We start from the raw sequence: 47,176 nt of genomic DNA on the forward strand, positions 1-47,176 counted from the left end.
GCCTCAAACGCCCGGCAGGACAAAAGTTTTATTGGCGCCAGTCACCGTGCCCGCCTGACGCGGATGGACACCAGTTGTGCGATCAAGGCGACGGCTCATCAACTGGCGCGATTGATTTACGCCATGCTCACCAAAGGCCAGCCCTACGTTGAGAAAGGGATAGAAGAGTTTGAGGAGAAAAGCCGGGGACGCCAATTGCGGGCTCTGGAGCGCAAGGCCCGCAAGTTGGGCATGCAATTAGTCAAAGCAGCATGATTTTTAGAAGCAAAAACAATGGGTTATTTTTTGTTTGATAAGAGCTTGCTCCCGCTGGGCTCTGTAGGAGCTGGCGAAGCCTGCGATCTTTTGATCTTTCGCTTGGGATTCAAATGTCTGGGGAAAGATCGCAGCCTCGTTGCACTCGACAGCTCCTACAGGGCGCACCCAGCGGGAGCAAGCTTTTATAGAACAAAATTTATCTCATTGATTTTAAAGATAAATTATTTGCCGATTTATCGGCATGTTCTCTGCGCGACAGCGCAGCCTCATCGCAGGCTGCGGGATCTCCCTCGCCACGGGATATATTCAAAATTCAATGTTGCTTGCGATACCCCTTCAACCAATCCGCAAACGCTTTGTCCTCCAAGGCGTAACCACCGCGATTGGACTTCCACACCAACTCCTTGTCACGCAGCGCGTCGATGCAGGATTGGATGGTCTGGGTGCCCGGCACGACTTCGCTCCCCATGCTCCTGAGCACCTTGCCCACAGCGTCCAGCGTTGAATCGGTGAAGGGCGCAAAGGGTTCGTTGTTTTGCGAGCGCTCGGCCATGACCTGCAGCACTGCCCGTTGCGGCACCGTCAAGGCGTTCCAGGCGCTTTCAAACTCGGTCCAGACGCCAGCACGGAGCATTTGCGCACTGTTGCGCAGCAATTCGCCCAAGTGGCTCGCCTCGCCCAGCTCCAAGGCAATTTCGCCAATGATGCTGCGCAGCATTTCAGGGCGGCGCCCTACCAACTCGAAGGCCTGATCCAGATCATCGGCATTGAACTGATTGGTTTGGGCCAGATGCGCGTTCAAATGGGCAGCGTAGGCTTTGGTGAACTCTTTACCCAGCAATGGGAACGGGGTGATGCTGGATCCGTAGAACGGTTGGTTACGACTGAGTACCAAGTGCGCGAGTTTGTCGCGATTGGAGCCGGTGAACACCAGGCGCAGGCCGCTGGTATCTCCCTCACGCCCTTGGTTGAGTTGGTCGCGGGCGGCCTTGAGGGCGAACATCGCGTTGACCCCGGCCTCGGTGGTCAACGCATGCTGGGCTTCGTCGATCACCAGCACCACGGTTTTACCGGCCGCACTGTGCAACAAATCCAGCGCCTGGGTCAGCGTCGCCCCCTCGGGCAGTTGCGGCAGGCTGAAATCCCAGGACAACGTGCGCAAGAAGCTGAGTTTGTCGATGCCCATGGATTTGGCCAGCTTGCGGATCCCCTTTTCATAAGGCACCAGGGCCCCGGCGATTGCCGAAGCGATCAGGTCGGCAGGGTCTTTCTCCTTATTGGTCCACAGGTCGACGTAGACCGCGAGCCAGCCGCTGGTTTCGCACTCGGGAATCAAGTCTTCACGCAGGAACGTACTTTTGCCGGTACGTCTCGGCGCGGCCAGGAACAGGCCTGAGGTGTAATCCTGAATCCCGGCGCCGACCAGCCCATCGACAATATTGCGGGCCAGATCAGGGCGCCGGAATACAAAACCGGAGTGCTTGGACATGGTTTTATACTCAATTATGGCGACAGGTATAATTTATAGTCGCGAGTATAATTGAGTATAAAAGCCTGTCAAACCACCTCCCGCCCATCCCCCTGCCTCCGCCGATCTTCCCGTGGACAGCGCGCGAACCGTGCCCGGTAACTGCGGGTGAAGTACGACGGTGATTCGAAACCGCAGGCAATACTGACCTCCAGCACGCTCATATCGGTCTGGCGCAGCAGTTGCCGGGCCTTTTCCAGGCGCAAGCGCAGGTAGAAGTTGCTCGGGGTGTCGTTCAGGTGCAGGCGGAACAGGCGTTCGAGCTGGCGGCGGGTGACGTTGATCGACTCGGCCAGGGCCAAGGTGCTCAGGGGCGGTTCGCTGTGGGTTTCCATCTCGCCGATGACGTGCACCAGCTTCTTGTTGCGAATGCCATAGCGGTTGGAGATTTCCATGCGCTGGTGGTCTTTGCGCGGGCGGATGCGGCCGAGCACGAACTGTTCGCTGACCTGGATCGCCAGCTCCGAACCATGGGCCTGGCCGATCAGGTCGAGCATCAGGTCGATGGACGCGGTGCCACCGGCGCAAGTGATGCGGCGACGGTCGATTTCAAACAGTTCCTGAGTCACGCCAAGCTGCGGATAAGACTCCTTGAATGCCTCGATCGCTTCCCAGTGCAAGGTCACGCGGTGTCCGTCCAGCAGCCCCGCCTCGGCCAGGACCACACTGCCGGTGTCGATGCCGCCCAGGATCACGCCTTCGTTATCCAACCGATGCAACCAGCGCTCCAGGGCCGGGGTGGCGAACTTCAGTGGTTCGAACCCTGCCACCACCCAAAGGGTCGCGCCCTTCTTCAATGGCTCCAGCGCGGCATCGGCGTTGACCGACATGCCATTGCTCGCCAGCACCGCCCCGCCATCGACGCTCAACACATGCCAGCGATACAGCTCGCCACGAAAACGATTGGCGACCCGCAACGGCTCGATGGCCGAAATGAAACCGATGGCTGAAAAGCCCGGCATCAACAAGAAGTAGAAATCCTGGGACATGAAGCGCACTCGGTCGACGGGTAGCGTGCGGACCTTGATACGCCAGTTGCAAGCGTCGTTCAAGAGCGCAGGTCGCTGCAGTGCAAGAGCACGTCGCCGCTGTGCGTTTTGCCATGCTTCGGGCTGCGTAACTTGGCATCACCGGCGCACAGACACCGGAGCCCCATAACAATAAGCTGCCGAGGAACCCGACATGAAACGACTGATCAGCTCCTGCGTTCTTGCACTCAGCGCTACCACCTTGATGAACGGCGCCGTCATGGCAGCTGAACCCGCCGCGTGCCAGAACGTGCGCCTGGGCGTGGTCAACTGGACCGACGTCATCGCCACCAGCGCCCTGACCCAAGTGATGCTCGACGGCCTCGGCTACAAGACCAAGCAGACCAGCGCCTCCCAGCAAATCATCTTCGCCGGCATTCGTGACCAACGCCTGGACCTGTTCCTGGGCTACTGGAACCCGCTAATGACCCAGACCATCACCCCATTCCTCGAAGCCAAGCAGGTCAAGGTCCTGGAACAACCCAGCCTCAAGGACGCCCGCGCCACCCTGGCCGTGCCGACCTACCTGGCCGACAAGGGCTTGAAGAGCTTCGCCGACATCGCCAAATTCGAAAAAGAGTTGGGTGGCAAGATCTACGGCATCGAACCCGGCTCCGGCGCCAACACCCAGATCAAGGCGATGATCGCCAAGAACCAGTTCGGTCTGGGCAAATTCCAACTGGTGGAATCCAGCGAAGCCGGCATGCTCGCCGCCGTGGACCGCGCCGTACGGCGCAAGGAAGCCGTGGTGTTCTTTGGCTGGGCACCGCATCCGATGAACGTCAACGTGCAAATGACCTACCTCACCGGCAGCGAAGACGCCCTCGGCCCGAACGAAGGCATGGCCACCGTCTGGACCGTCACCGCGCCGAACTACGCCGAGCAATGCCCGAACGTCGGTCGTTTGTTGAGCAACCTGACCTTCACCGCCGAAGACGAGAGCCGGATGATGCAGCCGCTGCTCGATCACAAGGATCCGCTCGAATCGGCCCGGCAATGGCTCAAGGATCATCCGCAAGACAAGCAGCGCTGGCTCGAAGGCGTGACCACCTTCGACGGCAAGCCGGCCGCCGACAACCTGAAACTCACCAGTAACTGACCAAACGTTCTCCCTCTGCGCAGCACCCAACGGCTGCGCGGTGACTCACTACGCCTGAAGGAATCCGCACCATGAACCACGACGTCATCATCACCTGCGCACTCACCGGTGCTGGCGACACGACCGCCAAGAGCCCCCACGTGCCGGTCACCCCGAAACAGATCGCCGCCGCTGCCGTCGAAGCCGCCAAGGCCGGTGCCACCGTGGTCCACTGCCACGTCCGCGACCCGCAAACCGGCAAGTTCAGCCGCGACGTGGCGCTGTACCGCGAAGTGATGGAGCGCATCCGTGAGGCGGACGTGGACATCATCGTCAACCTCACCGCCGGCATGGGCGGTGACCTGGAAATCGGTGCGGGCGAACGGCCGATGGAGTTCGGTCCCAACACCGACCTGGTGGGTCCGCTGACCCGCCTGGCCCACGTCGAAGAGCTGTTGCCGGAAATCTGCACGCTGGATTGCGGCACCCTGAACTTCGGCGACGGCGACACCATTTACGTCTCCACCCCGGCGCAACTGCGCGCCGGCGCCAAGCGCATCACCGAGCTGGGGGTCAAGGCCGAGCTGGAAATCTTCGACACCGGGCACCTGTGGTTCGCCAAGCAACTGATCAAGGAAGGCCTGCTGGACAACCCGCTGTTCCAGCTCTGCCTGGGCATCCCATGGGGCGCGCCGGCCGACACCACCACCATGAAGGCCATGGTCGACAACCTGCCGGCCGACGCGGTATGGGCCGGCTTCGGCATCGGCCGCATGCAAATGCCGATGGCTGCCCAGGCGGTGCTGCTGGGGGGCAACGTGCGGGTCGGGCTGGAAGACAACCTCTGGCTGGATAAAGGCGTGCTCGCCACCAACGGCCAACTGGTGGAGCGCGCAAGCGAAATCCTCAGCCGCCTCGGGGCCCGGGTACTTACGCCGGCCGAGGGCCGCAAGAAAATGGGCCTGACCCCACGGGGCTGAGCCGAACCTGCACATAACCCTGTGGGAGCGAGCTCGCTCGCGATAGCGATATTCCTGCCTTCGAAGAGGCGTTGGATGTACCGACGCCATCGCGAGCAAGCTCGCTCCCACAGGTGATCTTCACTCTTTTCAGGAAATCACCATGAGCTTTATCACCGACATCAAGACCTTCGCCGCCCTGGGCAGTGGTGTAATTGGCAGCGGCTGGGTCAGCCGGGCCTTGGCCCATGGCCTCGACGTTGTCGCCTGGGACCCGGCGCCGGGTGCCGAGGCGGCATTGCGCAAACGCGTCGCCAACGCTTGGGGCGCGCTGGAGAAACAGGGCCTGGCCCCTGGTGCCTCGCAGGATCGGCTGCGCTTTGTCGCGACCATCGAAGAATGCGTGCGCGACGCCGACTTCATCCAGGAAAGCGCCCCCGAGCGCCTGGAACTGAAGCTCGAACTGCACGGCCAGATCAGCGCAGCCGCCAAGCCGAATGCATTGATCGGCTCCAGCACTTCGGGGCTGTTGCCCAGCGAATTCTACGAAGGTGCGACCCACCCGGAACGCTGCGTGGTCGGACACCCGTTCAACCCGGTTTACCTGTTGCCGCTGGTGGAAGTGGTCGGTGGCAAGCACACCGCCCCCGAAGCGGTGCAGGCGGCCATGCAGGTGTATGAATCCCTCGGCATGCGGCCGCTGCACGTACGCAAGGAAGTGCCCGGCTTCATCGCCGACCGCCTGCTCGAAGCGCTGTGGCGCGAAGCCCTGCACCTGGTCAACGACGGCGTCGCCACCACGGGGGAAATCGACGATGCCATTCGTTTTGGCGCCGGCCTGCGCTGGTCATTCATGGGCACGTTCCTGACCTACACCCTGGCCGGTGGCGATGCCGGCATGCGGCACTTCATGGCCCAGTTCGGCCCGGCACTGCAACTGCCCTGGACCTACCTGCCAGCGCCGGAGCTGACCGAAAAGCTGATCGACGATGTGGTGGACGGCACGAGCGAGCAATTGGGCAGCCACAGCATCTCGGCCCTGGAGCGCTATCGTGATGATTGTTTGCTGGCGGTGCTGGAGGCGGTGAAGACCACCAAGGCCAAGCATGGCATGGCTTTCGAAGAGTAAACCCTGGTTTGAGGGCCAGCAGGTCTGGCCCCATCGCGAGCAAGCTCGCTCCCACAAGGATTTCGCGGTGTGAACGCTCTTTATCTCCCCCCGGAGATCCCTGTGGGAGCGAGCTTGCTCGCGACAGCGCCAGCCCAGTCACCCCAATTGTCGGACCTGAATCATGCCCACCCTCACCACCTACCAGACCCGCATCCTCCCCGAATGGGTCGATTACAACGGCCATCTGCGCGATGCCTTCTACTTGCTGATCTTCAGCTACGCCACCGACGCGCTGATGGACCGGCTCGGCCTGGACAGCCAGAACCGCGAAGCCAGCGGGCACTCGCTGTTCACCCTTGAGCTACACCTCAACTACCTGCACGAAGTGAAGCTCGGGGCCGAGGTGCAAGTGCACACGCAGATCATCGGCCACGACGCCAAACGCCTGCACCTCTACCACAGCCTGCACCTGGTGGGGGGTGACAAAGAACTGGCCGGTAATGAGCAGATGCTGCTGCACGTCGATCTGGCGGGCCCGCGCTCGGCGCCCTTCACGGAGCCGACCCTGGCCCGGCTCGAGGCCCTGCTTGAGGAGCAATCCGACCTGCCGCCCCCGACCTACATCGGCCGGGTCATCGCCCTGCCCCCCGCCCGGTAAGCTTCGCACAGGAGATCGCATGAACACCGCCGCCGCTTTTGCCGACTTCCGCCGTTATCCCCTGATCTTCGCGTTGACCGCCGCAACCCCCTTGGCCGACCGGGTCCAAGTGACATGGGCCGATGGCCGGACCAGCCCCTTTCATCACCCCTGGTTACGGGACAACTGCCCTTGCCCCCAATGCGTCTACAGCGTCACCCGCGAGCAGGTGCTGGAAATCGTCGATGTCGCTGAGGACATGGCCCCCGGCGCGATTCGCCTCGACGAAGGCTGCCTATGCGTGGACTGGCAGGACGGCCACCAGAGCCGTTTTGACCCGGGCTGGTTGCGCGCCCATGCCTACGATGATCAATCCCGGGCCGAGCGCCTGGCGAACAGGCCCCGGCGCCAACTGTGGCGGCACGACCTGCCACTGCCGGTGTTCGATTACCCGGCGCTGATGGACGATACCGACGCGTTGCTGCAATGGTTGCTGGCGCTACGCGACATCGGCCTGACCCAAGTGCGCGGCGTGCCCACCGAACCCGGTTCGTTGAAACAGATTGCCCAGCGCATTTCCTTCATCCGCGAGAGCAACTTCGGCGTGCTGTTCAACGTGCAGTCCAAGGCCGATGCCGACAGCAACGCCTACACCGCTTTCAACCTGCCGCTGCACACCGACCTGCCGACCCGGGAGCTGCAGCCGGGGCTGCAGTTCTTGCACTGCCTGGTGAATGACGCCGACGGTGGCGAGAGCATTTTTGTCGACGGTTTCGCCATTGCCGAAACCCTGCGCCAGGAAGACCCCGAGGCCTTCGACGCCCTGTGCCGGATTCCGGTGGAATTTCGCAACAAGGACCGCCGCAGCGACTACCGCTGCCTGGCGCCGATCATCGCCCTGGACGCCCTTGGAGAAGTCTCGGAAATCCGCATGGCGAACTTCCTGCGTGGACCGTTCGACACCTCGGTCGAGCAGATGCCCAAACTCTACCGTGCCTACCGCCGCTTCATCGCCCTGACCCGCGAGCCACGCTTTCGCGTGGTGCAGCGTCTCGAACCGGGCCAGCTCTGGTGCTTCGACAACCGCCGCACCCTCCATGCCCGCCATGCCTTCGACCCGGCCTCCGGGGCACGGCATTTCCAGGGGTGCTATGTGGATCGGGATGAGTTGTTGTCGCGGATTCTGGTGCTGCAGAGGTAGACCGCGTCATCGTTCATCGCGAGCAAGCTCGCTCCCACAGGGGGGCTGTGTCGTTCACAAAACCTACTGTGGGAGCGAGCTTGCTCGCGATAGCGTCCTGACGAACAACCCATCACTCCCTGATTGTCACAGACAAAAAAATCCCCGATCAAGCCGTGACAGGATCGGGGCAGGTTGCGTTACTGGAGGAGCTGTCGCGCGAGGGTGACCAAACCATCGTGATTCAGCTTGGGGCCAGTGTGCCCAGTCCAGGCCTGGGCAAGTTAACCGAAAACGACGCCTCCATAGTCATTCATGACATTGCGACCATTTGCCCTTGCCGCCGCTTCGGGTGGCTACCAGAATCGAGACACGACCCCAATCCCTGAACAAGGAAAAGCGTCATGATGCACGCCGATTTGATCGACCAGGAAGACCTGCTGGGCCATCTCAAGGCCCTGGGACTGCAAATACCCAGCGGCTCCACCGCCGAGCAGGCATGCGAGTGCGCCGTGCGGGGTTTGGACCAGGCCCGTGCCAATGAACTGCGCCTGATGGTCAAGAGGATGTACACCAGCAGTGCGACCATCCTGCCGGCCGTGCGCCAGGCGATCGATAAGCAATTGTTGCCGGCGCTGATGGATTACCAGCAAAACCACAACACCTGATAAACCAATCGCGAGCAAGCTCGCTCCCACAGTGATCCCTGGTGTGCACACGCTCTATTGCACCCAGGCGATCTCCCTGTGGGAGCGAGCTTGCTCGCGATGAAGGCGCTAGAAGTCCTAGAGCCTCACACTGGCAAACGTCGATTCATTACGCGCCTGGCTCAGCGCCGACAGCGGCCCGGACAATGGCGACAGCACCAACGCCTGCGGCAGCGGCATCATCGCCACCTGTTGCGTGGTGTTGGAACCGACGCGCTCGTCCCGCGGCGGAATGCCGAAGTATTCGCGGTAGCACTTGGAGAAGTGCGGGGTGGAAACGAAGCCGCACACCGAGGCCACCTCGATGATCGACATCGGCGTCTGCTTGAGCAACTGCCGTGCACGAATGAGCCGCAGCTTGAGGTAGTAGCGCGACGGTGAGCAGTGCAGGTATTTCTGGAACAACCGCTCCAGCTGACGCCGGGACACGGCGACGTACACCGCCAGCTCGTCCAGGTCGATCGGCTCTTCGAGGTTGGCTTCCATCAACGCCACGATTTCCTGCAACTTCGGCTGGTTGGTGCCAAGCATGTGCTTGAGCGGTACACGCTGGTGATCCTGCTCGTTGCGGATACGCTCGTAGACAAACATTTCAGAGATCGCCGCCGACAACTCGCGACCGTGATCGCGACTGATCAGGTGCAACATCATGTCCAGCGGCGCGGTGCCACCGGAGCTGGTGAAGCGGTTGCGGTCGAGGGTGAACAGGCGGGTGCTCATCGATACCCGCGGGAACGCTTCCTGCATCGCCGCCAGGCATTCCCAGTGCACGCTGCAATCGAAACCGTCCAACAGGCCGGCGCAGGCCAGGGCCCAACTGCCGGTGCAGACCGCGCCGAGGCGACGGGACTGGCGAGCCTGGCTCTGCAACCACGACACGTGTTCACGGGTCACGGTGCGCTGGATGCCAATGCCACCACAGACGATGACGGTGTCCAGGGGCGGCGCCTTGTGCATGGAGGCGTCGGGGGTGATCTGCAAACCGTCGCTGGCCCAGACCTGGCCGCCATCGACCGTGAGGGTGGTCCAGCGATACAGCTCGCGACCGGATAGCTGGTTGGCCATGCGTAGCGGTTCCACCGCGGACGCCAGGGAAATCAGCGTGAAATTGTCCAGCAGCAAAAAGCCGATGGATTGAGGCGCACGGTTCTGGGGTTGGGCCCCGGAGTTGGACGTCGTCATCGCGGTATCTCCTCACACAAAGCGGGTGATGGCCTCAGGCGGAGGCTCTTGTTATTGCCACGTTCTCTTGCGCGAGACAGGGCTTTATCGGGATAGAGCAATTGCCATGCCTAAAATTGAATGTGTGTTCAATAAATCCTGAAAACGACATCGCGGCCTGTCTATATAAGGCGTGCATCAAGTCCAGGTTTTAGGTGCCGTCAATGGCTGCAGGTACCGATCACAGAAGGCTGTGAGCAGTTCGGTAGCACTTGTGGGAACGGGGCTGCGCGGCTTGCGCAAGGAGTAGCACCACGGTGCGGGTGACGGACGGTCGAGCGCGATTCAGCGGTTGGCTCGACAATGGGTGTCTTGTCTGTTTGCGACGCGCTAAAAGGTGGCGTGTTTCAGGGTGGGTGTGCATTTTGTGAGCGATTCTAAGAACAACCCGTGGCGAGGGAGCTTGCTCCCGCTCGACCGCGTAGCGGTCGCAAATCCTATTTACGCGATAACGGTGAAACACCACGATCAGGCCTTGGGGTTGCTTCGCAACCCAGCGGGAGCAAGCTCCCTCGCCACAGAGAGCCCCGGCAATGCGTGCTTCAGCACTCCACCGCACTGACCGCCAAGCCGCCGCGCGAGGTCTCTTTATATTTGTCATGCATGTCGGCACCGGTATCACGCATGGTGCGGATCACCCGGTCCAGGGAGATGAAATGCTGGCCATCCCCGCGCAGGGCCATTTGTGCGGCGTTGATGGCCTTGACCGCGGCGATCGCGTTGCGCTCGATGCACGGCACCTGCACCAGACCGCCCACCGGGTCGCAGGTCAGGCCGAGGTTGTGCTCCAGGCCGATTTCCGCCGCGTTGCACAGTTGCTCCGGCGTGGCCCCGAGGATTTCCGCCAGGCCCGCCGCCGCCATGGCGCAAGCCGATCCCACCTCGCCTTGGCAACCGACCTCGGCGCCGGAGATCGATGCGTTCTTTTTGCAGAGGATCCCGACGGCCGCCGCAGCGAGGAAATAATCCACGACGTTGGCGTCGGTGACCGCTTCGCTGAATTTCATGAAATAGTGCAGCACCGCCGGAATGATCCCCGCCGCACCGTTGGTCGGCGCCGTGACCATGCGTCCGCCAGCCGCGTTCTCCTCGTTGACCGCCAGGGCGAACAGGTTGACCCACTCCATGGCGCTGAGGGTCGAGCCGATGACATTGGGCTTGTTCAGCTCTTGCAGGCTGCGGTGCAACTTGGCTGCCCGCCGGCGCACATTCAAACCGCCCGGCAGGATGCCTTCGTGCTTGAGGCCCTGCTCGACGCAATCCTGCATGGCCCGCCACAGTTTCATCAGGCCACTGCGGATCTCTTCTTCGGACCGCCAGACCTTTTCGTTGGCCAGCATCAACTCGGCTACCCGCAAGTTGTGGGTACGGCACAGCTCAAGCAATTCTTCGGCACTGGAGAAATCGTAAGGCAGCTCAGTGCTGTCCAGATCCACCACGCCGCTGGAGGCCTGGGCCTGATCGACGACAAAGCCACCGCCCACCGAGTAATAAGTGTCACGGTGCAGCTCGCCGCCGGCGCCCTCGGCCACCAGCGTCATCGCATTGGGATGGAACGGCAGGTTTTCATCGATCAGGCGCATGTCCCGGGACCATACGAACGGCACCGGCAGGCGACCGTCGAGCAGCAGGGTCTGGGTTTCACGCAGCAGCTCGATGCGCGGGCCGATCCGCGACGGGTCGATTGCGTCCGGCCACTCCCCCATCAGGCCCATGATCACGGCGTTGTCGCTGCCGTGGCCGATGCCGGTGGCCGACAGCGAACCGAACAATTGCACCTCGACCCGACGCACATCATTGAGCAGGGCCTTTGCCTTCAGCGCTTCAACGAACAGCGCCGCGGCACGCATGGGGCCCACGGTGTGGGAACTGGACGGGCCGATACCGATTTTGAACAAGTCGAAAACGCTGATTGCCATTGCCGATAACCTCCAGAACAGGCACATCCGGGCGCAGGAGCGTCCGGTGACGGAGCTGCTACGCTCAACGCCGGGATGGCCGCATCATCCGGTTTTTGCCTTGGCGCCCGACGTCTGACACCGACGCAATCATGCCCACCAGCGCCGCCCGTCCCTGACCCCGGTTCTGCGGCGTTTTTCTGCGTGTCAGAGGCCCATCAGGGGCGGAAAAAATCTGTAAACGACGTCACCGACACTGGATGCGACCATCCCTGTACTGGATACGACCCACCCTGTAGGCGTCAGATTTGCACTGGTACATGATCGGTTACGGCTCGTTTGCAAGGCCGCGTGTCAGAGAGTGCCCACGCGCCACCAACCGCAACATCCAATTAAGCGTGGTTGTCCTGACCGGACACCGCCGATAAAACACCAGGAGTCCACCCATGAAAGGTTCCAAGCCGTTGTTGTTGGCCGCCATGCTGAGTCTTCCGATGCTGGCCAACGCTGCAGAACCCGAAAAGTGCAGCACCGTCAATTTCTCCGATGTCGGCTGGACCGACATTACCGTGACCACGGCGACCACCAGCGTGGTGCTGGACGCGCTGGGCTACAAGACCAAGACCACCATGATTTCCGTGCCGGTGACCTACAAGTCCCTGGCCGATGGCAAGAACATGGATGTATTCCTCGGCAACTGGATGCCGACCATGGAAAACGACATCAAGGCCTACCGCGAAGCCGGCACCGTGGAAACCGTGCGCACCAACCTCAAGGGCGCCAAGTACACTCTCGCCGTGCCCCAGGCCCTGTATGACAAAGGTCTGCATGACTTCGCCGACATCCCCAAATTCAAGAAAGAGCTGGACGGCAAGATCTACGGCATCGAGCCGGGCAACGACGGCAACCGCCTGATCCAGAGCATGATCGAAAAGAACGCCTTCGGCCTGAAGGACGCCGGCTTCAAAGTCGTCGAGTCGAGTGAAGCGGGCATGCTCTCGCAGGTCGACCGCGCCTCCAAGCGTGGCACCGACGTGGTGTTCCTCGGCTGGGCGCCGCACCCGATGAACACGCGTTTCAAGATCCAGTACCTGACCGGCGGCGACGACTTCTTCGGCCCCGATTTCGGTGCCGCTACCGTGGCGACCAACACCCGCAAGGGCTACAGCCAGGAATGCAGCAACGTTGGCCAACTGTTGAAAAACCTGGAGTTCACCGTCGACATGGAAAGCACGCTGATGGGCAACGTGCTCGACGACAAGATGAAACCCGAGGCCGCCGCCAAGGCCTGGCTGAAGAAAAATCCACAGGTACTCGATACCTGGCTCGCTGGCGTGACCACCATTGACGGTAAACCTGGCCTGGAAGCCGTGAAAGCCAAACTTGCGCAATAACTGCTGATGTTATGCCGGGCGAGTTCGCTCGCCCGGGCTGTTTATTCCCTTGCATGCGGACGTTCACTACCATGCTTATTGATCAGAAAATACCTTTGGGCCAGTACATCGCGGGCTTTGTCGAATGGTTGACGCAACACGGCGCCAACACATTCGACGCAATCGCGCTGTTTCTGGAAACGATGATTCACGGCGTGACGTTTGCGCTGACCTGGTTCAACCCCCTGGCCCTGATCGGCCTCATTGCGCTATTGGCGCACTTCATCCAGCGCAAATGGGGCCTGACCGTATTCGTCATCGCGTCCTTCCTGCTGATCCTCAACCTGGGGTACTGGCAAGAAACCATGGAAACCCTCGCCCAGGTGCTGTTCGCGACCCTGGTCTGTGTGCTGATCGGCGTACCGCTGGGCATTGTCGCCGCGCACAAGCCGATGTTCTATACCCTGATGCGTCCGGTGCTCGATCTGATGCAGACCGTACCGACCTTCGTCTACCTCATTCCTACCCTGACCCTTTTCGGTCTGGGTGTGGTCCCGGGCCTGATCTCCACGGTGGTGTTCGCGATTGCCGCGCCTATCCGCCTGACCTACCTGGGCATCCGCGACGTTCCGGGCGAACTGATGGACGCCGGCAAAGCCTTCGGCTGCTCCCGCCGCCAACTCCTGTCGCGTATCGAACTGCCCCATGCGATGCCAAGCATCGCGGCCGGTATCACCCAGTGCATCATGCTGTCGTTGTCGATGGTGGTGATCGCCGCGCTGGTGGGTGCCGATGGCCTGGGCAAACCCGTGGTCAACGCACTGAACACCGCCGATATCGCCCTGGGCTTCGAAGCCGGCCTGGCGATCGTATTGCTGGCGATCATGCTCGACCGCATCTGCAAACAACCCGACGCTAAAGTAGGGGGTGACGCATGAGCATCATTCGTTTCGAAGACGTCGATGTTATTTTCTCCAACCGCCCCAAGGCCGCGCTGGACCTGCTGGACAAGGGTTTTTCGCGCCCCGAGATCCTGCAGCAGACCGGCCTGATCGTCGGTGTGGAAAAAGCCAGCCTGTCTATCGAGAAGGGCGAAATCTGCGTCCTGATGGGCCTTTCCGGCTCAGGCAAATCCAGCCTGCTGCGCTGCATCAACGGCTTGAACACGGTCAGTCGTGGCAAGTTGTTCGTCGAGCATGAAGGGCGGCAGATCGACATCGCGTCCTGCTCCCCCGCCGAACTGAAGATGATGCGCACCAAGCGCATCGCCATGGTGTTCCAGAAGTTCGCCCTGATGCCCTGGCTGACCGTGCGCGAGAACATCAGCTTCGGCCTGGAAATGCAGGGCCGTCCCGAGAAGGAACGGCGCAAGCTGGTGGATGAGAAGCTTGAGCTGGTGGGCCTGACCCAGTGGCGCAACAAGAAACCCGACGAGCTGTCCGGCGGTATGCAGCAACGGGTCGGCCTGGCCCGCGCCCTGGCGATGGACGCCGACATCCTGCTGATGGACGAACCGTTTTCGGCACTCGACCCGCTGATCCGCCAAGGCCTGCAGGACGAACTGCTGGAACTGCAGCGCAAACTGCAAAAGACCATCGTGTTCGTCAGCCATGACCTGGACGAAGCCCTGAAGCTGGGCACGCGGATCGCGATCATGAAGGACGGCAAGATCATCCAGTACAGCAAGCCGGAAGAAATCGTGCTGAACCCGGCGGACGACTATGTGCGCACCTTCGTCGCCCACACCAACCCACTCAACGTCCTGTGCGGTCGCAGCCTGATGCGCACCCTGGACAACTGCAAGCGCATCAACGGTTCGGTTTGCCTGGATCCGGGCGGCGACTCCTGGCTCGACCTGGCCGAAGGCAACACCATCAAAGGCGCCCGGCAGAACGGCGCGGTCCTGGACCTGCAAAACTGGGCACCGGGCCAGTCGGTGGAAGAGCTGGGCCGGCGTCCGACCCTGGTGGATTCCAACATCGGCATGCGCGACGCGTTGCAGATCCGCTACCAGACCGGCAACAAACTGGTGCTCCACGATAACCAGAAAGTCGTCGGGATCCTGGGCGACAGCGAGCTGTACCACGCACTGCTCGGCAAGAACCTGGGCTGAGCCCACGCACACAAACGCCGCGAGATGATCGCGGCGTTTTTGTTTGTGCAGTGCTGACTGCTGGCAAGCTTGACCTGGAATGCAAACAACTGTGGCGAGGGGATTTATCCCCTCGCCACAACAGTATTCCAACTATCAATCGGCGTCAGGCCTTCACACCAACCGACGAGTGTTATAAAGACATCCCGAAAAAGACCTCGCCCCTGCGCGGCGGTGTTCCCAAGTGCCTTCAAGCGCCCTTTACACGTGGAAATCCGACAAGCAGCGACGACGTGTCATAGAACTTTGTTTTTGTTGATTGAACGTTCAATCAAAACAAAATAGACTGGCCCTCGCCATGACGGACTGCACTTGTCCGCCTGCAGGCCTAAGGAGATGTGCTAGATGCCCAAGGTCGGTATGCAACCCATCCGCCGCCAACAATTGATCGAAGCCACGTTGCAAGCGGTCGATCAGGTCGGCATGGGGGACGCCAGCATTGCGCTGATCGCTCGTTTGGCTGGTGTCTCCAACGGCATCATCAGTCACTACTTTCAGGACAAGAACGGCCTGATCGCGGCCACGGCCCAGTACCTGATGACTGTCCTGAGCGAAAACGTCACCGCACGCCGCCAGGCACTGGAGGACACCAGCCCGCGGGCTCACCTCAAGGTGATCATCGAAGGCAACTTCGACGCCAGCCAGGTCAATGGCCCGGCAATGAAAACCTGGCTGGCCTTCTGGGCCACCAGCATGCACCACCCGTCTTTGCACAGGTTGCAGCGGATCAACGATCACCGTCTGTATTCCAACCTGTGCTGTCAGTTCCGCCGCCTGTTGCCCGTCGATCAGGCACGCAGCGCGGCACGGGGCCTGGCCGCGTTGATTGACGGTTTGTGGCTGCGCGGAGCGCTGTCGGGAGACGCGTTCGACACCGCCCAGGCGCACCAGATCGCTTACGAATACATGGATTTCCAACTGGCCAAGGCAGGGGTGCCAGAGCACACAGAACCGCTCGACTCCTGAACCGCCACCGCAGCGCGTAGTCAGCTATGAACGACACGCTCGGTGGCCAGCCAACCACTCATGCACTTGCGAGGACTTTATGGCCCGTTTCGAACTGCAAAAACTCTACATCGATGGCGCGTACAGCGATGCCAGCGGCGACGCCACTTTCGAAGCCATCAACCCGGCCAACGGTGAAGTACTCGCCCTGGTGCAGCGCGCAACGTTCGAGGACGTGGAGCGCGCCGTGGTCAGCGCCGAAAAGGGCCAGAAAGTCTGGGCCGCCATGACCGCCATGCAGCGCTCGCGCATCCTGCGCCGCGCCGTGGACATCCTGCGCGAGCGCAACGATGAGCTGGCCGCCCTGGAAACCCTGGACACCGGCAAGGCCTACTCCGAAACCCGCTACGTCGACATCGTCACCGGTGCTGATGTGCTGGAATACTACGCCGGCCTGGTGCCCGCCATCGAAGGCGAGCAGATCCCGTTGCGCGACACGTCTTTCGTCTACACCCGTCGCGAGCCCCTGGGCGTAGTGGCCGGTATCGGCGCGTGGAACTACCCGATCCAGATCGCCCTGTGGAAATCCGCACCGGCCCTGGCAGCCGGTAACGCGATGATCTTCAAACCGAGCGAAGTTACCTCGCTGACCACCTTGAAACTGGCCGAGATCTACACCGAAGCCGGCGTTCCAGCGGGTGTGTTCAACGTATTGACCGGCAGCGGCCGTGAAGTCGGCACCTGGCTGACCGAGCACCCGCGCATCGAGAAAATCTCCTTCACCGGCGGCACCGACACCGGCAAGAAAGTCATGGCCAGCGCCTCGAGTTCTTCACTCAAGGACGTGACCATGGAGCTGGGCGGCAAGTCGCCGTTGATCATCTGCGACGATGCCGACCTGGACCGCGCCGCCGACACTGCGATGATGGCCAACTTCTACAGCTCCGGCCAGGTCTGCACCAACGGCACCCGCGTGTTCGTGCCGAGCCACCTCAAGGCGGCCTTCGAAGCCAAGATCGCCGAGCGCGTGGCGCGCATCCGCATCGGTAATCCAGAAGACGAAAACACCAATTTCGGCCCGCTGGTGAGCTTCGCCCACATGGAAAGCGTGTTGGGCTACATCGAGAAAGGCAAGGCCGAAGGCGCGCGCCTGCTGTGCGGCGGCGGTCGCCTGACTGAAGGCGAATTCGCCAAGGGCGCGTTCGTCGCCCCGACCGTGTTCACCGACTGCACCGATGAAATGACCATCGTGCGCGAGGAAATATTCGGCCCAGTGATGAGCATCCTCACCTATGACACCGAAGAAGAAGTGATCCGCCGCGCCAACAACACCGATTTCGGCTTGGCCGCCGGCGTCGTGACCCGCGACCTTAACCGCGCCCACCGTGTGATCCACCAGCTTGAAGCCGGTATCTGCTGGATCAACGCCTGGGGCGAGTCCGACGCCAAGATGCCGGTGGGCGGCTACAAGCAATCGGGCGTGGGCCGTGAGAACGGCATCAGTTCGCTGAACAACTTCACCCGCATCAAGTCGGTGCAGGTCGAACTGGGCGATTACGCGTCGGTGTTCTAAGCCGGCGTTGCCTCTGCGGCCGCCATCGCGAGCAAGCTCGCTCCCACAAGAGCTCCCATTCCAATGTGGGAGCGAGCTTGCTCGCGATATCGAGTGCGAAGCACTCGCCAGGCCTGACCTGAACCCAATTCAAAAAGAGGGTGCATTTCATGTCCCAAGAATTCGATTACATCATCATCGGTGCCGGCTCGGCCGGTAACACCCTGGCCACCCGCCTGACCGAAGACGAGGGCGTCACCGTCCTGCTGCTCGAAGCCGGCGGCCCGGACTATCGCCTCGACTTCCGCACGCAAATGCCTGCCGCCCTGGCATTCCCGCTGCAAGGCCGGCGCTATAACTGGGCCTACGAGACCGACCCTGAGCCGCACATGAACGGCCGCCGCATGGAGTGCGGTCGCGGCAAGGGCCTGGGCGGTTCTTCGCTGATCAACGGCATGTGCTACATCCGCGGCAACGCCCTGGACTATGACAACTGGGCAAAACTGCCTGGCCTCGAGGACTGGACGTACCTGGACTGCCTGCCCTACTTCAGAAAAGCGGAGACCCGGGACATCGGCCCGAACGACTACCACGGCGGCGACGGCCCGGTCAGCGTGACCACGCCCAAGGCCGGCAACAACCCGTTGTTCCACGCCATGGTCGAAGCCGGCGTGCAGGCCGGTTACCCGCGTACCGAAGACCTCAACGGCTACCAGCAGGAAGGTTTCGGCCCGATGGACCGTACCGTCACGCCCAACGGCCGTCGGGCCAGCACCGCACGCGGTTACCTGGACATCGCCAAGAAGCGCTCGACCCTGACCATCGTCACCCACGCCCTGACCGACAAGATCCTGTTCGAAGGCAAGCGTGCGGTCGGCGTGCGTTACCTGGTGGGCGCCGCTGAAGAGCGTGTCGAAGCCCGGGCACGCAAGGAAGTGCTGCTGTGCTCCGGCGCCATCGCCTCGCCACAGATCCTGCAACGCTCCGGCGTCGGCCCGGCGCGATTGCTGGAAAGCCTCGACATTCCGGTGGTCCATGACCTGCCAGGGGTCGGTGAGAATCTGCAGGATCACTTGGAGCTGTACCTGCAATACGCCTGCACCCAACCGGTTTCGCTGTACCCGTCGCTGCTCTGGTACAACCAGCCGGCCATCGGTGCCGAATGGCTGTTCAACGGCACCGGTATCGGCGCCAGCAACCAGTTCGAGGCCGGCGGCTTCATCCGCACCCGCCCGGAATTCGATTGGCCGAACATCCAATACCACTTCCTGCCGGTGGCGATTAACTACAACGGCAGCAACGGCGTGAAGGAACACGGTTTCCAGGCGCACATGGGCTCCATGCGCTCGCCGAGCCGCGGCCGGATCCAGGCCAAGTCCAAGGACCCGCGCCAACACCCGAGCATCCTGTTCAACTACATGGCGACCGAGCAGGACTGGCAGGAGTTTCGCGACGGCATCCGCCTGACCCGCGAGATCATGCAACAACCGGCCCTCGACCCGTTCCGCGGGCGCGAGATCAGCCCGGGCATCGAGGTGCAGACGGACGCGCAACTGGACCAGTTCATCCGCGAACACGCCGAAACCGCGTTCCACCCGTCCTGCTCGTGCAAGATGGGCACCGACGACATGGCCGTGGTGGACGGCGAAGGCCGCGTGCATGGCATGCAAGGCCTGCGCGTGGTGGATGCCTCGATCATGCCGATCATCACCACCGGCAACCTGAACGCGCCGACGATCATGATCGCCGAGAAAATCGCCGACAAGATCCGCGGTCGCAAGCCCCTGCCACGCAGCACCGCCCCGTACTACGTGGCCGGCGACGCGCCGGTGCGCGGCAAGCCACTGCGGGAAGTGGGGCCAATGGCTCAGTAAGACTCAGGAGCGCCATCGCGAGCAAGCTCGCTCCCACAAAGGGCACGGTGGCTGGCACAGATCTTGTGCTCGCCGAAAGGCCCATGTGGGAGCGAGCTTGCTCGCGATGGCGGTGGATCGGCTTGCATCAATGTCGGATGTACCGCCGTCTTCGCGGGCAAGCCCGCTCCCACAAAGGCACGACGGCCGGCCACGGATTCCGTGGTCGCCGAAGATCCAGTGTGGGAGCGGGCTTGCTCGCGAAAGCGTCCGCCCTGACAACCTCAGTATTCCTTCTACCTTGATCCCACCCCCACCCCAGGCCTAATCTAGAGCCGCCGCGTCAAATCACCGCAATGCGCCGCCCCCTCGCTCCAGACAAGGAGGTTCCATGTTCGACTTCCACCCCCAGCTCAAGCAGCGTTTTGCTGCCTTGCGCACGGGCGCTGAATTCTTTTCCCTGCGTTACGTGCGCGAATCCGGCCAGCATTTGTCGGTGCGCAAGAATGTCGCCGAACCGCCCAGCCTGAACCGTGATGAAGGTGCGATGCTCACCGCGCGGGTCAACGGTGTCGAGGCGTATGCCGCCACCAACGACCTGTCCCAGGCCGGTCTGCAAGCGGCACTGGAACGCGCCGAACAGCATGCTCGCCAGCTCAAGCCCCATGCCTTGCTCGACCTGCGCGAGCAAGCCGTGTCCAGTGACCGCGCCGATTACTTCTCGCCGCATTTCGACCAGGCTTTCCCCTCCCTGAGCGATTGCTACCAGTTGCTCGGCGACGAATCGGCTGCGGTGCCCCAGGACGAGCGCCTGGTGAACTGGCAGGCCAGCATCGGCCTGACCCAGGTCGAGCAGATCTACCTCAACAGTGCCGGCGCTGAACTGCGCCAGGCCCAACGCTTCATCTATCCGGCCCTGGATGTCACCGCCTTCGACGGCCACGACAGCCAGACCCGCACCCTGGGCCGGGAAAATTTCGGCCAGCAGGGCGGCTTCGATGTGATCAGCCGCTGCGGCCTGATCGGTGCCGGGCCGAAAATCGCCGACCAGGCCCTGCAGTTGCTGATGGCGCCGAACACGCCGCAAGGCCCCCGCGACCTGCTGCTGATGCCCGACCAGATGATGCTGCAGATCCACGAGTCCATCGGCCATCCGCTGGAACTGGACCGCATCCTGGGGGACGAGCGCAACTACGCCGGCACCAGCTTCGTCAAAGCCAGCGATTTCGGCCACCTGCAATACGGCTCCCGCCTGTTGAACGTGACCTTCGACCCGAACATTCCCGAAGAACTGGCCAGCTACAGCCACGACGATGACGGCAGCGCCGCCAGCAAACAGTTCCTGATTCGCGAAGGCCTGTTGCTGCGTCCTCTGGGCGGCGCGCTGTCGCAGTTCCGCGCCGGCCTCGACGGTGTCGCCAACAGCCGCGCCTGCGGCTGGAATCGGCCACCCATCGACCGCATGGCGAACCTGAACATCGAACCCGGCGACCAGTCCCTGGCGCAACTGATCCAGGGCATCGAACGGGGCGTGCTAATGCGCACCAACCGCTCCTGGTCCATCGACGACGCCCGCAACAAATTCCAGTTCGGCTGCGAGTGGGGCCAGTTGATCGAAAACGGCGAGCTCAAGGGCGTGGTGAAGAACCCCAACTACCGGGGCATTTCCGCGCAATTCTGGAAGAGCCTGCGCGCGGTGGGCGATGCCAGCACCTTCCAGGTCCTGGGCACGCCGAACTGTGGCAAGGGCGAACCGAACCAGGTCATCCGCGTCGGCCATGCGTCGCCAGCCTGCGTGTTCAGTAACGTCGATGTGTTTGGGGGAGATGCCTGATGAGCACTTTCAACAATCAGGCCGGGGCATTCAAGGCCTTGGTCGACTGGCTGCGCGATGCGTTGCATGAATCCGAACAGTTCACCCTCGGCTACGCCGCCGAGTCTTCGGCCTTCGTCCGTTTCAACCATGGCAAGGTCCGCCAGGCCGGGCAGGTGCAGCAAGCCAATGTCAGTTTCAAACTGATCGACGACGGGCGCCACGCCGACCTGCAGATCACCTTGTCCGGCGACCCCGAGACGGACTTGCAACGTCTGGCCGAAGGCCTGCAACAACTGCGCGAAACCTTGCCATTGCTGCCCCGCGATCCCTACCTGCTGCTCAACCCCGACCACTGGCAGAGCAACAATGTGCAGGCCCATCCATTGCCCGAGACGGAACAGGCCGTTAGCGAAATCACCCGGGCCGCCGAAGGCCTGGACCTGGTGGGGTTCTACGCCGCCGGGCCCATCAGCCGTGGTTTCGCCAGTTCGTCGGGGGCGTTCGGCTGGCATCAGGCCAACAGTTTCAACTTCGATTTCAGCCTGTTCCATGACAATGGCCAGGCGGTGAAAGCCAGCTACGCCGGGCATGAATGGAGCAGTGACGGATTTGCCCGGCGCTTCGAACAGGCCCGCGAGCAACTGGAATTCCTCGGCCGCCCGCTGCGCACGTTACCGCCCGGCGAATATCGCGCCTACCTGGCGCCGGCCGCGCTGGAAGAGATCATGGGCATGCTCAGTTGGGGCGGGTTCTCGGCCCGTGCGATCGCCAGCAAGCAAAGCCCGCTGCAGAAGTTCTACGCAGGCGAAGCCCACTTCAGCCCCAACGTGTGGCTGGCGGAGCAGGTCAGCGGCTCCTTGAGCCCGGCGTTTTCCGACGAAGGTTATCCCCGCGATGACTTGGGGCTGGTCGCCAAGGGCACGGCCCATGCGCGACTGGTCAACTCCCGCAGCGCCGCCGAATATGGCCTCGCGGCCAACGGCGCCAGCAGCTACGAATACCCTACGGCGCTGGACATGCGGGGCGGACAACTGGAGCAAAAACACATTCTCGAAGCACTCGGCACCGGGCTGTACATCAGCAACCTCTGGTACCTGAACTACTCGGACCAACCGGCGGCGCGCCTGACCGGCATGACCCGCTTCGCCACGTTCTGGGTCGAGAATGGCCAGATCGTGGCGCCGGTCAGCACCATGCGTTTCGACGACAGTGTCTACAGCCTGCTCGGCTCGCAACTCGAGAGCCTGACCCGAGAGCGGGAACTTCTGCTCTCGGCCAGCACCTACAGCCAGCGGGCCACGGCCTCGATGCTCTTGCCGGGAGCGCTGGTCAAGCGGTTGACCTTGACGCTGTAAAGAAGCATCGCGGGCAAGCCATGCTCCCACAGGATGTGCGCCGCACATGTGGGAGCAAGGCTTGCCCGCGATGAAGCCAACAGACACCCGACCACAAACAAGAGGTCCCATGCCCAACCGCGCCCCGCTCGACGCCGTCACCGCCCGCTGGCTTCCATGGGTCGTGGCGATTGCCTTCTTCATGCAGTCCCTCGACGGGACCATCCTCAACACCGCCCTGCCCGCCATGGCCCGTGACCTGGCGGAAAACCCGCTGCGCATGCAGGGCGTGATCATCGCCTACATGCTCACCGTGGCGTTGCTGATCCCGGGCTCGGGCTGGATCGCCGACCGTTTTGGCACCAAGAAGATCTTCTTCGGGGCGATCCTGCTGTTCAGCTTCGGCTCGTTGTTATGCGCCTTGTCCAGTTCATTGAGCATGCTGATCGGCGCCCGGGTCATCCAGGGCCTGGGCGGTGCGCTGATGCTGCCGGTGGGCAGGCTGGTGGTGCTGCGGGCGTATCCGCGCTCGGAACTGGTGCGGATCATGGGCTTCATCACCATCCCCGGCCTGCTCGGCCCACTGATCGGGCCGACCATGGGTGGCTGGATGGTCGAGTACCTGACGTGGCACTGGATCTTCATCATCAACCTGCCGGTGGGCGTGATCGGTTGTTATGCCGTGTGGAAGTTCATCCCCGACCTGCGTGGCAGCGAGCGCACCCGGTTCGATGGGCTGGGGTTCCTGCTGTTCGGCGCGGCGATGGTGCTGATCACCATCGCCATGGAGGGCCTGGGCGAACTGCACTTGCCGCACCTGCGGGTGATGTTGCTGCTGTTCGGCGGCATGGCCTGCCTGGCGGCCTACTGGCTGCGGGCCGGACATGTCGAGAACGCGCTGTTCCCACCGTCGTTGTTCAAGACTCGCACCTTCGCGGTGGGCATCCTCGGCAACCTGTTCGCCCGCCTGGGCAGCGGCGCGTTGCCGTTCCTGGTGCCGTTGCTGCTGCAAGTCGCCCTGGGCTATTCACCGTCCCAGGCCGGCATGAGCATGCTGCCCCTGGCGGCGGCAGCCATGGTCGCCAAGTCCGTGGCCCGACCGCTGATCGAACGCCTGGGCTATCGCATCGTCCTGACCGGCAACACCGTGGCCCTGGGCGTGATGCTGGCAAGCATGGGCTTGGTCAGCGAACAGACGCCGTACTGGCTGTTGCTGGCGCAACTGGCGGTGCTGGGGGCGATCAACTCGCTGCAATTCACTGCGATGAACACCGTGACCCTGATCGACCTGGACGATGCCAGCGCCAGCAGCGGCAACAGCCTGTTGTCGGTGGTGGCGCAACTGTCCCTGAGCCTCGGCGTGGCCTGCGCCGGTGCCCTGCTCGGCGGCTTTACCGCCCAGGTGGGTAACGACGGGGTGGAGACGGTGCTGGGCGCGTTCCAGCTGACATTCGTGACGGTAGGGATCATGGCGATGCTGGCGGCGACGATTTTTTCCCAGTTGTCCAAGCAGGATGGACGGCGGCAGAAACGTCCCGATGAGCATATCGAGCATTAACCCAGGCGCTTGGAACGCTGTCTGAACCGGGGGACATGTTGGCTTTTGTGGCGAGGAACCACACCACGCTCGTCCAGAACTTTCGAAGAAAGTGGCACGAGGCTGCTACACTGCGCGACATTTTGTTTTGCAGGCCAGTCCCGTGACCACCATTGCCACCGCTTTTAATACTTTGCCGCTGTCCGCCGCCATGCTGGCTAACCTCGAATCACTCGGTTATGCCCAGATGACGCCGATCCAGGCGCAAAGCTTGCCGGTGATCCTCAAGGGCATGGACCTGATCGCCCAGGCCAAGACCGGCAGCGGCAAGACCGCCGCCTTCGGCATCGGCCTGCTGAACCCGATCAACCCGCGTTTCTTCGGCTGCCAGGCACTGGTGATGTGCCCGACCCGCGAGCTGGCTGACCAGGTCGCCAAGGAAATCCGTCGCCTGGCCCGCGCCGAAGACAACATCAAGGTCCTGACCCTGTGCGGTGGCGTGTCCTTCGGCCCGCAGATCGCTTCCCTCGAACACGGCGCCCACATCATCGTCGGCACGCCGGGACGCATCCAACAACACCTGCGCAAGGGTTCGCTGGTGCTCGACGGCCTCAACACGCTGATCCTCGACGAAGCCGACCGCATGCTCGACATGGGCTTCTACGACGCCATCGAAGACATCATCCAGCAGACCCCGGAACGCCGCCAGACACTGCTGTTCTCCGCCACCTACCCGGTGGGCATCAAGCAACTGTCGTCCAAGTTCATGCGCAACCCGCAGCAAGTGAAAGCCGAGGCGTTTCACTCCGACGCGCAGATCGAGCAGCGTTTCTATGAGATCTCCCCCGAGGAGCGCATGGACGCGGTGGTCAAGGTGCTGGCGCATTTCCGCCCGGCCTCGTGCGTGGCGTTCTGCTTCACCAAGCAGCAGGTCCAGGAAACCGTCGACCACCTGACCGCCAAGGGCATTTCCGCCGTTGGCCTGCACGGCGACCTGGAACAGCGCGACCGCGACCAGGTGCTGGCGATGTTCGCCAACCGCAGCACCTCGGTGCTGGTGGCTACCGACGTGGCGGCCCGCGGCCTGGACATCGATGCCCTGGACATGGTGATCAACGTCGAACTGGCCCGGGACTCGGAAATTCACATCCACCGCGTCGGCCGCACCGGGCGCGCCGGTGAGAAAGGCATCGCCATCAGCCTGGTGGCGCCGTCCGAAGCCCACCGCGCCCAGGCCATCGAGCAACTGCAGAAGTCGCCCCTGAACTGGGATCAACTGGACAACCTCAAGCCCCAAGGCGGCGGCCCGTTGCTGCCGGCCATGAGCACCCTGTGCATCGGCGCCGGGCGCAAGGACAAGGTCCGCCCCGGCGACATCCTCGGCGCCCTGACCGGCGAGGCCGGCATCCCCGGCGCCCAGGTCGGCAAGATCGCAATCTTCGATTTCCAGGCCTATGTGGCCGTGGAACGCGGCATCGCCAAGCAGGCCCTGCAACGCCTGAACGATGGCAAGATCAAGGGCCGCTCGTTGCGGGTGCGGATCCTGTAAAGCGATCTGCAACCCGACAGAGATCAAACTGTGGGAGCGAGCTTGCTCGCGATAGCGGTGGATCAGCGGCATTGATGCTGCCTGACACGCCGCCATCGCGAGCAAGCTCGCTCTCACATTCAGTGTACGAGAAAGTTGAGAGGACACCGTTTTGCGCTCTACCGAAGTCGTGATCATTGGCGCTGGCGCCGCGGGGTTGATGTGTGCGCTGACCGCGGCCGCGCGCGGGCGGCAGGTGATGCTGCTGGACCACGCCAACAAGGCCGGCAAGAAGATCCTCATGTCCGGCGGTGGACGCTGCAATTTCACCAACATGTACACCGAGCCGGGCAACTTCCTGTCGCAGAACCCGCACTTCTGCAAGTCGGCCCTGGCCCGCTACACCCAGTGGGACTTCATCGCGCTGGTGGCCAAGCACGGCGTGCCCTATCACGAGAAAAAGCTCGGCCAGTTGTTCTGCGATAACAAGTCCAGCGACATCCTCGGCCTGCTGCTGGATGAATGCGACCAGGCCGGCGTCAGCCTGCACCTCGACACGTCGATCACCCAGATCGAAAAAACCGACGGCGGCTACCTGCTGCAAACCACCCTCGGCGCCCTCGCCTGCCAATCCCTGGTGATCGCCACGGGCGGGCTGTCGATCCCGACCCTGGGGGCGACCGGTTTTGGTTATCAGGTGGCGAAACAGTTTGGCCATGCGCTGCTGCCGACCCGCGCCGGGCTGGTGCCGTTCACCATCACCGATCAACTCAAGGCGCTGTGTACCGAACTGTCGGGCACCTCGGTGGATTGCCTGGTGAGCTGCAACGACCAGAGCTTTCGCGAGAACATCCTGTTCACCCATCGCGGCCTGAGCGGGCCGGCGATCCTGCAGATTTCCTCATTCTGGGAGCCGGGGGACACGGTGCAGATCAACCTGCTGCCCGACCACGACGTGCCACAATGGCTGCAACAGCAACAGGCCGAACGCCCCAACAGCGAACTCAAGACCCTGTTGGGCGAGTTGTTCACCAAGAAGATGGCCAACCTGCTGGCCGACACCTGGTTCGTCTCCAAACCCATGAAGCAGTACATCCACGGGGAACTGGCGGACATCGCCGAGAAACTGACGTGCTGGAACGTCGTCCCGGCGGGCACCGAAGGCTACCGCACCGCCGAAGTCACCCTGGGCGGCGTCGACACCCGGGAAGTCTCGTCCAAGACCATGGAATCGTTGAAAAGCCCCGGCCTGTATTTCATCGGCGAAGTGCTGGACGTCACCGGACACCTGGGCGGGTTCAACTTCCAATGGGCGTGGGCTTCGGGGTATGCGGCGGCGCAGTACGTCTGATCCGGCACGATTTGAATGTGGCAGTAACCCTGTGGGAGCGAGCTTGCTCGCGATAGTGGTGGTTCAGTCAACATCAATGTGACAGGACTGCCGCTATCGCGAGCAAGCTCGCTCCCACAGGGGGCCAGTGGTGTTTTCTGGATCGCACTCACACGCGCCGGAACACTTTTTGCTGCCAGATGTGATCGCCGCCATTGCGTCGGCGTCATTACTGCCTCAATTTAGCGTCATTGCCCGTCAGGCCCTTGCACTTCATGTCATCGAACTCGTTTAGCCAGTCTTTGCGTCGCCTTTGGGCGTTGGATAAGTTCAGTTATAGCGTGCGGGTGTTCATCGCCCTGACCGGCAGCATGGGGCTGTGCTGGTACCTGGACGAGATGGCGCTGCTGATTCCCCTCTTCCTGGGCATCATCGCCAGTGCCCTGGCCGAGACCGACGACAGTTGGCAGGGCCGCCTCAACGCCCTGGCCGTAACGCTGGTGTGCTTTACCGTCGCGGCGTTGTCGGTGGAGTTGCTGTTCCCGTATCCCGTACTGTTCATCATCGCGCTGGCCCTGGCGAGCTTCGGCCTGACCATGCTCGGGGCCCTGGGCGAACGTTATGGCGCGATTGCCTCGGCCACCTTGATTCTTTCGGTCTACACCATGATCGGCGTGGACCAGCGCGGCGGCGCGGTCACGGACTTCTGGCACGAACCCGTGCTGTTGGTGGCCGGCGCCGCGTGGTACGGCCTGCTCTCGGTGCTGTGGCACGCGCTGTTTTCCAACCAGCCGGTGCAGCAAAGCCTGGCGCGGCTGTTCCGCGAGTTGGGACGCTACCTCAAACTCAAATCGTCGCTCCTGGAGCCGATCCGCCAACTCGACGTCGAGGCCCGTCGCCTGGAACTGGCCCAGCAGAATGGCCGGGTAGTCGCCGCGCTCAACAGCGCGAAAGAAATCATCCTACACCGCGTGGGCAACGGCCGGCCGGGCTCGAAGGTCAGCCGCTACCTGAAGCTGTACTTCCTGGCCCAGGACATCCACGAACGCGCCAGTTCCTCCCACTATCCCTACAACGCGCTGGCCGAGGCCTTCTTCCACAGCGACGTGCTGTTCCGCTGCCAGCGCCTGCTGCGCCAGCAAGGCAAGGCCTGCCAAGCGTTGGCCGAGTCGATCCAACTGCGCCAGCCGTTCGTCTACGACGACACCTTCGCCGAGGCCCTCAACGACCTGCACGCGTCCCTCGAACACTTGCGCATCCAGAGCAACCCGGCCTGGCGTGGCTTGCTGCGCTCGTTAAGGGCGCTGGCGGCAAACCTGGGCACCCTGGACCGCCTGCTCAGCGACGCGAGCAACCCCGACGCCCTGGCCGACGCCACCGACAGCAGCCTGCTGGACCGCTCGCCGCGCAACCTCAAGGATGTCTGGCTGCGCTTGCGCACCCAGCTCACGCCCACCTCGCTACTGTTCCGCCATGCCCTGCGCCTGCCCCTGGCGTTGAGCGTCGGTTACGCCGTGGTGCACATGATCCACCCGTCCCAGGGCTATTGGATCATCCTCACCACGCTGTTCGTGTGCCAACCCAACTACGGCGCCACCCGACGCAAGCTCGGCCAGCGGATCATCGGCACCGCCATCGGCCTGACGGTGGCCTGGGCGTTGTTCGACCTGTTTCCCAATCCACTGGTGCAGTCGTGCTTCGCCATTGCCGCCGGGGTGGTGTTCTTTACCAACCGCACCACCCGCTACACCCTGGCGACGGCGGGGATCACCATCATGGTGCTGTTCTGCTTCAATCAGGTGGGCGATGGCTACGGGCTGCTGCTGCCGCGGCTGTTCGATACCTTGCTCGGCAGCCTGATCGCCGGGCTGGCGGTGTTCCTGTTCCTGCCCGACTGGCAAGGTCGGCGGCTGAACAAAGTGCTGGCCAACACGCTGACCTGCAACAGCATTTACCTGCGCCAGATCATGCAGCAGTACGCCGTTGGCAAAAGTGACGACCTGGCCTACCGCCTGGCCCGACGCAACGCCCACAACGCCGATGCCGCGCTGTCCACCACGCTGGCCAACATGCTGATGGAGCCGGGGCACTTCCGCAAGGAAGCCGATGTGGGGTTCCGCTTCCTGGTGCTGTCCCACACCCTGCTCAGTTACTTGTCCGGCCTGGGCGCCCACCGGGGCACCGAACTGCCGACGCAAGTGCGCGAACAGTTGATCGACGGTGCCGGGGTAAAACTGGCAGCGAGCATCGACGAAATCGCCCACGGCCTGGCGAGTAAACAGCCGATCGCGATCCAGAGCGACGAAGAGGAAGCCTTGGCCAGCGAGCTTGAGCAGATGCCCGATGAAATCGACGAAGGACAGCGCCTGGTGCAGACGCAGCTGGGGTTGATCTGTCGACAGTTGGGGCCGTTGCGGACCTTGGCCGCGCATCTGATCAAGGACACCAGCGCGACTTGAGAGTTGTGGTGAAGAGGCCAGTCCAGGCAACTCAACCCTTGAGCTCACATCCCATGTTGCTTGAGCAATCGCTCATAACTCCCGTCCGCCTTCATCGCCGCGATCTCCCGATCGAACCCGGCCACGATCTGCTCATGCTCCGGGTTCTTCAGGCTGACCAGGATGTGCAGGCTGTTTTCGCTCAAGGGTTTGGGCAGGAACTCCACGGCGCTGCGCACCTTGGGCGATTCGCGTGCCAGGTAATAGCGGGCGACGAACTCGTCTTCCAGAGTCAACTTCACGCGGTCGGCAGCCACCATGCGCACCGCCATGGCGAAGTTATGCACCGGGACTTTCTGCATTTGCGGGTCTTCATCGAAGTCCTTGGAATAGGCATAACCGCGCACGACAGCGATGGGATAGGCACGCAGCTGTTGCAGGCTGTCGAACTGGATCGCCTCGTCCTTGCGCTTGATAAAGCGCACGCGGTTGATCAGGTATTCAGCCGAGAACCGGCCTATATGGGTGCGCTCCTCGCTGTACCAGGCGTTGATCAGCACGTCATAGCGGCCTTCGCCGATGCCCAGCATCGCCCGGGCCCAGGGCACCTGTTCGAAGTCCGTGGCATAGCCGGCCCGCGCCAGGGCGGTGCTGACGATATCGGTCGCCAGGCCGCCATTTATCAAGGTGGAATCGGTAAAGGGCGGCCAGGCATCGGCGACCAGGCGCAACTTTTGCGCGCAAGCCTCGTAGCTCAGCAACAGCAACCCGATCAATGCAAGAGTTCGATGCAATCGCGGCATGCCAAACGTCCTTGACGGGTTCAAAGCCCGGTTTTTTTTAGCCGAAACTCAACAGGCATCCTCGGACACCCGGTCCTAACATTAGCTCATTGGAACCGCAGCGCAGGGCTGTCACGAAGATTACACAAAGACGATAGCACCGCGACAAAGGAATGATGGCATTTTGGTCTTTGTCACAGATTTTCCTGTCGCGCGAGCAAGAGACTTCCGAGCCAACCACGCTTAATATCGGCAGCAGGTTCTTCAGGAAATTCAAAAAATGGATATCGAGTGGGTCTGCAAACATCACAGTGACCTGAGCAAGGAACAGCTGTATGCCATCCTCAAATTGCGCTCCGACGTGTTCGTCGTCGAGCAGAACTGCGCCTACCCGGACGTCGACGGACTGGACCTGGAGGGCGACACCTGCCACCTGATGGCCTGGCACGACAACCACTTGGTGGCCTATCTGCGCTTGCTCGACCCGCACTCGCAAAACAGCGACGTAGTGATCGGGCGCGTGATCATCGCCCCCCAGGCACGCGGCCAGGGGTTGGGCCACACGCTGATGGAACAAGCGCTCAAGCAGGCCGAGAAACATTGGCCCGGCACATCGATCTCATTGTCGGCCCAGGCGCACTTGCAGGGGTATTACGGGCGGTACGGGTTTGAAGCGGTGGGGGTGGAATACCTGGAGGATGGGATTCCACACATCGGTATGCATCGACCTTGATGACGGCATCGCGAGCAAGCTCGCTCCCACAGTGGATCCAGGTCGTACATCAATTGCCTGTTCACCGAAGATCGACGTGGGAGCGAGCTTGCTCGCGATAGGGCCAGCCCGAACACCACCCTGCAATCAGGGATACTCGAGCACCGCCTTGATCCGCGGCAGATTCGCCTCGATCCACCCCCGGTCAATCGCCCCCCAGTCGCGAATCCGATAACGCCCGGCGTGGTTGCGAGCGCCTTCCTCTTGTTCGAACTCACACACGATATCCAGGTCCGCCAGCGCCGCGACCGTGTCCTGGGCAGTGCGTCGCGGCATGCCGGTGACTTCAGTGAGCGCCGGGACGTTGCTGGCCACGCCGCTGTCGATCAGGTAGGCCACGTACAGGCGACGGTAGAAACTGGTCTTGGTCTTGCTCACGTCCATCCGGTCAGTCCTTGTGAGGTTGCAGGTCACGCCAGGTCAGGTACACCCGCAGGTCGAATTCCAGTTGGTGATAGCCCGGCAGCATATGTTCGCAGAGTTGGTAGAAGGCCTTGTTGTGCTCCGACTCCTTGAAGTGGGCCAACTCGTGCACCACGATCATCTTCAGGAACTCGGGCGCCGCGTCCTTGAACAGCGCCGCGATGCGGATTTCCTTCTTGGCCTTGAGCTTGCCGCCCTGCACCCGCGACACCGCGGTGTGCAGGCCGAGGGCGCGGTGGGTCAGGTCCAGGCGATTGTCGAACAACACCTTGTCGATGGCCGGCGCGTTACGCAGGTATTGCTGCTTGAGGTCCAGCGCATAACCGTACAGGGCCTTGTCGCTCTGGATCGGATGCCGCCCCGGGTAGCGCTGTTGCAGGTAATCGCCCAGGCGGTCCTGGGCGATCAGTTGCTGCACTTGGGCTTGCAGGGCGGCGGGGTAGGCCTGGAGGTATTTGAGTGCGGTCATCGGCGGCAACACAGTCACAAGAGGTCGCCAGTGTAGCGAATTCAGGCCTGCACCGCGCTCCAGTCGAAGGGCGTGGCGAAGGTACTGGTGTCTTCGGCCATCAACGGGCGCGCCACCAGGAACCCCTGCACGAACTCGCAGCCGTGGGCGTGTAGCCACAGATACTGCTCGCGGGTTTCCACCCCTTCGGCAATGACCCGCAAGCCCAACTGCGTACACAGGTCGATGACCGAGGCGGCCAGCGCGGCATCCCGGGGCGACCCTGGCAGACGGGCGATCAAGTGCCGATCCAGCTTGAGGGTGTCGAGTTCAAGGTCGCGCAGATGCGTCAGCGAACACGGCCCCGAACCGAAGTCATCCAACGCCACGCGCACCCCGAGGTGCCGGAGCAGCCGCAATTGCTTACGGGTTTCATCGGGGTTGCGCATCAGCGCATCCTCGGTCACCTCGACCTCCAGTTGCCGCGGTTCCAAGCCATGGCGCTCCAGGACCTGGCGCAACTCGGTCACCAGGTTCGGCATGCCGAACTGAGTGCTGCTCAGGCTTACCCCCAACACCAGGTCGTCAGCGAACAAGCGTTCCCAGACTTTGCGCTGGGCCGCGCTGCAATGATAAATCCAACTGCCCAGCCGACTGATCAATCGCGCCTCTTCCAGCAACGGCAGGAACAGGCCCGGCGGCACATCGCCGACGCTCGGGTGCTGCCAGCGCAACAGCGCCTCGAACCCACGGATCCGCCCGTCGATGATGCTCACCTGCGGCTGGTAGACCAAATTGAAATCGCGGTTCTCGATGGCCGAGCGCACACTCTCTTCCAGCATCAGCCGTGAACGGGCTCGACCGTTCATTTCGTGATCGTAAAAACGGTACTGCTGGCGACCGGCCCGCTTCGCCTCATACATGGCGATGTCGGACGCCCGTAGCAACCCGTCGAGGTTGGCGCCACAATCCGGATACGTGGCGATGCCGATGCTGGCGCCGAGCGCTACGTCCATGCCTTCGATCTGCTGGCAGATCGCGACGCGCTCGATGAGTTTCTCCGCGATCTTGGCCGCTTGCTCCGGGAATTCCAGATCCAGCAACGCCGTGAACTCGTCACCGCCCAGCCGCGCCAGGATATCGAACGGGCGCAGGCTGGCCTTCAACTGCTCCGACACCCAGCGCAATACCCGGTCCCCGGCATCATGGCCCAGCGAGTCATTGACCCGCTTGAAGCCATCGAGGTCCAGGTACAGCAGCACCCAGTTGCTTTCCAGTCGCTCGCTGCGCATCAACAGGTTTTCCGCGGTCTGGTAGAAGCCCCGACGGTTGAGCAAGCCGGTCAGCGGGTCCGTGACGGCCTGGTATTCGAGCTGCTGGTGCAAGTGGCGAACCACGGACATGTCCTGGAGCGTCACCACCATCGCCTTCTGCTCCGAGGGCAGCGGCGCGCAGGACAAGGCCACCGACACCTGCTGGCCGGGTGCCGTGCGCAGCACCGCGTCATGCAGTCGCCAGGTTTCACCGCGCCGATAGGCGTTGTGGATATCGGAATCGACCCACTCGGGAATATGGGGTTTCTGCAGGAAATCCAGGAACGGCATCCCCTGCAACTGGTCGGCGGTGGCATTGAGCAAACGGCAGGTCGACGGATTGGCGAAGCGGATACACCCATCCTCATCCACCACCAGGATGCCTTCGGCGGCGTTGTCCAGCACCGAGGCATTGAAGGCCCTGGCCGCTTCGAGATCCTGGCTCAGACGCTGCAAGGCCCGGCGATTACGCTGGTGCTCGAGCAATGCCTGGACCTTGGGCTTGAGGATTTGCGGATCGAAGGGCTTGAACAGGTAGTCCACCGCGCCACTGGCGTAGCCCTTGATGACCGCGTCCTGGGATTGCTCGTTGGCGGTCAGGAAAATGATCGGCGTGAGCCGCGTGCGCTGGCTGCCACGCATCAGGCGCGCGACTTCGAAACCGTTCATGTCAGGCATCTGCACATCCAGCAGAACCAGATCGATGTCGTGTTCCAGCAGCAGGTTAAGCGCCTCGACCCCCGAGGACGCAGTCATCACCCGCCAATCCTGCCGCTGCAACAAAGCCCTCATGCTGAGCAGGTTTTCAGGGTAATCATCAACAATCAAAAGGACAGAGGTGTCTTCGCCGGGCGTTGGTTGCGCGCATTCCATGCTGCTTCTCTTATCGGGCGCCACGTCCGTTTTTACGTAGCAAAGCGGACAAATACTGTCCCCTCACTCTAGACCGGGATTTTGAAAAGCAGTAGGTGTCATCACGCCATCACCCGGACAAAGCCCGAAATAGCCGACTAACGGTCACCCTCTTCAGGCACAGAAACTGCAAAGACCCAATCGACGAACAATTGACGTCAAACATTCGCCGAACGGTCAACAAGAAAAAGCCCAGTCCAGCGTTCTGAAACGCTTCAAAAGGGCGGTTTAAAGCCTCCCGCTACGGCGTCCACCTTTACATCTCGACACGCAGGACCTGGACATGATCGATCTCGCAACCTGGAACTTGAGCATCCCCGAAGGCAGCCCACCGGCAACCATTTCAACCCCGCTGCTGGTACAGGGGTTCAAGGACCAATACTTCAACTCCGAAACCGGGACCCTGTTCTTCTGGGCACCGGTGACCGGCGCCAAGACGGAAAACGCGATCTACCCGCGCAGCGAACTGCGGGAGACCTACAGCAACGGTACGTTGCGCAACTGGCTGTACTCGGCGGCGGACAACAAACTGGCCGCGACCCTGACCGTCAACCAAGTGCCCAGCAGCGGCAAGATCGTGATCGGCCAGATCCACGCCAAGGACAGCACCAGCCCCATGGTGAAGCTGGAATACCAGTACAAGACCTATAGCTCCACCGGCAACATCGTCGCCAAGGTTCGCATGCGCCCCGACGATGCAACGGGCCAAGTGATCACCATCGCCACGGGCATCAAGCTCAATCAATCGTTTTCTTACCTGATCCACCTCAACCGTGCAGGTCTCTTGGCCATCAACGGTGCCGGGTACCAGTGGAGCAGCACCGTTAGCAGTACCTGGAGCGACAAACCGTTGTATTTCAAGGCTGGCGTGTATGTGCAAGACAACACCGGCTACGTCACAGAAGGCGGGAAAGTGACCTTCAGCATGCTGGATATCGATCACAACCTGTGATTGCGCCTTCTCGTAGCGCCATAGCAGCAGGGACGCTGCTTGCCTCGTGCGACAAAAATCTCCCTATCCGCTGCTTGACGCCCCACAACAGGGCGCCATAGACAGATGCCATATCGCCATGTTCCCGAAAAATTCCTATTAGCCGACTAACGGTCAACTGTTTCGGGCACCAAACCGGCAAATGCAACTCTGACGGACTGTTGACGCCAACCCTCCGCCGTACGAACGTGCCAAATACTCGTTCGCGCCCTCTTTTGGCCTCAGCAAAAGCGCGTCTTAGAGCCCTCCGGCTGTGGCGTAATCATTTCTTCTTCTCAGAAAGGATCCGAACATGGTCGATCTTGCAACCTGGAACCTGAGCATTCCCGAAGGCAGCCCGCCGAAGACCATCGAAACCCCTCGGCTGGTGGATGGATTCAAGGATAAGTACTTCAATTCAGAAGGCAGCACGGTGTACTTCTGGTCGCCTGTCACCGGCACCAAGACTGAAAACGCGATCTACCCGCGCAGTGAATTACGGGAAACCTACAAAGACGGCACCTTGCGCAACTGGGTCTACCCTGACGCCGACAATAAATTGAGCGCGACTCTGGTGGTCAACCAAGTGCCCAGCAGCGGCAAGATCGTGATCGGGCAGATTCATGCCAAGGACAGCAGCAAACCCATGGTGAAACTGGAGTACCAGTACAAGGATGACGGCAAGACTGGCGACATCGTTGCCAAGGTCCGCATGCGTCCCGATGATGACGAGGGTCGGGTTATCACCGTCGCGTCCGGCGTGAAGCTGGCCCAGTCCTTCAGTTATCGGCTTCACCTTGATCGTACCGGTGACTTGGGTATTACTGCGGCGGGTCGTAGCTGGTACACCACCGTCAGCTCCAAATGGAAGGTCAAGCCGTTGTACTTCAAGGCTGGTGTGTATGTGCAGGACAACAGTGGCTATACCAGCGAAGGTGGGAAGGTGACGTTCAGCAAGTTGGATATCGATCACAACACTTGATTGTGGGCTTTCGATAGAGAGATACCGTGTGTATATCCGTTGCTGCGGTAACGGCGGCTTATGGTTCCGCTCTTACAGCGGGTCACTTTTGGAAGAGCGCCAAAAGTAACCAAAAGCGCTTTTGCCCCACCACTCGGCACCTCGCCTAGGCTCGGTGTGCCCGAACGCAGGCATTGCTCCGTGGGCCCGCCGCGAAGGGCCATCCATGGCCCAGCGCGGCTATCCCGGCATCCATGCCGGGATGCCCACTCCACAATACCTGCGTTCGGCCAGCGTGGTTAACGGGGCGCCGAGATCAACGTCCACCGCGAGGCGGCTTGCCAGCCGGCCTGGCTCTCACGGTCGTACTCCGATCCAATTGTGGGAGCGGGCTTGCTCGCGATGGCGGCCTGACAGCCGACCAATCTCTACCGGTTGCACCCGATCCCAACTGTGGGAGCGAGCCTGCTCGCGAGACGGCCTGACAGCCGGCCAGTCCCTCCCGGTTGCCCTCCGATCAACCACAGCATCTGCCATTCCCTCAGGCGCAGCGACAGCAAATACTGCGCACCTGCCCTTCTGAAAGTCTCGTAGGAAAACACGCACCGTGGCGAGGGAGCTTGCTCCCGCTGGGCTGCGAAGCGGCCCCTTTTTTTCGTCAGACCTACCCGATGCCCAATGTTTACGGGGAGCTGCGCCCCCGAGCGGGAGCAAGCTCCCTCATCACAGGGGGTTGCGTGCGTCCTACAGCTCGGTTGCTGGGTCAAAAATCCGCTCTGAATCCGCTCTATAGTTAGGGCCGTCGCTGGCTTTGGTCAGTGACGGGGGTTTCGCAGCCCAATACAGAGGAATACACCGTCGAATGAAAATTCAGGCAAACTTGCCCGCGTTCATTTTATGGCGGTTGCGCGCGGGAGATCTTTGGGTCTGCCGAGTTTGATTCCTCTTCGGTCTGCGAACCCGCGCGTAGCTGCCACCCGTTTGTTTCGCAGCGAAAAGGTGGCATTTCTTTTTTTTGAGGAATTAAACCTTATGACGTCGAATCAATCGTCCAACAGCTTCACCCCGCTAACCCCAATCGCCACCACCCACCCCGTCCTGTTCATCGATAAAACCGCCCCATTGACCGAACTCCACGCCTGCGCCAGCGAACGCCTGCACGCCACGCTCGACTACCTGACGCTGATGGCCTGCACCACACTGCGCGATTCGGCCGAGACCGACATCAACACCATCACCAACATCGCCCGGATCATGGTCCAGGATGTGGCGGATGTTTTTGGAGTGATTGAACAGCGCGGGCTCGAAGGGCAGTAAAGCTCCCCTAAGAAGCAAGCTTGCTCAATATCCTCATCGACAGTGACACCGCCTTCGCGAACAAGCTCGCTCCCACAGGAGAAACGCGGTCACCCCTAAACCAGGTCGGCTATAAGGCCGCCTCGCAGTGGACGTTGATCTCGGACGCCCCGTTAACCACGATGGCCGAACGCAGGCATTGTGGAGTGGGCATCCCGGCATGGATGCCGGGATAGCCGCGCTGGGCCATGGATGGCCCTTCGCGGCGGGCCCACGGAGCAATGCCGGAGTGAGGGCATGCCGAGCCTAGGCGAGGCACCGAGTGGTGGGGCATAAAGCGTTTTGGTTACTTTTGCGCTTCTCAAAAGTGACCCGCCGTAAGGGCGGAACCATAAGCCGCCGTTACCCAAGAAACGGATATACACACAAACCCCACCCATAAAAAAACCCGCATCACTGCGGGTTTTCTCACACCACTGAAGGAAGCCTTAGTTGACCTTGGCGTTCAACTCACCCTTCAAATACCGCTGATACATCGCTTCCAGCGAGATCGGCTTGATCTTCGAAGCATTACCGGCAGTCCCAAACGCCTCATAACGCGCAATGCACACATCACGCATGGCCGTCACAGTGGCGCCGAAGAACTTGCGCGGATCGAACTCGCTAGGATTGGTCGCCATCAAACGACGCATGGCACCGGTAGAGGCCAGGCGCAGGTCAGTGTCGATGTTGACCTTGCGCACGCCGTACTTGATGCCTTCGACGATTTCCTCAACCGGCACGCCGTAGGTTTCCTTGATGTCGCCACCATACTGGTTGATGATCGCCAGCCATTCCTGCGGCACCGAGGACGAACCGTGCATCACCAGGTGGGTGTTGGGGATGCGCTTGTGGATTTCCTTGATGCGGTCGATGGCCAGCACGTCGCCGGTAGGTGGCTTGGTGAACTTGTAGGCGCCGTGGCTGGTGCCGATGGCGATGGCCAGGGCGTCGACCTGGGTTTTCTTGACGAAGTCCGCCGCTTCTTCCGGGTCGGTCAGCATCTGGCTGTGGTCCAGCATGCCTTCGGCGCCGATGCCGTCTTCTTCACCGGCCATGCCGGTTTCCAGCGAACCCAGGCAACCCAGCTCACCTTCCACCGACACACCGCAGGCGTGGGCCATGGCCACAGTCTGCTGGGTGACGCGGACGTTGTATTCGTAGTCGGTCGGGGTCTTGCCGTCTTCGCCCAGGGAACCGTCCATCATCACCGAGCTGAAGCCCAGTTGGATGGAGCGCTGGCAGACGTCCGGGCTGGTGCCGTGGTCCTGGTGCATGCACACCGGGATGTGCGGAAATTCTTCGATCGCCGCCAGGATCAGGTGACGCAGGAACGGCGCGCCGGCGTATTTGCGGGCACCGGCCGAAGCCTGGACGATCACCGGAGAGTCAGTCTTGTCAGCGGCTTCCATGATGGCGCGCATCTGCTCAAGGTTGTTGACGTTAAAGGCTGGAACGCCGTAGCCGAATTCGGCTGCGTGGTCCAGCATCTGACGCATGCTGATAAGTGCCATTGTGTCTCTCTCCCGGTCGAGGGTCGTTAATCGTGCCAGCCTGCCGGAGCGGCGGCGGCTATTCAAGTCATTGCGGATCGGGGGTTGGCCCGAGCCGCGTGGTCGATATCGCTAAACCCAAATACTGACGCGATCCCTGTGGGAGCGAGCTTGCTCGCGATGAGGGCGGTACATTCAACATCACTGTTGCCTGATACACCGCTATCGCGAGCAAGCTCGCTCCCACATCTGGATCTCTGTGGATCAGTTCAATCGTATTTACTGCGCCTTGCAGCCACGCCCAATCAAGTCATTGGTGGCGACCCAATACACCAGGCCTTCCTCACCCTTGACGTGAAAAGCCAGCATGTCGTCGCTGTACAGCGAACCTTCGGCACCCGGCTCAAGCTTGAGGCGATAAACCTTATCGGCGCCGCCCAGGCGTACATCGACTTCCTTGCGGGCGGCATCGGTGTAGCGCCAGAGCACTTTCGCCTCGCTGTCACAGGTCCAGCTCGTCCAGCCCTCTGCCACGGGCTCGGACGACTGCAAAAAACCCAGTTGCGAACAACCGGCCAGCCATGCCAACGCCATAACGGCGATCAAGCCTTTCATCCATGTTCCTCGACGGACGGCACACGCCGCCCGCCATGAGTTAAGAGTCAGACCCGTCAAGGACAACCATGTTCCTTGGCCGGGGTTTGCGTCTCGTATTTGTCCAGGCCGTCCGGTCCGGAACGCTTGTTCAGCACCGGATTCGTCTCGGCCTGCCAGTCGGCCTGGTAACAGCCTTCTTCGGGCGTCGGTGTGCCGGTTTGCGGAGCCGGAGCCTGCGGGCTGCTCGAGCAAGCCACCAGCATCGTTGCCGCCAGCAACAACGTGAACGTCTTGACCATCAGAACACTCCTTTGCCTGGTCAACGCAGCCTCAGGCCTTGGCCCGGCTTTCCAGGACTTCCACGGCCGGCAGCACCTTGCCTTCGACGAATTCGAGGAACGCGCCACCACCGGTGGAAATGTAGGAGATCTGGTCGGCCACGCCATATTTGTCGATGGCCGCCAAGGTGTCGCCGCCGCCAGCGATAGAGAACGCGGAGCTTTCGGCGATGGCCTGGGCCAACACCTTGGTGCCGTTGCCGAACTGGTCGAACTCGAACACACCGACCGGGCCGTTCCACAGGATCGTCTGGGAGGATTTCAGCAATTGGGCGAAGTTGGCTGCGGTTTGCGGGCCGATGTCGAGGATCATGTCATCGTCGGCCACGTCGGCCACCAGCTTGACGGTGGCCGTCGCGCTTTCCGCGAATTCCTTGGCCACGACCACGTCCACCGGCAACGGTACGCTGACCTTCGCGGCGATTTCCCGGGCGGTGTCCAGCAGGTCCGGCTCGTACAGGGATTTGCCGACCGGGTGACCGGCGGCGGCGAGGAACGTGTTGGCGATGCCGCCACCGACGATCAACTGGTTGCACACCTGGCTCAGGCTGTTGAGCACGTCCAGCTTGGTGGAGACTTTGGAGCCGGCAACGATGGCGGCCATCGGCTGGGCCGGCGAGCCCAGGGCCTTGCCCAGTGCGTCCAGCTCGGCCGCCAGCAACGGGCCTGCGGCGGCGATTTTGGCGAATTTCGCCACGCCGTGGGTCGAACCCTCGGCGCGGTGAGCGGTGCCGAAGGCGTCCATCACGAATACGTCGCACAGGGCGGCGTATTGCTGGGCCAATTCATCGGCGTTCTTTTTCTCGCCCTTGTTGAAGCGCACGTTTTCGAACAGCACGACATCACCGGCCTTCACATCGACACCGCCCAGGTAGTCAGCGACCAACGGCACGTCGCGGCCCAGGGCACGGCTCAAGTAATCGGCTACCGGCTTGAGGCTGTTTTCCGCAGAGAACTCGCCTTCGGTCGGACGGCCCAGGTGGGAGCAGACCATCACGGCCGCGCCTTTTTCCAAGGCCAGCTTGATGGTCGGCAGCGAAGCCAGGATACGCGCGTCGCTGGTGACAACACCGTCCTTGACGGGGACGTTGAGGTCTTCGCGGATCAGTACGCGCTTACCTTGCAGATCGAGGTCGGACATCTTCAACACGGTCATGGGTCGCAATTCCTGGGTAACTGTTTAGAGAGCAGGTTTTTTCGAAGCGGTTTGCAGGTAATGCTCGGCAACGTCCAGCATTCGGTTGGCAAACCCCCATTCGTTGTCGAACCAGGCCAGGATGTTCACAAGCCGCGGCCCGGAAACACGGGTCTGGCTGGCATCGACAATGGCCGAATGAGGGTCATGGTTAAAATCACAACTGGCGTGAGGTAACTCGGTGTAAGCCAGGAGGCCTTTGAGCGGGCCACTGGTGGCGGCTTCGCGCAGGATCCGGTTGACCTCGGTGGCGTCGGTATCGCTCACGGTCTGCATCGTGATGTCGAGGCAGGACACGTTGACCGTCGGCACCCGCACGGCTTTGGCCTGAATTCGCCCGGCAAGTTCCGGCAGCAGGCGTTCGATGCCGCGCGCCAGACCAGTGGACACCGGAATCACCGATTGGAACGCCGAACGGGTGCGGCGCAAGTCTTCATGATGGTAGGCGTCGATCACGGGCTGGTCGTTCATTGCCGAGTGGATCGTGGTGATCGACACGTATTCCAGACCAATGGCCTGGTCCAGCAGGCGCAACAGCGGCACGCCGCAGTTGGTGGTGCAGGACGCGTTGGACACCAGCAGCTCTTCGCCGGTCAGGCAATCCTGGTTCACGCCGTAGACGATGGTGGCGTCGACATCCGCTTCGCTGGCCATCGGCTGGGAGAACAGCACTCGCGGCGCGCCGGCCGCGAGAAAACGCTGGCCATCTTCGCGGGTGTGGTAGGCACCGGAACACTCGAGCACCAGATCGACATCCAGGGACGCCCAATCGATGCCTTCGGGGGTGGCACTGCGCAGCACTTTCACGCAGTCGCCATTGATAAGCAGACAATCGCCCTCGACCCGCACTTCGCCGGGAAACCGGCCGTGGGTGGAGTCAAAGCGTGTCAGGTATTCGATGCTGGCCATGTCGGCCAGATCGTTGATGGCCACAATCTCGAACCCAGCCTTGGCTCCTCGCTCGAACAATGCACGCAAGACGCAACGACCTATCCGGCCGTAGCCGTTGAGTGCAACTTTGTAGGGACGCGGTTGGGGCATGGGGTTCTCGATTACCGTGGTGAATCCTGCAGTTCAGTATTGCCTGAGCCTGCGCTATCGCGAGCAAGCTCGCTCCCACAGGATCGGTGGAGAACCTTGTGGGAGCGAGCTTGCTCGCGATGGCGTCAGCCCGACGATGCAACTTTCGGATCAGTCTTCCAGCAGCTCTTCAGCCTGCCCCAGGATGTTTTCCAGGGTGAAGCCGAACTCCTCGAACAGCGCCGGCGCAGGCGCCGATTCGCCGTAGGTGGTCATGCCGATCACGCGGCCTTCCAGGCCCACGTACTTGTACCAGTAATCGGCATGGGCAGCCTCGATGGCGATCCGCGCGCTGACTTGCAGCGGCAATACCGCCTGCTTGTAGCCGGCATCCTGGGCATCGAACACGCTGGTGCACGGCATGGACACGACGCGTACGTTGCGGCCCTGCTCGGTCAGCTTGTCGTAGGCCTGGACGGCCAGGCCGACTTCGGAGCCGGTGGCGATCAGGATCAGTTCCGGCTCGCCGATGCAGTCCTTGAGCACGTAGCCGCCGCGCGTGATGTCGCCGATCTGGTCGGCATCGCGGTTCTGGTGCTGCAGGTTCTGACGGGAGAAGATCAGCGCCGATGGGCCGTCGTTACGCTCGATGGCGTATTTCCAGGCCACCGCCGACTCCACCGCATCGCACGGACGCCAGGTGTCCAGGTTCGGCGTGCAACGCAGGCTCGCCAGTTGCTCGATCGGCTGGTGCGTCGGGCCGTCTTCGCCCAGGCCGATGGAGTCGTGGGTGAACACATACAGAATGCGTTTTTTCATCAGCGCCGACATGCGCACAGCGTTGCGGGCATATTCCATGAACATCAGGAAGGTGGCGCCGTAAGGCACCAGGCCGCCGTGCAGCGCGACGCCGTTCATGATTGCGCTCATGCCGAACTCGCGAACGCCGTAGTACATGTAGTTGCCGCTGGCGTCTTCGGCGCTGACGCCCTTGCAGCCTTTCCACAGGGTCAGGTTGGAACCGGCCAGGTCGGCCGAACCGCCCAGCAATTCAGGCAGCAATGGGCCGAAGGCGTTCAGGGTGTTCTGGCTGGCCTTGCGGCTGGCGATGGTTTCGCCCTTGGCGGCGACTTCAGCGATGTACGCCGAGGCTTTTTCGGCGAAGTCGGCCGGCAGCTCGCCGCTGAGGCGACGCACCAGCTCGTTTGCCAGCTCGGGGAATTCGGCGGAATAGGCAGCGAAGCGCTGGTCCCACTCGGCTTCGAGCGCACGGCCCTTTTCCTTGGCATCCCATTCGGCGTAGATGTCAGCCGGAATTTCGAACGGGCCATGGTTCCACTTCAGCGCGGCACGGGTCAGGGCGATTTCCTCGGCCCCCAACGGCGCGCCGTGGCAGTCTTCCTTGCCTTGCTTGTTCGGCGAGCCGAAACCGATGGTGGTCTTGCAGCAGATCAGGGTCGGCTGGGCGCTTTTGCGAGCGGTCTCGATGGCGGTCTTGATCTCTTCCGGGTCGTGACCGTCGACGTTGCGGATCACCAGCCAGTTGTAGGCTTCGAAGCGCTTGGGGGTGTCATCGGTGAACCAGCCTTCGACTTCGCCGTCGATGGAGATGCCGTTGTCGTCGTAGAACGCGATCAGCTTGTCCAGGCCCAGAGTGCCGGCCAGGGAGGCAACTTCATGGGAAATGCCTTCCATCATGCAGCCATCGCCCAGGAATACGTAGGTGTGGTGGTCGACGACGTTATGACCTGGGCGGTTGAACTGCGCCGCCAGGACTTTCTCGGCGAGGGCAAAGCCCACCGCGTTGGCCAGGCCCTGGCCCAACGGGCCGGTGGTGGTTTCCACGCCTGGGGTGTAGCCATATTCCGGGTGGCCCGGGGTGCGGCTGTGCAACTGACGGAAGTTCTTCAGGTCATCGATCGACAGGTCATAGCCGGTCAGGTGCAGCAGCGAGTAGATCAACATCGAGCCGTGGCCGTTGGACAGCACGAAGCGGTCACGGTCGACGAACGAGGGGTTGCTCGGGCTGTGCTTGAGGTAGTCGCGCCAAAGCACCTCGGCGATATCCGCCATACCCATGGGGGCACCGGGATGGCCGCTGTTGGCTTTCTGCACGGCATCCATGCTGAGGGCACGAATGGCATTGGCACGCTCACGACGGCTGGGCATCGCTGTTCTCCTGCGGGTATTGAATCGAGAATGAATAAAACGAAACTGAAAAAGGCGAGCATTTTCCCTCACCCACCCGCCCCGGGGCAATGACAGATAGTCATCCTTGAGCGTTTTTCCGGTGGATAAAGTCGCATTCGCCGGGTGAAACCTTTCCGCTGATGACCTGTAGAGTCAAGCACGGATCGGGAAGTGCCATTTATCATCCAATATCAAAACTTTTTGATATTGAACTTGCGAGGATCCAAACCCCTCTCTAGACTGCCCTCAACTAGACCGCCCTCCCTGGGGACGGACCGCGCCACTAAAATGAAACAGACTGCGCCACTATATGAACCTGCCCGCGCCCTCCATTCGCCAAGACGACTGCGATGAGCTGGCGGCCCTTTGCAAGGCCGGCGGCGATCCGTTGCGGCTCAATGTATTGCGCGCCCTGGCCAACGATTCGTTCGGCGTGCTGGAACTGGCGCAGATCTTCGGCATCGGCCAGTCCGGCATGAGTCACCACCTCAAGGTCCTGGCCCAGGCCGACCTGGTGGCGACCCGCCGGGAAGGCAACGCCATTTTCTATCGCCGCGCCCTGCCCCACCCCGACCTGCTGGGCGGCAAACTGCACGCAGCGCTGCTGGACGAAGTGGACGCACTGAGCCTGCCGACCGACGTACAGGCTCGCATCGCCCAGGTTCACGGACAACGGGCGGCCGCCAGCCAGGACTTCTTCGCACGGGTCGCCGAAAAATTTCGCGCCCAGCAAGACCTGATCGCCGGCTTGCCGCAATACCGTGAAAGCGTGGTGGCGCTGCTCGACAAATTGAGCTTCGAGCCTGCGGCCACGGCGATCGAAGTCGGCCCCGGCGATGGCGCCTTTCTGCCAGAGCTGGCGCGGCGCTTCAGCCAGGTGACGGCGCTGGACAACAGCCCGGCCATGCTCGAACTGGCGCGCCAGGTGTGTGAGCGCGAGGCCCTGGCTAATGTACGCCTGCAACTGGCCGATGCACTGGACGGCATGAGCCTGCAGGCCGACTGCGTGGTATTGAACATGGTGCTGCATCATTTCGCCGCGCCGGCCGATGCACTCAAGCACATGGCCCGCCTGCTGCAACCGGGCGGCAGCCTGCTGGTGACCGAGTTATGCAGCCACAACCAGAGCTGGGCCAGGGAAGCCTGTGGCGACCTCTGGCTCGGCTTTGAACAGGACGACCTGGCCCGCTGGGCCACCGCAGCGGGCCTCGTGCCCGGGGAAAGCCTCTATGTAGGCTTACGTAATGGTTTCCAGATCCAGGTTCGCCACTTTCAGCGACCCACTGGCGACACTCACCAACGGTAACGTGTAGGAAAACATCGAGATGAGCGAATACTCCCTTTTCACCTCCGAGTCCGTGTCTGAAGGGCATCCGGACAAAATCGCCGACCAGATTTCTGATGCGGTGCTGGACGCCATTATTGCTGAAGACAAGTTCGCCCGGGTGGCGTGCGAGACTCTGGTGAAAACGGGCGTGGCGATCATCGCTGGCGAAGTCACCACGTCGGCCTGGGTCGACCTGGAACAGATCGTTCGCGACGTCATCCTGGGCATCGGCTACAACAGCTCCGACGTCGGCTTCGACGGCGCGACCTGCGGCGTGATGAACATCATTGGCAAGCAGTCCCCGGACATCAACCAGGGCGTTGACCGGGCCAAGCCTGAAGACCAGGGCGCAGGCGACCAGGGCCTGATGTTCGGCTACGCCAGCAACGAGACCGACGTGCTGATGCCGGCCCCGATCACCTTCTCGCACCAGTTGGTTCAACGCCAGGCCGAGGCCCGTAAATCCGGCCTGCTGCCTTGGCTGCGCCCGGACGCCAAGTCCCAGGTGACCTGCCGCTACGAAGGCGGCAAGGTGGTCGGTATCGACGCCGTCGTCCTGTCGACCCAGCACAACCCTGAGGTGTCCTACAAAGACCTGCGCGAAGGCGTGATGGAGTTGATCGTCAAGCACGTGCTGCCTGCCGAGTTGCTGTCCAAGGACACCCAGTTCCACATCAACCCGACCGGCCAGTTCATCATCGGCGGCCCGGTGGGCGACTGCGGCCTGACCGGTCGCAAGATCATCGTCGACAGCTATGGCGGCATGGCCCGTCACGGCGGTGGCGCGTTCTCCGGCAAGGACCCATCGAAGGTTGACCGTTCGGCCGCCTACGCCGGTCGTTATGTCGCCAAGAACATCGTGGCCGCCGGCCTGGCCGAGCGCTGCGAGATCCAGGTGTCCTACGCCATTGGCGTCGCCCAGCCTACGTCGATCTCGCTGAATACCTTCGGCACCGGCAAGATCGGCGATGACAAGATCATCAACCTGGTCCGCGAAGTGTTCGACCTGCGTCCATACGCCATCACCACCATGCTCGACCTGCTGCACCCGATGTACCAGGACACCGCCGCCTACGGTCACTTCGGTCGTACGCCAGAGACCAAGACCGTCGCTGGCGATACCTTCACCACGTTCACCTGGGAAAAAACCGACCGCGCGGACTCCCTGCGCGCCGCTGCCGGCCTGTAACACCCGCGTGTAAGGAAAAGCCCCTGGCGACTGGGTCGCCAGGGGCTTTTTTTATTAAAAAATTAAAGTCAGGCACCGCTTCTGTGGCGAGGGGATTTATCCCCGTTGGGCTGCGATATAGGTAGTCCGTTCCTTGCTCCCCCATACTGATACTCGCTGGAGTCCGGTTGTCGCGAGGAAGGAACATGCACCTGCGAGCTACGAATAGGGCTGCAACGCATCTCGATGATTACTGCTTCACCTTCGAGCCCAGCAGGTGCGCTTGCGCCCTCTAACGAACACTCAGGGAAAGCCGGGCACGGCTCTCTATATCGCCTTCGCTGGACGCAAGCATGCATGTTCCTGCATGTACTTTAGCGTCTGTGGAGGTGTGCAATGCAAACGCTCTTGTCTCAGAAATTCACTGCTTATATCGGAATTGATTGGGCCGATACCAAACATGACGTCT

General features: G+C 61.9%; 38 protein-coding genes and 1 pseudogene. 25 read left to right on the forward strand and 14 right to left on the reverse strand.

All coding sequences use genetic code 11. The annotated features are described in order from the left end of the window. A pseudogene (locus tag BM321_RS27915) lies at positions 1-255 on the forward strand (IS110 family transposase); the annotation flags it as partial. 316 nt (positions 256-571) lie between these two features. Here the strand turns inward: BM321_RS27915 and BM321_RS27920 are convergent. Further along, positions 572-1,747 (reverse strand): ATP-binding protein, encoded by a 1,176-nt coding sequence (locus tag BM321_RS27920; RefSeq protein ID WP_092446172.1) that lies wholly within the window; start codon positions 1,745-1,747, stop codon positions 572-574. 68 nt (positions 1,748-1,815) lie between these two features. Beyond that, positions 1,816-2,775 carry a GlxA family transcriptional regulator gene (locus tag BM321_RS27925; RefSeq protein WP_092446173.1) on the reverse strand — a complete coding sequence of 320 codons (960 nt, stop codon included), beginning with the start codon at positions 2,773-2,775 and terminating at the stop codon, positions 1,816-1,818. A 193-nt stretch (positions 2,776-2,968) separates the two neighbouring features. Here BM321_RS27925 and BM321_RS27930 point away from each other — a divergent pair, with 193 nt between their 5' ends. The 6 genes from BM321_RS27930 (at position 2,969) to BM321_RS27955 (ending at position 8,447) form a co-directional block, all read left to right on the forward strand. Beyond that, positions 2,969-3,913, forward strand: a complete 945-nt coding sequence (locus tag BM321_RS27930) for a choline ABC transporter substrate-binding protein (protein WP_092446175.1) — start codon at positions 2,969-2,971, stop codon at positions 3,911-3,913. A gap of 71 nt (positions 3,914-3,984) precedes the next feature. Next, positions 3,985-4,872: a 3-dehydrocarnitine:acetyl-CoA trimethylamine transferase CdhC gene (locus tag BM321_RS27935; protein ID WP_092446176.1), complete on the forward strand. Its 888-nt coding sequence runs from the start codon at positions 3,985-3,987 to the stop codon at positions 4,870-4,872. 142 nt (positions 4,873-5,014) lie between these two features. Next, positions 5,015-5,980 carry an L-carnitine dehydrogenase gene (locus tag BM321_RS27940; RefSeq protein WP_092202810.1) on the forward strand — a complete coding sequence of 322 codons (966 nt, stop codon included), beginning with the start codon at positions 5,015-5,017 and terminating at the stop codon, positions 5,978-5,980. Positions 5,981-6,143: 163 nt separating this feature from the next. Beyond that, positions 6,144-6,620: a thioesterase family protein gene (locus BM321_RS27945; RefSeq protein WP_092446178.1), complete on the forward strand. Its 477-nt coding sequence runs from the start codon at positions 6,144-6,146 to the stop codon at positions 6,618-6,620. A gap of 19 nt (positions 6,621-6,639) precedes the next feature. Beyond that, a complete protein-coding gene (locus BM321_RS27950) occupies positions 6,640-7,800 on the forward strand; it encodes a gamma-butyrobetaine dioxygenase (RefSeq protein WP_092446179.1) in 1,161 nt (386 codons plus the stop codon). Between the two features lie 383 nt (positions 7,801-8,183). Then, positions 8,184-8,447, forward strand: coding sequence for a hypothetical protein (locus BM321_RS27955; RefSeq protein WP_092333369.1), 264 nt, complete (start codon positions 8,184-8,186; stop codon positions 8,445-8,447). Between the two features lie 117 nt (positions 8,448-8,564). On the opposite strand, the gene BM321_RS27960 is transcribed toward BM321_RS27955, so the two are convergent. After that, positions 8,565-9,668, reverse strand: coding sequence for a choline metabolism transcriptional regulator GbdR (locus BM321_RS27960; RefSeq protein WP_060740272.1), 1,104 nt, complete (start codon positions 9,666-9,668; stop codon positions 8,565-8,567). Positions 9,669-10,249: 581 nt separating this feature from the next. After that, positions 10,250-11,626, reverse strand: coding sequence for an L-serine ammonia-lyase (locus tag BM321_RS27965; protein ID WP_092446181.1), 1,377 nt, complete (start codon positions 11,624-11,626; stop codon positions 10,250-10,252). Between the two features lie 425 nt (positions 11,627-12,051). Between BM321_RS27965 and BM321_RS27970 the strand changes: the two genes are divergently transcribed. The 12 genes from BM321_RS27970 to yccS all read left to right on the forward strand — a co-directional run bounded on the left by BM321_RS27970 (position 12,052) and on the right by yccS (position 29,484). Further along, entirely contained in the window at positions 12,052-12,999 is a 948-nt protein-coding gene (locus BM321_RS27970; RefSeq protein WP_072405846.1) for a choline ABC transporter substrate-binding protein, read from the forward strand. A gap of 71 nt (positions 13,000-13,070) precedes the next feature. Further along, positions 13,071-13,916, forward strand: a complete 846-nt coding sequence (gene choW / locus BM321_RS27975; RefSeq protein WP_092446183.1) for a choline ABC transporter permease subunit — start codon at positions 13,071-13,073, stop codon at positions 13,914-13,916. Then, positions 13,913-15,091: a choline ABC transporter ATP-binding protein gene (gene choV / locus BM321_RS27980; protein WP_060740268.1), complete on the forward strand. Its 1,179-nt coding sequence runs from the start codon at positions 13,913-13,915 to the stop codon at positions 15,089-15,091. Before choW ends, choV begins: the two co-directional genes overlap by 4 nt. Positions 15,092-15,475: 384 nt before the next feature. Continuing rightward, entirely contained in the window at positions 15,476-16,096 is a 621-nt protein-coding gene (gene betI, locus BM321_RS27985; RefSeq protein WP_092446185.1) for a transcriptional regulator BetI, read from the forward strand. Positions 16,097-16,175: 79 nt separating this feature from the next. Beyond that, positions 16,176-17,648 (forward strand): betaine-aldehyde dehydrogenase, encoded by a 1,473-nt coding sequence (gene betB, locus BM321_RS27990; protein WP_092446187.1) that lies wholly within the window; start codon positions 16,176-16,178, stop codon positions 17,646-17,648. 149 nt (positions 17,649-17,797) lie between these two features. Further along, positions 17,798-19,501 (forward strand): choline dehydrogenase, encoded by a 1,704-nt coding sequence (gene betA / locus BM321_RS27995; RefSeq protein ID WP_092446189.1) that lies wholly within the window; start codon positions 17,798-17,800, stop codon positions 19,499-19,501. Positions 19,502-19,871: 370 nt separating this feature from the next. Further along, a complete protein-coding gene (locus BM321_RS28000) occupies positions 19,872-21,314 on the forward strand; it encodes a TldD/PmbA family protein (RefSeq protein WP_092446191.1) in 1,443 nt (480 codons plus the stop codon). Continuing rightward, positions 21,314-22,651 carry a TldD/PmbA family protein gene (locus BM321_RS28005; protein WP_092446193.1) on the forward strand — a complete coding sequence of 446 codons (1,338 nt, stop codon included), beginning with the start codon at positions 21,314-21,316 and terminating at the stop codon, positions 22,649-22,651. The genes BM321_RS28000 and BM321_RS28005 overlap by 1 nt, the downstream gene beginning before the upstream one ends. Positions 22,652-22,760: 109 nt before the next feature. Then, the gene (gene mdtD, locus BM321_RS28010) at positions 22,761-24,188 is read left to right on the forward strand and encodes a multidrug transporter subunit MdtD (protein ID WP_092333390.1); all 1,428 of its coding nucleotides are present in this window, start codon (positions 22,761-22,763) and stop codon (positions 24,186-24,188) included. A gap of 190 nt (positions 24,189-24,378) precedes the next feature. Further along, on the forward strand, positions 24,379-25,716 hold the full coding sequence (gene dbpA, locus BM321_RS28015; protein WP_256573516.1) for an ATP-dependent RNA helicase DbpA: 1,338 nt from the start codon (positions 24,379-24,381) through the stop codon (positions 25,714-25,716). Positions 25,717-25,867: 151 nt separating this feature from the next. Further along, complete coding sequence (locus BM321_RS28020; protein WP_092446195.1) at positions 25,868-27,046, forward strand: BaiN/RdsA family NAD(P)/FAD-dependent oxidoreductase; 1,179 nt, start codon at positions 25,868-25,870, stop codon at positions 27,044-27,046. A gap of 254 nt (positions 27,047-27,300) precedes the next feature. Continuing rightward, positions 27,301-29,484 (forward strand): YccS family putative transporter, encoded by a 2,184-nt coding sequence (gene yccS, locus BM321_RS28025; RefSeq protein WP_092446197.1) that lies wholly within the window; start codon positions 27,301-27,303, stop codon positions 29,482-29,484. A 44-nt stretch (positions 29,485-29,528) separates the two neighbouring features. Here yccS and BM321_RS28030 read toward each other — a convergent pair whose 3' ends face one another. Further along, a complete protein-coding gene (locus BM321_RS28030; RefSeq protein ID WP_092446199.1) occupies positions 29,529-30,266 on the reverse strand; it encodes a substrate-binding periplasmic protein in 738 nt (245 codons plus the stop codon). Between the two features lie 259 nt (positions 30,267-30,525). On the opposite strand from BM321_RS28030, the gene BM321_RS28035 reads away from it, so the two are divergent. Then, complete coding sequence (locus BM321_RS28035) at positions 30,526-30,978, forward strand: GNAT family N-acetyltransferase (protein ID WP_092446201.1); 453 nt, start codon at positions 30,526-30,528, stop codon at positions 30,976-30,978. Positions 30,979-31,104: 126 nt separating this feature from the next. Here the strand turns inward: BM321_RS28035 and BM321_RS28040 are convergent, their stop codons facing one another. Genes BM321_RS28040 through BM321_RS28050 form a run of 3 tightly spaced genes read right to left on the reverse strand, consistent with a single transcriptional unit; the run spans position 31,105 to position 34,074 of the window. Then, positions 31,105-31,401, reverse strand: coding sequence for a winged helix-turn-helix domain-containing protein (locus tag BM321_RS28040; RefSeq protein ID WP_092446203.1), 297 nt, complete (start codon positions 31,399-31,401; stop codon positions 31,105-31,107). Between the two features lie 4 nt (positions 31,402-31,405). Next, positions 31,406-31,909 (reverse strand): M48 metallopeptidase family protein, encoded by a 504-nt coding sequence (locus BM321_RS28045; protein WP_092446224.1) that lies wholly within the window; start codon positions 31,907-31,909, stop codon positions 31,406-31,408. A 41-nt stretch (positions 31,910-31,950) separates the two neighbouring features. After that, positions 31,951-34,074: a putative bifunctional diguanylate cyclase/phosphodiesterase gene (locus BM321_RS28050; protein ID WP_092446205.1), complete on the reverse strand. Its 2,124-nt coding sequence runs from the start codon at positions 34,072-34,074 to the stop codon at positions 31,951-31,953. A 322-nt stretch (positions 34,075-34,396) separates the two neighbouring features. Here BM321_RS28050 and BM321_RS28055 point away from each other — a divergent pair, with 322 nt between their 5' ends. The 3 genes from BM321_RS28055 to BM321_RS28070 all read left to right on the forward strand — a co-directional run bounded on the left by BM321_RS28055 (position 34,397) and on the right by BM321_RS28070 (position 37,361). Further along, entirely contained in the window at positions 34,397-35,065 is a 669-nt protein-coding gene (locus BM321_RS28055; protein ID WP_092446207.1) for a polysaccharide lyase family 7 protein, read from the forward strand. Between the two features lie 331 nt (positions 35,066-35,396). Beyond that, complete coding sequence (locus tag BM321_RS28060) at positions 35,397-36,065, forward strand: polysaccharide lyase family 7 protein (RefSeq protein ID WP_092446209.1); 669 nt, start codon at positions 35,397-35,399, stop codon at positions 36,063-36,065. 1,011 nt (positions 36,066-37,076) lie between these two features. Continuing rightward, positions 37,077-37,361 carry a fructose-bisphosphate aldolase gene (locus BM321_RS28070; RefSeq protein WP_092446213.1) on the forward strand — a complete coding sequence of 95 codons (285 nt, stop codon included), beginning with the start codon at positions 37,077-37,079 and terminating at the stop codon, positions 37,359-37,361. A 467-nt stretch (positions 37,362-37,828) separates the two neighbouring features. On the opposite strand, the gene fba is transcribed toward BM321_RS28070, so the two are convergent. From fba to tkt, 6 genes are all read right to left on the reverse strand, one after another. Then, positions 37,829-38,893, reverse strand: a complete 1,065-nt coding sequence (fba, locus tag BM321_RS28075; RefSeq protein ID WP_072346296.1) for a class II fructose-bisphosphate aldolase — start codon at positions 38,891-38,893, stop codon at positions 37,829-37,831. A gap of 258 nt (positions 38,894-39,151) precedes the next feature. Continuing rightward, the gene (locus BM321_RS28080) at positions 39,152-39,487 is read right to left on the reverse strand and encodes an MliC family protein (RefSeq protein ID WP_092329794.1); all 336 of its coding nucleotides are present in this window, start codon (positions 39,485-39,487) and stop codon (positions 39,152-39,154) included. Positions 39,488-39,543: 56 nt separating this feature from the next. Beyond that, positions 39,544-39,768, reverse strand: coding sequence for a hypothetical protein (locus BM321_RS28085; protein WP_092176548.1), 225 nt, complete (start codon positions 39,766-39,768; stop codon positions 39,544-39,546). A 31-nt stretch (positions 39,769-39,799) separates the two neighbouring features. Beyond that, positions 39,800-40,963 carry a phosphoglycerate kinase gene (locus BM321_RS28090; protein WP_092204913.1) on the reverse strand — a complete coding sequence of 388 codons (1,164 nt, stop codon included), beginning with the start codon at positions 40,961-40,963 and terminating at the stop codon, positions 39,800-39,802. Between the two features lie 24 nt (positions 40,964-40,987). Next, positions 40,988-42,043, reverse strand: a complete 1,056-nt coding sequence (gene epd / locus BM321_RS28095; protein WP_092446215.1) for an erythrose-4-phosphate dehydrogenase — start codon at positions 42,041-42,043, stop codon at positions 40,988-40,990. Between the two features lie 150 nt (positions 42,044-42,193). Then, positions 42,194-44,191 (reverse strand): transketolase, encoded by a 1,998-nt coding sequence (gene tkt, locus BM321_RS28100; RefSeq protein ID WP_092446216.1) that lies wholly within the window; start codon positions 44,189-44,191, stop codon positions 42,194-42,196. Between the two features lie 331 nt (positions 44,192-44,522). Between tkt and BM321_RS28105 the strand changes: the two genes are divergently transcribed. Then, complete coding sequence (locus tag BM321_RS28105) at positions 44,523-45,518, forward strand: ArsR/SmtB family transcription factor (RefSeq protein ID WP_092446218.1); 996 nt, start codon at positions 44,523-44,525, stop codon at positions 45,516-45,518. 19 nt (positions 45,519-45,537) lie between these two features. Beyond that, positions 45,538-46,728, forward strand: coding sequence for a methionine adenosyltransferase (gene metK / locus BM321_RS28110; protein WP_092446220.1), 1,191 nt, complete (start codon positions 45,538-45,540; stop codon positions 46,726-46,728). Positions 46,729-47,176 lie beyond the last annotated feature (448 nt).

The organism is Pseudomonas sp. NFIX10, from assembly GCF_900111955.1.
Classification (GTDB): Bacteria; Pseudomonadota; Gammaproteobacteria; order Pseudomonadales; family Pseudomonadaceae; genus Aquipseudomonas; species Aquipseudomonas fluorescens_AA.

What these genes read in the sequence shown, in the direction of transcription:
- BM321_RS27920 (WP_092446172.1), bottom strand. Translation starts at nt 1,747, where the DNA reads ATGTCCAAGCACTCCGGTTTTGTATTCCGGCGCCCTGATCTGGCCCGC.
- BM321_RS27925 (WP_092446173.1), bottom strand. Translation starts at nt 2,775, where the DNA reads ATGTCCCAGGATTTCTACTTCTTGTTGATGCCGGGCTTTTCAGCCATC.
- BM321_RS27930 (WP_092446175.1), top strand. Translation starts at nt 2,969, where the DNA reads ATGAAACGACTGATCAGCTCCTGCGTTCTTGCACTCAGCGCTACCACC.
- BM321_RS27935 (WP_092446176.1), top strand. Translation starts at nt 3,985, where the DNA reads ATGAACCACGACGTCATCATCACCTGCGCACTCACCGGTGCTGGCGAC.
- BM321_RS27940 (WP_092202810.1), top strand. Translation starts at nt 5,015, where the DNA reads ATGAGCTTTATCACCGACATCAAGACCTTCGCCGCCCTGGGCAGTGGT.
- BM321_RS27945 (WP_092446178.1), top strand. Translation starts at nt 6,144, where the DNA reads ATGCCCACCCTCACCACCTACCAGACCCGCATCCTCCCCGAATGGGTC.
- BM321_RS27950 (WP_092446179.1), top strand. Translation starts at nt 6,640, where the DNA reads ATGAACACCGCCGCCGCTTTTGCCGACTTCCGCCGTTATCCCCTGATC.
- BM321_RS27955 (WP_092333369.1), top strand. Translation starts at nt 8,184, where the DNA reads ATGATGCACGCCGATTTGATCGACCAGGAAGACCTGCTGGGCCATCTC.
- BM321_RS27960 (WP_060740272.1), bottom strand. Translation starts at nt 9,668, where the DNA reads ATGACGACGTCCAACTCCGGGGCCCAACCCCAGAACCGTGCGCCTCAA.
- BM321_RS27965 (WP_092446181.1), bottom strand. Translation starts at nt 11,626, where the DNA reads ATGGCAATCAGCGTTTTCGACTTGTTCAAAATCGGTATCGGCCCGTCC.
- BM321_RS27970 (WP_072405846.1), top strand. Translation starts at nt 12,052, where the DNA reads ATGAAAGGTTCCAAGCCGTTGTTGTTGGCCGCCATGCTGAGTCTTCCG.
- choW (WP_092446183.1), top strand. Translation starts at nt 13,071, where the DNA reads ATGCTTATTGATCAGAAAATACCTTTGGGCCAGTACATCGCGGGCTTT.
- choV (WP_060740268.1), top strand. Translation starts at nt 13,913, where the DNA reads ATGAGCATCATTCGTTTCGAAGACGTCGATGTTATTTTCTCCAACCGC.
- betI (WP_092446185.1), top strand. Translation starts at nt 15,476, where the DNA reads ATGCCCAAGGTCGGTATGCAACCCATCCGCCGCCAACAATTGATCGAA.
- betB (WP_092446187.1), top strand. Translation starts at nt 16,176, where the DNA reads ATGGCCCGTTTCGAACTGCAAAAACTCTACATCGATGGCGCGTACAGC.
- betA (WP_092446189.1), top strand. Translation starts at nt 17,798, where the DNA reads ATGTCCCAAGAATTCGATTACATCATCATCGGTGCCGGCTCGGCCGGT.
- BM321_RS28000 (WP_092446191.1), top strand. Translation starts at nt 19,872, where the DNA reads ATGTTCGACTTCCACCCCCAGCTCAAGCAGCGTTTTGCTGCCTTGCGC.
- BM321_RS28005 (WP_092446193.1), top strand. Translation starts at nt 21,314, where the DNA reads ATGAGCACTTTCAACAATCAGGCCGGGGCATTCAAGGCCTTGGTCGAC.
- mdtD (WP_092333390.1), top strand. Translation starts at nt 22,761, where the DNA reads ATGCCCAACCGCGCCCCGCTCGACGCCGTCACCGCCCGCTGGCTTCCA.
- dbpA (WP_256573516.1), top strand. Translation starts at nt 24,379, where the DNA reads ATGCTGGCTAACCTCGAATCACTCGGTTATGCCCAGATGACGCCGATC.
- yccS (WP_092446197.1), top strand. Translation starts at nt 27,301, where the DNA reads ATGTCATCGAACTCGTTTAGCCAGTCTTTGCGTCGCCTTTGGGCGTTG.
- BM321_RS28030 (WP_092446199.1), bottom strand. Translation starts at nt 30,266, where the DNA reads ATGCCGCGATTGCATCGAACTCTTGCATTGATCGGGTTGCTGTTGCTG.
- BM321_RS28035 (WP_092446201.1), top strand. Translation starts at nt 30,526, where the DNA reads ATGGATATCGAGTGGGTCTGCAAACATCACAGTGACCTGAGCAAGGAA.
- BM321_RS28040 (WP_092446203.1), bottom strand. Translation starts at nt 31,401, where the DNA reads ATGGACGTGAGCAAGACCAAGACCAGTTTCTACCGTCGCCTGTACGTG.
- BM321_RS28045 (WP_092446224.1), bottom strand. Translation starts at nt 31,909, where the DNA reads ATGACCGCACTCAAATACCTCCAGGCCTACCCCGCCGCCCTGCAAGCC.
- BM321_RS28050 (WP_092446205.1), bottom strand. Translation starts at nt 34,074, where the DNA reads ATGGAATGCGCGCAACCAACGCCCGGCGAAGACACCTCTGTCCTTTTG.
- BM321_RS28055 (WP_092446207.1), top strand. Translation starts at nt 34,397, where the DNA reads ATGATCGATCTCGCAACCTGGAACTTGAGCATCCCCGAAGGCAGCCCA.
- BM321_RS28060 (WP_092446209.1), top strand. Translation starts at nt 35,397, where the DNA reads ATGGTCGATCTTGCAACCTGGAACCTGAGCATTCCCGAAGGCAGCCCG.
- BM321_RS28070 (WP_092446213.1), top strand. Translation starts at nt 37,077, where the DNA reads ATGACGTCGAATCAATCGTCCAACAGCTTCACCCCGCTAACCCCAATC.
- fba (WP_072346296.1), bottom strand. Translation starts at nt 38,893, where the DNA reads ATGGCACTTATCAGCATGCGTCAGATGCTGGACCACGCAGCCGAATTC.
- BM321_RS28080 (WP_092329794.1), bottom strand. Translation starts at nt 39,487, where the DNA reads ATGAAAGGCTTGATCGCCGTTATGGCGTTGGCATGGCTGGCCGGTTGT.
- BM321_RS28085 (WP_092176548.1), bottom strand. Translation starts at nt 39,768, where the DNA reads ATGGTCAAGACGTTCACGTTGTTGCTGGCGGCAACGATGCTGGTGGCT.
- BM321_RS28090 (WP_092204913.1), bottom strand. Translation starts at nt 40,963, where the DNA reads ATGACCGTGTTGAAGATGTCCGACCTCGATCTGCAAGGTAAGCGCGTA.
- epd (WP_092446215.1), bottom strand. Translation starts at nt 42,043, where the DNA reads ATGCCCCAACCGCGTCCCTACAAAGTTGCACTCAACGGCTACGGCCGG.
- tkt (WP_092446216.1), bottom strand. Translation starts at nt 44,191, where the DNA reads ATGCCCAGCCGTCGTGAGCGTGCCAATGCCATTCGTGCCCTCAGCATG.
- BM321_RS28105 (WP_092446218.1), top strand. Translation starts at nt 44,523, where the DNA reads ATGAACCTGCCCGCGCCCTCCATTCGCCAAGACGACTGCGATGAGCTG.
- metK (WP_092446220.1), top strand. Translation starts at nt 45,538, where the DNA reads ATGAGCGAATACTCCCTTTTCACCTCCGAGTCCGTGTCTGAAGGGCAT.